The sequence below is a fragment of the Paraburkholderia sp. TE9906 genome (genome assembly GCF_056279605.1).
Window position 1 is genome coordinate 564,173 of the sequence record NZ_JBWCCT010000004.1, and the last position, 56,049, is coordinate 620,221.

The window sequence follows — 56,049 nt, forward strand, 5'->3', positions numbered from 1 at the left end:
GACTTATCTCCTGCGGACACGGCAAACGGCTCGGTCCGTAAGTGTCCGTAAGTCACTCTACCCGTGGCGTTTGTTTCAAGGCCCCCACTTTTGTAAGGCGACCTCGCGGGCGTGTAACAAAAGGTCTCGCCGCGTGTTCCGACGCGGGTTGGGCGCCGCGATTCGTCGGCGCATTGGCGGACTATCGTCGCGCAAATCAGGCGCTTGCGATCCATTCACGCCGCGAGAAACGCATCGAAATGACGATGCCCCGCCGGCGTGATGCGCAGGATTCTCGGCCGCTCGGTCCGTTCGACCCAACCGTGCGCCGACCACGAGTCGAGCAACGCCGCGCCGAGCGCGCCGCCCAGATGCGGACGCCGCTCGCTCCAGTCGGGGCAGGTGCAGGCAAAGCGGCGCCGGCGGCTTTTCTGTACCGACATGTCGATGCCCCATTCGGCGAAGCGGGCGGCGCCCTCGGCGGTCGCTTCGAGCGTGGTGCCGTGCAGCGTCAGCAGACCGCGCCCGACGAGCCGCTCAAACACCTGCACCGACAACTCGCCCGCCATGTGGTCGTAGCAGGTGCGGGCGTAACGCATGTCGAGCGGCACGGTGCGCACCGGGCGCGGCACGGCCCGCTGGGGCGCGCTGACCTGCGCGACGTTGGCGAGCGCTTCGATCGACGCGGCAATGTCGGGCGACGCGATCCGGAAATAGCGATGCCGGCCGCGCACTTCGAGCGCGAGCAGACCGCCGTCGACGAGGCGCGCGAGATGGGCGCTGGCCGCCGACGGCGAGAGCCCGGCGATCATCGTCAGTTCGCCGGCGGGGCGGGCGCTGCCGTCCATCAGCGCCCACAGCATCGCGGCGCGGCCGGGATCGGCGAGCAGCGCGCCAATGCGGCTCAAGCCTGGGAAATGGTTCTGGTCGTCGGTGAGCGGGGCGGGCATCGGGTGTCTCCAGGGGCGGCGCGCGAGGCGCCATGCAGTCCACTGTAGCGGGCTGCGGGATTCGATGTTTCAGCGTAGCGTGAACGATCGAGTGCGGCAGCTACGAAAACCCGGTGCGCGCTCGTACTCGCAGCTGACGGGCCGGCGTTTCGGCGCCGCGCCGGCCCGCCAGGCTAGAATCGAAGCCTGTCTTTGCAGGAATACGTTGTGATGAAAACTCTTCTTGCCGTCGCGGCGGTGGTACTGCTGTTCGCTGCCTGCGCGCAGGGCGGCGGCGCATCGGGGTCGGGGGCGGGCACCGGCAGCATCAACATGTACGGCACGATCGACGAAGGAATCACCTTCCGCAAATAAGGCGTCCCTTGAGCGCCTGATCAACCCGCTGCGGCCATGCGCGGCGCCGAGCCCCGTGATCCACAAGCTCGCCGAAAGTCCGCAGGTCTTGCGGACGAAAATTCCGCGTCGCCACCGGCCGAACCCGTCACGCGGTCAATATTGCGCTCGTATAATCGCCTCCTTTCAATGCATCCGATTGACCGGAGTCAAGATGAGCACCCCACCCGTAGCGCCGCTGGACCGTTCGGAAACCACTTTCCGCTTTCTCGCCGAGCCGAGCTCGGTCAATTTCGGCGGCAAGGTGCACGGCGGCGCGCTGATGAAGTGGATCGACGAGACCGCGTACGCGTGCTCGGCGGTGTGGTCGGGACGCTATTGCGTGACGGTCAGCGTGGGCAATATCCGCTTTCGCCGGCCGATCCTGGTCGGCAATCTGGTCGAATTGCGCGCCCGGGTCGTGGCGACGGGGCGCACCAGCATGCACATTCACGTCTCGGTGCAAGCGGGCGACCCGAAGGGCGGCGAGCTGCTGCAAACCACCGATTGCCTCGTCGTGATGGTCGCTGTCAACGAGAACGGCCATCCGGTGCCGGTGCCGGCTTTCGTGCCGCAGACCGATGAACAGAAGCGTCTCGCCAAATACGCGATGGACGTGAAGGAAGCGCTCGATGCGATCGTCGAGCTGAAGCCGGAAGAAGTGGCGCAGGGGAAAGTCTGAGCGACGCCCGCGAGGGCGCTGTTCGCGGGCCGCAAGGCCTGCGCAGGCCGTAAGCGGCCGCCACGGACCTTCATGGGCCGCTTGAAACAGGAGGAGGTTGCGCGGCACGCGATTCAACGGCGGCAGGGGATCGACATAGGCCGCGAGGGTCCGCCGTCAACCTTCACGGACCGCCCGAACAGGAGCGTTCGCGCGGCCCACAATTCAACGCGCGGGTTTCTTCGACCCGCAAGCCCGCCGCGCGAGCGGCCGGCTCATCACGCCGCAAGCGCAATCCCGCGCGTTTCACCCCGCCGAATGCCCGACCATATCTTTCGGCCGCACCCATTCGTCGAACTGCTGCTCGGTGACGAAGCCGAGAGCGAGCGCCGATGCCTTCAGCGTGGTGCCTTCCTTGTGCGCCTTCTTCGCGATCTGCGCGGCCTTGTCGTAGCCGATGTGCGGATTGAGCGCCGTCACCAGCATCAACGATTCGTTCAGCAAAGTATCGATGCGCTCGCGATTCGGCTCGATGCCCACCGCGCAGTTGTCGTTGAAACTGTGCGCACCGTCGGCGAGCAGGCGCACCGATTGCAGCACGTTGTGCGCGATCATCGGCCGGAACACGTTCAGTTCGAAGTTGCCGCTCGCACCGCCGATATTCACCGCCACATCGTTGCCGAACACCTGCGAGCACAGCATCGTCAGCGCTTCGGACTGGGTCGGGTTGACCTTGCCCGGCATGATCGAGCTGCCTGGTTCGTTTTCCGGAATCGACAGTTCGCCGAGGCCGCAGCGCGGGCCGCTCGCGAGCCAGCGGATGTCGTTGGCGATCTTGTTCAGGCTCGCCGCGACGGTTTTCAACGCGCCGTGCGCGAACACCAGCGCATCGGCTGCGGCCATCACTTCGAATTTGTTCGGCGCCGACACGAAGGGCAGGCCGGTCAGCTTGCCGATCGCCGCCGCGACCTTGTCCGCGAACTGCGGATGCGCGTTCAGGCCCGTGCCGACCGCCGTGCCACCCTGAGCGAGTTCGTACAGATGCGGCAGCGTCGCTTCGACGTGACGGATGCCATGATCGAGCTGCGCGACGTAGCCCGAAAACTCCTGGCCGAGCGTGAGCGGCGTGGCGTCCTGCAAGTGCGTGCGGCCGATCTTGACGATGTCGGCGAAAGCCTTCGCCTTGCCGTCGAGCGTGTCACGCAGCGTCTTCAGCGCCGGCAGCAGATGCTTGACGATCGCATACGCGGCGGCCACGTGCATCGCGGTCGGAAACACGTCGTTGGACGACTGGCCGCGATTCACGTCGTCGTTCGGATGTACCTTGCGCGCTTCCCCGCGCTCGCCGCCGAGCAGCTCGCTCGCGCGGTTCGCGATCACCTCGTTGAGGTTCATGTTGGTCTGCGTGCCGGAGCCGGTCTGCCAGACCGCGAGCGGAAATTCTTCGGGATGCTTGCCGTCGATGATCTCGTCGGCCGCCTGCATGATCGCCTTGGCCTTGCTTTCGTCGAGCACGCCGAGGCCGTGGTTCACCTCGGCGGCGGCGCGCTTGATGACGGCCAGCGCGGTGATCAGCTCGGGCGACTGCTTCTCGGTCGAAATACGGAAATTCTGCAGCGAGCGCTGGGTTTGCGCGCCCCACAGGCGGGCGTTCGGCACGGCGATCTCGCCGAACGTGTCGCGCTCCATTCGTGCGTCTTCTGTCATGTTTCACTCCGCTTTTCAAAGTTCTGCGTTGACGGGCAATAGGGAGAATAGACCTGTTAGTGCGTTCCGGTATAACCCTGCCTGCGGGTCGAAAATGTAGGTGCGGCGCATGCCGTCGTCGACGTCGGTCCACACGAGCGGCGAGAGCGGCGCGCCGATCGAGCGCAGATAGGCGAGCTGGGCGTCGTCGGCGAGCGTGACGCGATAGCTCTGCTCGGGCGAGGTGGCGTGCTCGAAGATCTGCGCGACCTGGGCGGCGAGCGGCGGACTGTGGATCACCAGCGCCAGTTCAGTGTTCAGATTGGCCGAGCGGGGATCGAGATTCATCGAGCCGATCACCAGAATCTTGTGGTCGATCACATAGGTCTTCGCGTGCAGGCTCGCGCGCGAACGCGAACCGGCGATGCCCGCGCGCGGCGTGTCCTGGCGCGGCTTGAATTCGTACAACTCGACGCCTTGCCGCAGCAGCGGCACGCGGTACGGGCTGTAGCCCGCCTGCACCGCGACCGCGTCGGTCGCGGCGAGCGAGTTGGTCAGCACGGCGATGCGCACGCCGCGCTGCGTCAGCTCGCCGGCCGCCTTGATGCCCGCATCGTGCGGAACGAAGTACGGCGAAATGATCAGGAAGTCCTGGTGCGCGTCGCGCATCAGTTCGCCGAGCCGCTGCATCGGCGGGCTGACGTAGTCCGGCGACGGATGCTCGATCTTCTCCGGCCGATCCGCCTTGAACTCGGCGCGCGCCCACGTCAGGCCGAGTTGCTCGCTCGCGATCTGCGAGGCGAGCGGCGTCGCGTTCAGCGGTTTCGCGTTGTAGGGGTCGGCGTTGGTGCGCCAGTGCTGGCGCAAGTCGTCGCGGGTCTGGTCGAGCTCCTTCGGGTCGAACTTCTGCTTGTTCAGCGCGCGCAGCGGATACGCGATGCTGCTGTTCCAGTAGTCGTCGAAACTGGCGGAGATGTCGGATGTAATCGGGCCGGCGGCGAGCACGTCGAGGTCGCGGAACTGCAGCGTTTCGCTCGCGCTGAAATACTCGTCACCGAGATTGCGGCCGCCGACGATCGCCAGCTGGTTGTCCGCGATCATCGCCTTGTTGTGCATGCGGCGCGTGAAATGGCCGATCTGCGTGAACAGGTTCGCCGCGCGTTCGACCATGCCTTCCTGCGCGCTGCCGAACGGATTGAAGACGCGGATCTCGATGTTCTCGTGCGAATTCAGGCCCGCCATGATGCGGTCGATGTCCTTGAAGTTCAGATCGTCGACCAGCATGCGCACCCGCACGCCGTGATCGGCCGCGTAGAGCGCCGCGCCGAGCAGCAGCTTGCCGGTGGTGTCCTCGTTGGCGATGTAGTACTGCATATCGAGGGTCTTGGTCGCCGCGCGGGCTAGCGCGATGCGCATCTGCAATGCGTCGGTGCCGCTCGACAGCACACGGAAACCCGACTGCTCCGGATGCGCCGCTTCGAGCGGGGCGAGCGCGGTGCGCAGCGGGGTGGTTTCGGTGGCGGGCAGGGCGTGCGTGACCGGTCGGTCGAACGCGGTGGCGGGCGGTTTGGTCGCGCAGGCGCTCAGGAATGCGCTGGCACAGCACAGCAGGACGAAACGTTTCGTTGCCCCCCAAGGGGCCTTTCTCCACGATGCGGCAAATACGCGCTTGCGTTGCAGTGCGCTCTGATTCTGTTCGTGATGCCCCGGCACGCTGTCTTCCCCTTGTTTTCAGGCTTCTCGTGACGGCAGCGCGGATGGCTTGCTCACGCTGTCGAGAAAGGCATTCTAAGGGGAATCGCGGCGGGCGGCTCCGGGGCTGCCGTGTGGGCGTCCTGACGGACTTTTACGGCGAGGTGGATTGCGCGACGGCCATTGCCGGCACGCGCAGAGCATGCCGGCAATGGCCGCAGTCGATTCGCTGCGCTCATGTCGAGCGCTGCCGCCATCGCTTTGAAAACCTGCAATGGCGGCGCGTGGGCCAGGCCGCTTTAGCTGCGCCCGGCGGCGTTCAACGCACGCTCGCCATCGGGATGCGTCGAGCCTTTCGCCGGGCGTCCCGCCCAGTAGCCCGCGAGCAGCGAGCCGGACAGGTTGTGCCACACCGAGAACAGCGCACCGGGCAAGGCCGCGATCGGCGTGAAATACAGCTTGCCGAGCGTCGCGGCGAGGCCCGAGTTCTGCATGCCCACTTCGATTGCGAGCGTGCGGCAGACGGCTTCGTCGAAGCCGAGCAGACGTCCGCCCCAGTAGCCGCCGAGCAGGCCGATGCCGTTATGCAGCACCACGCCCAGCATCACCACGAGACCGACCGACGCGATGCTCTTCTGCGTGCCGCCTACCACCGCGCCGATGATCAGCAGGATCGCGACCATCGAGATCAGCGGCAGGATCGGCTCGATCTTGCGCACGGCCTTGTGGAACAGATGATTGACGATCAGGCCGACCACGATCGGCAGCGCGACGATTTGCAGGATGCTCATCAGCATGCCGTGCACGTCGACGGCGATCGACGCGTCCACATACAGACGCGTAAGCAGCGGCGTGGCGAACACGCCGACGAGCGTCGACAGCGCGCTGATCGTCACCGACAGCGCGACGTCGCCACGCGCCAGATAGATCATCACGTTCGACGCCGTGCCGCTCGCCACGCTGCCCACCAGCACCATGCCGGCGGTCAGATCCGGCGGCATGCGCAGCGCCTTGGCGATCACCCAGGCGGCGAGCGGCATCACGAGGTAGTGCAGCACGATGCCGGCGATCACCGGCGCGGGGCGCGTGAAGACGCGCTGGAAATCGGTGACCGACAGCGTGACGCCCATCGCCAGCATGATGATCGTGAGCAGCGTGGTGACGTGCGGCGAGATGCCGGCGAACGAAGCGGGCGAGAAGTATGCGGCGATCGAAACGAGCACGGCCCAGAGCGGAAATAAGCGGGTGACGCGGGCAAGCATGACGGGTGGTCCTTGGTTATGTTTATTGCGAGAAACGAGGGTCGATCGAGCGGGCCGTCGGGGCGCCGGCGGCGCGCGTTCGGAAGTCTGCCGGGAGAAAGCGGCATGCCGGGCGGGCGAGGGTGAGCCTTGGGGCGGCGCCGGCCTTTGTGGGGCGTGCTGGCGCAATCCCGGCGCGTGGCGCGGGTGCGCGCCGATGCGTCGAGCCGGCTATTTTACCTTTTGCCGCGAGGCGGCCGGCAGCGGCTGGTTGGCGGGGCAATTCGGGTAGGTGGTCAGGGCGACCCGACAGGCGGCGTAACCTGTCCACCCGGCACACGCCGCAAGCTCAGCTTGTGAAAGCGCAGCGTCATCAGCACCGCGACGCTCGCGAGGCCGGCCGCGAGCCCCCACCACAAACCGCGGGCGCCGAGGCCGAAGTGAAACGCCAGCGTATAGCCGGTCGGAAAGCCGATGACCCAGTAACCGAACGCCGCGGCGATCATCGGCACGCGGGTGTCCTTCAGACCGCGCAGACAGCCGGAACCGACCGTCTGCATCCCGTCGACGATCTGGAAGATCGCGGCCACCCCGAGCAGCGAACTCGCCAGTGCGACCGTCGCCGCGTTGGCCGGGTCGTCGAGATGCAGATAGAGACCGACGATCCAGTGCGGCGCCGCGATCAGCACGATCCCTGACAACATCATGAAGCCGACGCCGAGCGCCAGCGCGACGAAGCCCGCATGGCGCGCGGCGAGCGGCTGCCCGGCGCCGTCCCAGAAGCCGACTCTGACGTTGGCCGCCTGGCCGATCGCGAGCGGCACCATGAAGGCCACCGACGCGACGTTCAGCGCGATCTGATGGGCGGCGAGTTGCGACTCGCCGAGCAGACCGACCATCAGGCCGGTGGCGAGAAAGAGCGTCGACTCGACGCCGTAGGTGATCGCCACCGGCCAGCCGATGCCGAACAGCTCGCCCATTAGCGGCACGTTCGGCCGCGTCGCGACGACGAAATGGCGAAAGCGCGGCCGCAGATGCAGCAGCGCCATCAGCACGAGCGCGGTCAGCCAGACCGTGATCGAAGTCGCGGCCGCCGAGCCGAGAAAGCCGAGCCGCGGCAATCCCCAGGCGCCGTGGATCAGCCCGTAGTTCAGAAACGCGTTCACGACGACGCTCGCGATCGACACCCACAAGAGCCGCCGCGCCGCGCCGATCGCCGGCAGGAACGAGCGCATCAGGCCGACGCCGATCAGGCTCGCGGGCGCGCCCCAACGCAGCACCGCCGCATATTCGCCGACGTTGTGCGCGAGCAGCCCCGGCTCGCCGAACGCAAGCAGGATGTGCGACGAGAACGACAACAGGAAGAACGCCGGCACCGACAGCAGCACCGACAGCACGAAACCGGTCCAGTAGATATGCGGCACGCGGGTGTCGTCCTGCGCGCCGCGCGCATGCGACACACTCACGCTGACCGAGGTCAGCACGCCTTGCAGCAGCGTCACGACGACGAAGAACAGGTTCGCGCCGAGCCCGCCGGCGGCGAGCGCATCGGGGCCGAGCGAGCCGAGCAGGATCGTATCGGTGACGCTCATCGCCATCTGCGACAGCTGCGCGATGGCGAGCGGCGCGGCGAGCCGGGCAGTGTCGGCTGCGTGGCGGGAGAAGGTCGGCGGCCGGGTGGCCACCCGGGTGAAGCCGGATTGAGTCATGAAGCGCTTGCGGCGGAAGTGGCGACAGCGTGTCGGCGTACGCGAACCGCGCGTGGTGCTTGCCTCGCGCGCCAGCGGCGGCGCGTGTCAGCGGCAGCCCGGCAAGCGTCGGCGAAGTAATGCGCGGTGTGGGCGTGAGCCACTCGTGTCGGCTGGGGTTTGTCTGTCGAAACTGACAGCTTATTGCCTCGCATCGGCGATGTCGATCAAAGAAGCACGCTTTTGGTGCGCGGGGTACTGCGAATCTCCGGACTGCGGCCGGGGCGCGGGCAGGCGTTCAGTCAGGCCTCGTGGACCGCGATCCGCGTGTCGCCCAGCAGCACGACCTGGCCCGCGCGGATTTTGCAGGTTTTACGCGTCTCGACCCGGCCGTCGACGGTCACGGCGCCGTCGGCGACCATCATTTTCGCCGAGCCGCCGCTGTCCGCGAGGCCCGTTATCTTCAGGAGATTGTGCAGTTCGACGTAGTCGCCGGTAAGCGTGAAATCGAGGTTGGGCATGGCGTTTGCACCTTCAGGCAAAGGGTTCGCATCATAAGGCAGAAGCTTGCTCCAGATGAAATTCACGGTGAGGGCAGGCTCCGCGCAAGCAATTGCAAGCAGTTGTTATGCAATTGTCGGAAAGTGAAACCCTCCGTAACAGAGGTCGTGCATCGTGAATTTCACTCGTAAAGTGCGGCCATGTAGCAAAGCTTGCTGGATTGGCAGGATAGATCCAGTGGAAGAAGACCGGGCGAGTCACGCGGGACATACCTGCCTTGCGCGACGTCGACATGCGCTACACCGCGCCCGCGTCACAACAACTTTAGAGAGGATTTGCCATGACCAAGATTCATTCACTGCTGATCGGTACCGCCCTCACTGCTTTTGCCGCTACCGCCGCGGTAGCGCAGACCGCGCAGCCGGCTGCGGGCATCAGTGGCCAGGCACAGATCCAGACCCAGGGCGCCGATCTCGCACCGGCCGCGCCCGCCGCGCAGGGCGTCCAGCCGGTGACGCCGCCGCCGACCCGTCTGACGGCGTCGGGCTCGACCGATCCGCTGGTGCAAAAGCGTGACGCCAACGCGAAGGCGAACGCGGAATATCGCGCGTCGAAGAAGGCGTCGAAGACCGAACTGAAGGATCAGCAAAAGGCCGCCAAGGCACAATACAAGGAGCAGGTGCGCGACGCGAAGATCAACCAGAAGGCGGACAAGCAGGCCGCCAGCAATGAAATGAAGATGAACATGGAAGGCCAGACCGCCACCCAGGCGGACGGCGCCGACGTCAAGCATTAAGTGTGGAGCGCGGGCGGACGGCCGAGGTTGGCGCGAGGCTGGCTCGAGGTTACCTGTCACGCCGCGCTTTCGCAGCACGTTTTACGGAGGTATCGGATGAAGATCACCCAGTCGACGAAGAATCGAATGTATGCCGCGCTGCTCGCGGGCTGTCTGTCGTCGGTAGCGTTCGCTCAGGCTAGCGATCCGGCCGCCGCACCCGTCACGCACGCGGACAAGAAGGCTGCCAAGGAACAGTCGAAGGCCGACAAGAAGGCGGCTGTCGCGCAAGCCAGGGCCGACAAGACGAAAACGGACGCGCAGGCCGACGCCGACAAGGCCAGCGCCGACGCCAATGTGAAGGATGCGAAGAAGCAGTGAGGCTGAGGCGCGCAAGCGAGGTGCGAGGCACTTCGCGAGCTGCGCCTTGTGTTGCCGCCCTTGCTGGAAGATGGCCCGTTGCGTGATGACACGCACGGGTCATTTTTTTGCGCGTGTCGGGAAACCTGTTTTTCGAGTGCACTGCGAGCGTCGTACACGGCAGCGCCTTCGGTTCAAGCCGCTGCGCGGGTGCTCACCCGCCTGTAAGCACATAACCGCAACGACCGCCGAAAAAAGGGTCGCTTGTCGTCGATGGTTGTATGGATATACAGTGTGCGTCGCCATCCTGAATCCGTTCAACGCCCAAATCCACCGTGCCCTCCGTCGCCGAATCTCCGCCGCCTTTCGACACCGCCGCCTGGCTGGCGAAGCTCAACGATGCGCAACGCGAAGCCGTCGAATACGGCGCCGATACGCCCAGCGCGCCGCCCGGCGCGCTGCTGGTGATAGCGGGCGCCGGTTCCGGCAAGACCAACACGCTCGCGCACCGCGTCGCCAATCTGGTGGTGAAGGGCGCCGATCCTCGCCGCATTCTGCTCCTGACCTTTTCGCGCCGCGCGGCGCTCGAGATGACCCGCCGCGTCACGCGCATCGCCGGCGCGGCGCTCGGCGCCCGGGCCGCGCTCGCGCAAGGGCTCACGTGGTCGGGCACGTTCCATAGCGTCGGCGCGCGGCTGCTGCGTGAGTACGCCGATCTGATCGGGCTCGCGCCGTCCTTCACGATCAACGACCGCGAAGACTCCGCCGACCTGATGAACCTGGTGCGGCACGAGCTCGGGCTGTCCGCGAAGGAGCGGCGCTTTCCCGCGAAGGGCACCTGCTTCGCCATCTATTCGCGCGTCGTGAATACGGGCGCGTCGCTCGGCCATGTGCTGGAGAACGCGTTTCCGTGGTGCCGCGAGTGGGAAGCCGATCTGCGCATGCTGTTCGCCGCCTACGTCGACGCGAAGCAGAAGCAGAGCGTGCTCGATTACGACGATCTGCTGCTCTACTGGTCGCACATGGCCGCCGAGCCTGCCATTGCGGCGGACCTGTCGGCGCGTTTCGATCACGTGCTGGTCGACGAGTATCAGGACACCAACCGCCTGCAGGCGTCGATCCTGCTCGCACTGAAACCGGACGGACGCGGCCTGACCGTGGTCGGCGACGACGCGCAGTCCATCTACTCGTTTCGCGGCGCGACCGTGCGCAACATTCTCGATTTCCCCGCGCAGTTCGATCCGCCCGCGCGCCAGGTCACGCTGGAACGCAACTACCGGTCGACCGCGCCGATCCTCGCCGCGTCAAACGCGGTGATCGAACTGGCCAGCGAGCGCTACACGAAGAACCTGTGGACCGACAAGGCGTCGGCGCAACGCCCGCGTCTCGTCACTGTCGCGGATGAAGCCGACCAGGCGCGCTACATCGTCGAACAGGTGCTGGAGGCGCGCGAGCAGGGCATGAAGCTGAAGTCGCAGGCGGTACTGTTTCGCGCCGCGCATCACAGCGCCGCGCTGGAGATCGAGCTGACCCGGCGCAACATTCCGTTCGTCAAATTCGGCGGGCTGAAATTTCTCGATTCGGTGCATGTGAAGGACGTGCTCGCGGTGCTGCGCTGGGCGGAGAATCCGCGCGACCGCGTCGCCGGGTTTCGCGTCGTGCAGTTGTTGCCCGGCGTCGGGCCGGCCACGGCGGCGAAGGTGCTCGACGAGATCGTCGCGCGCGCGGGCGGCGGCAATCCCGTCGACACCGCCGCTGGTGCGCTGGCCGCGTTCACCGCGCCCGCCCGCGCGCAGGAAGACTGGCACCCGTTCGTCAAGCTGATGTCGAGCGTGTATGGGCGGCAGACGCCGTGGCCCGGCGAATTCGAAATGGTGCGGCGCTGGTACGAGCCGCATCTCGAACGCAATCACGAGGACGCCGCGATCCGTCACGCGGACGTGCTGCAGATGGAAAGCATCGCGGGCACGTACCCGTCGCGCGAGCGCTTTCTGACCGAGCTGACGCTCGATCCGCCCGACGCCACCAGCGACGAATCCGGCGTGCCGCTGATCGACGAGGACTACCTGATCCTGTCGACGATCCATTCGGCGAAGGGGCAGGAGTGGCGCAACGTGTTCGTGCTGAATGGCGTCGACGGCTGCATTCCTTCCGATCTCGGCACCGGCAGCGAGGACGAAATCGACGAGGAGCGGCGCCTGCTCTACGTGGCGATGACGCGTGCGAAAGAGGATCTGCATATTGTCGTGCCGCAGCGCTTTTACGTGCACAACCAGACGCATATGGGCGATCGCCACGTGTGGGCGTCGCGCACGCGCTTCATTCCCGCGCACCTGATGCCGTTGTTCGACGCGTATGCGTGGCCGCGCGTGCCGGTGCCGAGCGCACCGACGGCGGCCGGGCTCGCCGCGGCGGCGCGCGCGAAGATCGAGATCGGGGCGAAGCTCAGGAAGATGTGGGATTGAGCGCCGCAGCGGGCGCTCATGTGCGGTACAACGGGGCGAGTGTCGGGCCGCGCAAACGCAGCCCGGCTAGTGCGCTGTGCCAGCGCACCGCGTGCAAATTCAGCGCGACTGCCGTTGCTGCTGTTGCGGCGCCGGACGCGGCGGCACGAAGAAATTGCGCAGCCATGCCGCGAGACGGGAAAACACGTCATACGGCTCTTCGACGAAAATCTCCGGCTTGAGCAGACGCAGGTATTCCATGATCTGCTGCGCTTCCTGCTTCTGGAACGAGCCGTGCGAAATGCCCAGGCGCAACAATCCGCGCAACTCGCCGAGCTTCTCGCGCGCGGTGCTGCCCACGCTCGTTTCGCATGCCACCTTCGCCTCGTAGACCCGCTGGCGCAACGATTCGACGAGCCGCCATGCGGGCGTCTGCATGACTTCTTCGAGTGCCTGAATGTCCTGCGCCGCGCTCTTGATCTGCGCGGCGAGCGGATCGACCTGCGTCGCGTCGCCTTCCGCTTCCTTGACGATCGCCGCCGCCCATTCGCGACATTGCTTGGCGAGCTCCTCCGGGGTCCATTCCGAACGGGCGGCGAAGCCGAAACCGAACTCGCCCGCCTGCCGCATCAGGATCGCGACGACGTCGGGAAACTCCTTGTCCAACGTGCGTTTGGCCCAGGCGTACTGGCCGCCCTGCAGCATCCGTTGGACCGCGTGTTCGGTCAGCGGCACCATGTTGTCGAGCAGCTTGGCGCGCAAAAAGTCCTCAAACGACGGCGTCGCGAACTGCGGGTCGAGCTTCAGCGAGACCCGCAGAAAAGCGTCGAAATCCTTGCGCAGCGACGCAATGGTCTCGTCTTTGAGCTTGAGGGTGATTTGACCCATGTGTTATCCCGTTTGATCCTGCCGCATGGCATCGTCACGTCGTCCGGCCGCTGGCGGACCCGGATGACGCGACGCCGGCTGCCGACGCGGTTGATTCCAGCGTGTTGCCGCGTAATCAACGGGACGCATCCCGATACGCGGACCTCGACTTGATATCGGCGGATTTGAGAGGAACTTGAGGGCGCGCGAGTCGGGCGCTGTAGAGGGGGGCGTCGTCCGGCTGGGCTGCGCGTGGCGCAAGCCGAGCGACGCTGATGTCGCGACGCCGGGTACCCGGCGCTATCTCAGCACCACGCATTGCCAGACGAAGAACACCGTCAGGCCGACCGCGATGGTCAGCAGCGGCCGCCGCGTCAGCGCACTAACGACGACGGCGGCCAGCGCGCCAACCAGTTGCGGATTGCGCCAGGTCAGTTCGGCATCCGCGCCGTGCGGCGAAACCGCCATCGGCACGATGATCGCCGTCAGCACCGTCACCGGCACGAAGCCGAGCGCGGTGCGCACGAGCGGCGAGAACACCAGCCGGTCGCCGAGGACGAAAACGGCGGCGCGGATCACCCACGTGATGACCGCCATACCGAGGATCAGGACGACGTAGTTCATCGCGAGGCCTCCGCGGTTTCGCGGGTGCCGCGTGCATGACGAGTGCCGTGCGTGCCACGTGTGTTGCTTGGGTTGCTTGGGTTGCGTGTGTTGGATCGCGGCATCGACAACAGGACGCCGACCGCGACGCCCGCGAACACCGCGCCGAGCAGGCCGAGCTTGTACGGCCACGCCTGCCAGAAGAACGCTAGCGTGCCCGCGGTGGCCGCCGCCGCGATGTAGCGCAACGCGACGAGTTGCGGCACGACGATCGCGATGAAGGTCGCGACCATCGCGAAGTCGAGTCCGAGCGATTGCAGGCCCGGGAAGGCCGCGCCGAACAGCAGGCCGGCAATGGTCCAGAGCTGCCAGTTCAGGTACATGGCCAGTCCCGCACCGAAGAAATAGTGCGGGCCGACCGAGCCCGGTTCGCGATGGCGGTAGTGCTCCCAGGCGACCGCGAAGACTTCGTCGGTGAGCAACGCGCCGAGCACGCAGCGCCAGCGCGCCGACAGATGCGCGACGTGCGGCGCGAGTGTCGCGCTGTACAGCACGTGACGCAGATTGACGACGAGCGTGGTCGCCCAGATCACGGCGAAGCTCGCGTGGCCGGCGATCAGCCCGAGTGCGATGAATTGCGCGGAACCCGCGAATACGACGAGCGACATCAACTGTCCGTGCCACAGATGCAGCGGGCCGGATGCGACGAGGGTGCCGAAAATGACACCGAACGGCGCCGCGCCGACCATCATCGGGATGATGTCGCGCGCGCCGGCGGTGAATTCTTTGAAATGGCCTGTGCGAGTGTGCTGGCCGAGGGTGGAATGGGTCAATCTTGCCTCCTTGATTGGGGAAGCATAGTGGGAGTCGAAGGGGGAGTCTTGTACGTTCTTGCGGCGGGGGTGGGGAGTGGCTTGGTTCAGCTGAGCTCAGTCCGGTGAGGTGACGTGAGTGGAAAGGCTGAAGCAGAAGGCACGCAAACGCGCATACCTCGTTCGCAACGCGCCCAGCCGCATCCCACCCAAAGCCGCCTCAAATTCCCTGCCAGCGCCCCGGGGGCACCCCGAACATGCGTCGGAAATGCCGCGTGAAATGACTCTGATCGGTGAAGCCGCTCGCCGCGGCCACATCCGCCACTGACACACCTTCGCGCAACGGCGCGAGCGAGCGCTGCAAGCGCACCTGGTTGCGCCACGCATGAGGCGGCAAGCCGGTCGCCTGCGTGAAAAGGCGCGCCGCGTGAAACGGCGACAAGCCCGCCGCCCGCGCAACGTCGGCGAGCGTAACGGGTTCGATGAGATCGCCGGTCAGACGCTCCTGCATGATCGCGACGCGCTTATCGTCGGTGGGGAGCTGGGACGGCGCCGGTTGTGTCTGCGAATAACGGACCAGCAGCGTGGACAGCGCGTCGAGCATCGCGGCTTCGGCGGCGAGCGCATCGTTGCCCGCTTCCAGCAGACGGTGCGCGCGCGCGAGCCGCAGGGCGAGATCGGCATCGCGGATCACGCCGGGCGCAAAAAACGGCAGCGCCTGCGGCTTGCCGCTGAGTTCGCTCGCGAGATCGTGGATGAAATCCACCGGCGCATACATCACGCGATACCGCCAGCCCGCCTCGACCGCCTTTGAACCCGTATGGAGCTCGCCCGGATTGATGATCGGCACGCCGCCCGCTTCGGCGACGTAATCGGCGCCGCGATACCGATATCCCTCCGCGCCTGCGACGATCACCGGAATCGTGTACGCATCGTGCCAGTGCGGCGTGAACTCGTGATCGTGATATTCGGCTGTGAGCAGGTCCGCGCCGGGCAGAAGCGGCGTGCGCCAGTAGCGGGCGGAGTCCTGGAAGCGATGGGCGGCGATCATGATGAAGGTCCGGCAGGACGGTCAGTGTAGCGCGTCGTGAGCGCTCGCGACACCGGCCTGGCGTTTGCCGGCCGCGTGCGTTCGGCTGGCCGGCGCGAACCGCGCCGTCTGACGAGCAGGGCGGTTGCGGTCGTGTGGGGCCAGGGCATTGCTGCATCGAGGCGTGCGCAGCGTGCCCCGCGCGTGTAGCGCTAGCGTGATGCCTACTTGACGGGGATGGTCGTGCCGGCCGGCATCGGCACGGCGCTCACGCTGTTTTTCGCGCTGCCGCTGACGACCCGGTCGCTGTACGTGAGATACACCAGCGTGTTGCGCTTCGCGTCGACCACGCGCACGACATGCAGCGATTTGAAGATGAGCGACATGCTGACGGAGAACACATCGGCCTGCTGTTTCACCGGTCCCGTGAAATGAAGCGCGCCGACCTGGCGGCAGGCGATCGACGCTTCGGTCGGATCTTCGGCGATGCCGAGCGTACCCTTGACGCCGCCGGTCCGCGCGCGCGACACGTAGCAGGTCACGCCTTGAACGACCGGATCGTCATAGGCCTCGACGACCACGCGGTCGGAACCCGTGATGCGGAAGTTGGTATTGACGCTGGCGACTTCTTCGCTGTGAGCCGAAGGCAGCATCAATACCGCGGCAACGGCGAGCGCGATGCGCAACGAGGTGGGTTTCATGGGTGTGCCGATATGAATATGAGCGAGCGGTTGGGCGCGAGACGCGCGCCGGCAGACTGCCATCGTATAACGGCATGCAGGAAAGAGGGCCGGGGCCGATGAGCGAGATGATCTGCGTTAGCCGCCGCCGTTGTCCGCGAGCAGGCAATACGGAGCCGGCGACAAAACCGCGAGCCTCGAGCGGACCATGATGACGATCCAGCGATCAAATCCAGTGACGCGCGGCGCACGAAAAGAAAAAGGCCCGCACGGATGCGGGCCTTTCAAAATTTTGGCTCCTCGACCTGGGCTCGAACCAGGGACCTACGGATTAACAGTCCGGCGCTCTACCGACTGAGCTATCGAGGAACAGCAGTACAACTCGATCTACATAAAAAAACCCGTCTTGGTTAACGGGCTTTTGAAATTCTTGGCTCCTCGACCTGGGCTCGAACCAGGGACCTACGGATTAACAGTCCGGCGCTCTACCGACTGAGCTATCGAGGAACAGAACAACAACAGCAGAGAAGCGAAATTTTAGAGGCAGCTTTAGCCCCTGTCAATACCCTGCGTTCATCTTGGTTTAATTTCGAATCCGGCGGGGCACGTGACAGGCTGCGGTGCTCAGCGTGCGAGCAGTGCGAGCTTTTCCTTCACATCCTTGAACTCGTCGGCTTCCGGCAGCGGCGCCTTGGTCTTGGTGATGCTCGGCCAGTTCTTCGCGAGATCGGCATTCAGCTCGATGAAGTTCTGCTGATCGCCCGGCACGTCTTCTTCGGCATAAATGGCGTTCACCGGGCATTCGGCCACGCACACGGCGCAGTCGATGCACTCATCGGGGTCGATCGCGAGGAAGTTGGGACCTTCGCGAAAGCAGTCCACCGGGCACACATCGACGCAGTCGGTATAGCGGCACTTGATGCAGCTTTCGGTCACAACGTGAGTCATTCAGGCAGCTCCTGCATGCGGAATCAGGGAAGGCGCAAGCGCCAAAAGCGCTATTGTAACGTAACGTCAAGAGGCATATACAGCGTTGGGCAATGCCTTTTATATGTTTTCGTGATTAGTTTATGGCGCCCGCCAAGGGGGATTTCTTCGGGCCCGTGACGCAAGCGTTCGCCGGCGCGCTGAATTCGGGCGCATTCGGGTAACATGCGTCAAGTCGACGCGCACGGGCGTGTCCCACGCGCATGGCTTGAGTCCGGCCTTTCGTTTTTCCCGCGGTCCAGTTCGCACCATCATGATTATTACTTCGCTGCTCGATACCGATCTGTACAAGTTCACGATGATGCAAGTGGTGTTGCATCATTTTCCCGCCGCGAATGTGGAGTACCGTTTCCGCTGCCGTACGCCGAATGTCGATCTCGTGCCGTACATCGGCGAGATTCGCGACGAAGTGCGCAAGCTCTGCGACCTGCGCTTCACCGACGACGAGCTCGACTACCTGCGGCGCATGCGCTTCATCAAGGGTGACTTCATCGAGTTTCTCGCGCTGTTTCATCTGAACGAGAAATACATTTCGATCGAGCCGTCGCCGAAGGGTAATGGCGAAATCGACATCGAGATCAAAGGGCCGTGGCTGCATACGATCCTGTTCGAGATTCCGATGCTCGCGATCGTCAACGAGGTCTATTTCCGCAACACCCAGCAAAAGCCCGATTACAGCGAAGGGCGCGGCCGTCTGGTCGAGAAGATCCAGTTGCTGGGCGCGCGCCCCGAATTCGCCGACTGCAAGATCGCCGACTACGGCACGCGCCGCCGCTTCTCGAAGCAATGGCACGAGGAAGTGATCCTCACGCTGAAAGACGGTCTCGGCGAGCAGTTCGCCGGCACCAGCAACGTCTTCTATGCGATGAAGCACAGCCTCACGCCGCTCGGCACGATGGCGCATGAATATCTGCAGGCGTGCCAGGCGCTCGGCCCCCGGTTGCGCGACTCGCAAATCTTCGGCTTCGAGATGTGGGCGAAGGAATATCGCGGCGACCTCGGTATTGCGCTGTCCGACGTGTACGGCATGCAGGCCTTCCTGCGCGATTTCGATATGTACTTCTGCAAGCTGTTCGACGGCGCGCGCCACGATTCCGGCGACCCGTTCGACTGGGGCGAGCGCCTGCTCAAGCACTACGAGGCGAACCGCTGCGACCCGCGCACCAAGATCCTCGTGTTCTCCGACGCGCTCGACATTCCGAAGGTGCTGCAACTGTACGAGCGCTTTCGCGGCCGCTGCAAACTGGCGTTCGGCGTCGGCACCAATCTGACCAACGACCTCGGCTACAACCCGTTGCAGATCGTCATCAAGATGGTTCGCTGCAATGGTCAGCCGGTGGCGAAGCTGTCGGACTCGCCGGGCAAGAACATGTGCGAGGACAAGGCTTATCTCGCGTATCTGCGCCAGGTATTCGGCATCGCGCAACCCGAAGAAGAGGCCGCGAAGTAACGCGCTTCGCACCTCGTGCGAGCTCATGCGCCCGTGCATTGGTGACTACTTTGAACGCGCGTGAGCTGGCCGGCAATATGCCGTTCGGCCAGGGTGTTCGCGTGGAGGGTGGCCGGTATAATCCTCGTCACTTCGCACGGCTGCCGACACGAGGACTTCGCACATGGACACATCCATTGCCCGCCGCAACATCCTGGCGCGCATCCGCGCCGCGCAAGGGCGCGAGCCCGAGCCGTCCGCTGCCGAGCGCGAGGCGGCGGCAGATTATGTGACGCGCCATCCGGCCGGCCCGCGTCCGGAGATGCCGGCCGATCTGAGCGCGCGTTTCATCGAAGAAGCGCAGAAGCTGTCGACCACGGTCGACATCGTTCAAACGCTCGCCGACGTGCCAGCCGCGGCGCATCGCTACCTCACCGGGCACGCGTTGCCGTTGCAGGCGATCGCCTGGCAGACCCTGCAAGATCTCAATTGGGCCGAAGCCGGCCTCAGCGTCGAATTCCGCAAGCCGCGCGACGGCGACGTGGTCGGTCTCACCGGCTGCTTTTGCGCGACCGCCGAGACCGGCACGCTGGTACTGCTGTCCGGCCCACAAACCTACGCGTCGGCCGGCTTGCTGCCGGAAACGCACATCGCCATCGTGCCGGCATCGCGCATCGTCGCGGGTCACGAAGACGCGTTCGGCCTGATCCGCAAGGAGCGCGGCGAACTGCCCCGCGCGGTCAATTTCGTTTCCGGTCCATCCCGCACCGGCGACATCGAGCAGACCATCGTGCTGGGCGCGCATGGCCCTTACCGGGTGCATGTGATCGTCGTGCAGGATGCGTGAGCAGGCCGCGCGGCGACGTCTCGCCGCGCACCCGGCCACCCGCAATAAAAAGGATCTCAACGATATGAAAGGACATGCCGTGAGCATGTGGCTTGTCGCCGCGCTGACGCTGGGCGGATGGTCTCAATCGGCGTCTGCTGCGACGCTCGATGGCGCGACCCTGTCGGCGCTGTGGAGCCTGCCGTTCGCGGGCGTGCTGCTGTCGATCGCTATATTTCCGCTGATCGCGCCGGCGTTCTGGCATCACCATTTCGGCAAGATCGCGGCAGCATGGTCGCTCGTGTTCCTCGTACCGTTCGCGCTCACCTTCGGCATGAACGTGGCCTTCGGCAAGCTGATGCACGCGCTGCTCGACGAGTACATTCCGTTCATCGTTCTGCTAACCGCGCTTTATACCGTCGCGGGCGGTATCTGCGTGCGCGGCAATCTGCACGGCACGCCGCGCCTGAACACGGCGATTCTCGCGCTCGGCACCTTGCTGGCGAGCGTGATGGGTACGACCGGCGCGGCCATGCTGTTGATCCGTCCATTGCTGCGCGCCAACGACAATCGCCAGCATGTGGTCCATGTCGTGGTGTTCTTCATTTTTCTCGTGGCGAACGTGGGCGGCTCGCTGTCGCCGTTGGGCGACCCGCCGCTCTTTCTCGGCTTCCTCGAAGGCGTGCGCTTCTTCTGGACCACCCAGCATCTCGCGCTGCCGATGCTGTTCGTCAGCGTCGTGCTGCTGACCGGCTTCTACGCGCTCGACTCGTACTACTTTCATCGGCGTGAAGAGGAGCGCTCGCGCTTTCTCGATCCGACGCCCGAGGGCGCGCCACGCGGCATCGACGGCAAGATCAATTTCTTGCTGCTCGCCGCGGTGATCGCGCTCGTTCTGATGAGCGGTCTGTGGCGGCCGGAGGTCACGTTCGACGTGTTCGGCACGCAGATCGAGCTGCAGAACGCGGTGCGCGACGTTGCGCTGATCGGCGTGACGTTGCTGTCGCTCGCGTTGACGCCGCGCGCGGCGCGCGCGGGCAACGATTTCAACTGGGCGCCGATCGAAGAAGTGGCCAAGCTGTTCGCCGGCATCTTCGTGACGATCGCGCCGGTCATCACGATACTGCGTGCGGGCGAGGCCGGCGCGTTCGCGGGCCTCGTCCATCTGGTCAACGATTCCGCGGGTCAGCCGCGCGACATCATGTACTTCTGGGCGACCGGCCTGCTATCTTCGTTTCTCGACAACGCGCCCACTTATCTCGTGTTCTTCAACCTGGCGGGCGGCGATGCGCAGAAGCTGATGACGAGCGGCGCGACCACGCTCGCCGCGATCTCGGCCGGCGCGGTGTTCATGGGTGCGATCACGTATATCGGCAATGCACCGAACTTCATGGTGAAAGCGATCGCGCAATCGCGCGGCGTTCGCATGCCGAGCTTTTTCGCTTATCTGGGCTGGTCGGGTGGTGTGCTGTTGCCGCTGTTCGCGGTCACCGGCTGGTTGTTTTTCTGATGCTGATTTCGACGCCGAGGCACTCCCGCTCGACGCGCCATACGGAGAATTGCAATGCAGAAGATCCTCGTCGCCCGCTCGATCTTTCCCGATGTGATCGAACGGCTCAAGCAGTATTTCGACGTCGACTGGAACCAGGGCGACGTGTTGCCCGCCGACGAACTGAAACGCCGTCTCGCGGATAAGGACGGCGCGCTGACCGCGGGCGAGCCGATCGATGCCGGCGTTCTGGCGGCGTCGCCGCGTCTGCGCGTGGTGTCGAACATGGCGGTCGGCTACAACAACTTCGACATGGCCGCGTTCAACGCCGCGAACGTGCTCGGCACCAATACGCCGGACGTGCTGAACGAGTCCACCGCCGACTTCGGCTGGGCGCTGATGATGGCCGCCGCGCGCCGCATCGCCGAATCCGAGCACTGGCTGCGCGCGGGCAAATGGCAGAAGTGGAGCTACGACGGTTTTCTCGGCAGCGACCTGTACGGTTCGACGCTCGGTGTGATCGGCATGGGTCGGATCGGGCAGGCGCTCGCGCGGCGCGCGAAGGGCTTCAACATGCAGGTGATCTATCACAACCGCTCGCGCGTGGCGCCGGAGATCGAGGCCGAACTGAACGCTGAATATGCATCGAAGCAGGATCTGCTGCGGCGTGCCGACCATGTCGTGCTGGTCGTGCCGTATTCGAAGGAAAGCCATCACACGGTCGGCGCGGCCGAACTCGCGCTGATGAAACCCACCGCGACGCTCACCAACATTGCGCGCGGCGGCATCGTCGACGACGCGGCGCTGGTCGAGGCACTCCGCTCGAAGCAGATCGCCGCGGCCGGTCTGGACGTGTTCGAAGGCGAGCCGCATCTGAATCCGGATCTGTTGGGCGTGCCGAATATCGTGCTGACGCCGCACATCGCAAGCGCGACCGAGGCCACGCGGCGCGCGATGGCGAATCTCGCCGCCGACAATCTGATCGCCGGGCTGGGCGTTGGGCCGCGTGCAGGCCGGCCGCCGAATCCGGTCAATCCGGACGTGATCGGCAAGGCGCGCTCATGATGATGATTCTGGTGGCGGCCGTCGCGGTGCTGGCGGTCGTCCTGGTCATTGCGCTGGCGTTGCTGATGCGCGCTCATGGCCGCGCCGACGACAGCGAGCAGTTCGAACTGCTCAACGAACGCATCGACGTGGCGACCGGCGCGCAGGCACATGCCTACGAGCGCCTCGAGAGACAATTGCGCAACGACATCACCGAGACCGCACGGGTGTCGCGCACCGAGCAGAGCAGCGGGTTCGCGCATTTTCAACAGACGCTCGCCGCGCAGTTCAGCAGCATGACCACGGTGCAAGGCGGCAAGATCGACGCTTTCGCGCAGCAACTCGACGCCGTGCGCCACAGTCTGCAGGCGCAGGCCCAACAGGCGCGCGACGAGCAGGGCCGCTCGCTCAAGCAGTTCGGCGACACGCTCAGTTTGCAACTGGGACAACTGACCGAGGCGAACGACCGGCGCTTCGCCGAAGTCCGCGCGACCATCGAGCAGCGGCTCAAGGACATCGAGGCGAACAACTCGGCCAAGCTCGAAGAAATGCGCCGCACCGTCGACGAAAAACTGCACGCCACGCTCGAACAGCGGCTGGGCGAATCGTTCAAGCTGGTCTCCGACCGGCTCGAACAGGTGCATCGCGGCCTGGGCGAGATGCAGACGCTGGCGGCCGGCGTCGGCGATCTGAAGAAGGTGCTCACCAACGTCAAGACGCGTGGCACGTGGGGCGAAGTGCAACTGGAGGCGCTGCTCGAACAGCTGCTCACCGCCGACCAATACGCGAAGAACGTCGCGACGGTGCCGAAGAGCGCGGACCGCGTCGAGTTCGCGATCCGGCTGCCGGGACGCACGGAGCAGGGCGGCGCGGCCACGCCCGTCTGGCTGCCGATCGACGCCAAGTTTCCGCGCGAAGACTACGAGCGTCTGATCGAAGCGCAGGAGCGCGCTGATCCGGTCGCCGTGGAAGACGCGTCACGCGCGCTCGAAGCGCGGATTCGCGCGGAGGCGCGCACGATCGCGGAGAAATATGTGTCGCCGCCGCACACCACGGACTTCGCGCTGCTGTTCCTGCCGACCGAAGGCCTGTACGCGGAAGTGCTACGCCGGCCCGGACTGACGGACCTGCTGCAACGCGACTATCGCGTGACGATCGCGGGGCCGACCACGCTGACGGCGCTGCTCAACAGTTTGCAGATGGGCTTCCGCACGCTCGCCATCGAAAGGCGTTCGAGCGAGGTCTGGCAGGTCCTCGGCGCGGTGAAAACGGAGTTCGGCAAATTCGGCGACGTGCTCGCGAAGACCAAAGCGCAGCTGGAGACCGTCACGCGTTCTATCGAGGCGGCGGAAACGCGCACCCGCATGATGAACCGCAAGCTGCGCGACGTCGAGGCATTGCCGGGCGACGAAGCGAGAGGCTTGCTCGGCGACGCGTTGTCTGGTGTCGAGGCTGACGAGCAGTAGGGTGGCGCGGGTTTGGCGCGCCGTGTGGAGCGCGAGCCCGTGAAGCCGGTTCACCCGTGCGCCTCAAACGTCCGCGTCGAATTCCACCAGCCCGTACGTCAGCGCGAAGATGGCGTGCGTGTCCGTGGGCGCGGCGGCGCGGGTTGCCGCAGGCATTACGCCTCTTCGGGCGCGTCGGTCAGGTGAATTTCAATGCCGCCGAAACGCGATGCGACCCAGTTGTACGCGTGGCACGCGATCCACAACAGCACGAAACCGAGGATCGCATTCAGCAGCAACGCGCTGAACACCGTGCTCAATTCAACCGAACCGTACCGGATGAACGCGACCAGCACGCCGAGCAGCACGATCGGCACCGAGAACGTCAGATACACGAGGATGAGTGCTTTGGCCGTCTGTCCAGGTGCAATGAACGAGATCTGTTTTTTCATGTAAGTCAAACCCGTGTGTTTTGGTGGTAATGGGTGAAGCAAAGCTGCAAAGTCGCTGGTGACCGCGCCGGGTCCGCAGGCGTCAGATCAGACCGTCGAACAGCATGATGGCGACGCGTTCTCCCTCGGCAATCGCGCCTTCGTCGTGACCGAGCACGATAAAGCAATTGGCCTCGCTCATCGAACTCAACACGCCCGAGCTTTGCGAGCCGGTCGGCGTGACATGCCACTGTCCGTGCGCGTCCTGTTCGGCGACACCGCGCTGGAATTCGGTGCGGCCGGCGCGCTTGCGAATCGCCTGGCGGCTCGCGGCGTGGATCGTCGGCAGCGGGTGCGGCGTTGCGCCGGACATCAGCAGCAGCACTTCGCGCACGATCTGATAGAACGCCACCATCACGGCGACCGGGTTGCCGGGCAAACCGAAAAATAGCGCAGGCAGCCCGACGCCCGGCCGCTCCCCGGACCAGATGCGGCCAAACGCAAGCGGACGGCCCGGGCGCATCGCCAGGCTCCAGAAGGCGACGTCGCCGAAGGTCCGCAGCAGTTGTTGCGTGAAATCGGCCTCGCCGACCGATACCCCGCCCGAGGTCAAGACCACGTCGGTGCTTGCCGCGGCGCTGCGCAATGCGGCTTCGAGCGCGGCGGGTTCATCACGCACCACGCCGAGGTCGAGCGTATCGACGTTCAGGCGCCGCAGCATCGCAAACAGCGTGTAGCGATTGCTGTCGTAGACGGAGCCCGGATCGAGCGGTTCGCCGAGCGAGCGCAATTCGTCGCCGGTCGAGAAGAACGCGACGCGCAAGCGCCGCCGCACATTCACTTCACCGATGCCGAGCGACGCCAGCAAACCAAGATCCGACGCGCGCAGGATGCGGCCGGCGCGCAGCGCGGCGTGGCCACGCGCGAGATCTTCGCCGGCGAGGCGCCGGTTGGCGCCCGGGGCCACGGCGTCGGCGGCAAAGCGGATCGATTCACCATCCGCGCTGCGCTCGACCAATTCCTGCGGCACGACGGTGTCGCAGTCCTGGGGCATGCAGGCGCCCGTCATCACGCGCACGCACTGGTTCGCGTCGACGCGGCTCGTGAAAGGATGCCCGGCCAGCGCTTTGCCGGCAATCGTCAAATCGATGCTGGATGAGTCGGTGGCGAGCGCTGCGCGCTGAAACGCGTAGCCGTCCATCGCGGAATTATCGTGCGAGGGGACGTCGATCGGCGACACGATGTCTGCCGCGAGCACGCGATCGAGCGCGTCGCGCAACGCTACGCGTTCGACGGCCGCAACCGGCGTGGCCCACTCACGAACAATCGCCTGAGCGGCCGAAACGGGGAGCGCGTGAGGATCGTACTGCGCGACGCAGCGGGAAAATTCGTTAAGCGTGGTCATGAAGAACTGGGCGTCGCGACCGGAGAAGGGCGCGGCATGTGCCGTGCGGCCGGGGCGGATCTCAACCGGGGCCTCGATTGCGTTCGAGGTCGGCGAGTTCTTGTAACGAGTTGGCATTGTAAAACGCGCGCTCGTCGGTAAAGACGACTTCCACCGTCGTGTGGCGTGCGTACCACGCGCGAACTTTCCGCTCGCCGGCAGTCAGAAACGCCGCCAGGTCGTTCGCGAGACTCGTGCGCAGCAGGGCGAACACCGGGTGAAGGGACGCTTCGCCGTCGGCGGCGACGGTCGTGACGGTAGCGATGTCCGCTTGCTGGGCGTCCAGCGCTTGCGCGAGGCGCGCGGCGAGGTCGGTGGGCAGCCACGGGGAGTCGCAGGGCGCGCTCAACAGATAGGCGGTGCCGGCAGCGCGCATGCCAGCGAGCAAACCCGCGAGCGGGCCCGGAAAGCCGGCCAGCGTATCGGCGACGACCGTCGCGCCAAACGGCGCGCCCAGTGCGGTGTAAGTGTCGGGATGGCGATTGGCGCTGATCAGCAGCGCGCTGGTTTGCGGTGCGAGGCGCCTCAGTACATGCACGGCGAGCGGCTCGCCGTGCAGCGTTTGCAGCCCCTTGTCGACGCCACCCATGCGCGTACCGCGGCCGCCCGCGAGCAACAGGCCGGTGATCTGTTCGCGCGTGGGTTGCATGCCGCGGCCGCTCAGCCGCCGATGTACGACATTTCGACGCGTCGGCTCGCCTGCTCGCTCGAATCGGCTGGCTGGCTGCCGCGCAGTTGCGAGTAGCGGTCGCTGCGGCCTTGCCAGATTTCGGCGACGGCGGTGGCGATGTCGGCGTCGCTCGCGCCGCCGCGCAGCAACGCTCGCAGGTCGTGGCCCGACGACGCGAACAGGCACAGGTACAGCTTGCCTTCGGTCGACAGCCGGGCGCGCGTGCAACTGCCGCAAAACGCCCGCGTGACGCTCGAAATCACGCCGATCTCGCCGCCGCCGTCCACGTAGCCCCAGCGCTGTGCGGTCTCGGCGGCGCTGTGCGCTTCGAGCGGAACGAGCGGGAACTGTTCGGCGATGCGCGTCACGACATCGGCGGAGGGCAGCACTTCGGTCATGTTCCAGCCGTTCGAGGTGCCGACGTCCATGTATTCGATGAAACGCAGCACCGCGTCCGAGCCTCTGAAATGACGCGCCATCGGCACGATTTCGCCGTCGTTGGTGCCGCGCTTGACGACCATGTTGACCTTGACCGGCGCGAGCCCGACCGCATGCGCCGCGGCGATCCCGTCCAGTACGTCGGCGACCGCGAAGTCGGCGTCGTTCATGCGGCGAAACAGCGTGTCGTCGAGCGCGTCCAGACTGACGGTCACGCGGGTCAGCCCGGCGTCCTTCAGACTGCGCGCCTTACGCTCCAGCAGCGAGCCGTTGGTGGTCAGTGTCAGATCGATAGGGCGGCCCGCCGGTGTGGTCAATTGTGCGAGCCGTTCGATCAGAAATTCCAGATTCTTGCGCAGCAGCGGCTCGCCGCCGGTCAGGCGGATCTTCTCGACGCCATGTGCGACGAAGAGTCGCGCAAGCTGTTCGATTTCCTCGAAGCTCAGCAACGCGCTATGTGGCAGGAACGCGTAATCCTTGTCGAACACCGCGCGCGGCATGCAGTAGACGCAGCGAAAGTTGCAGCGATCCGTCACCGAAATGCGCAGATCGCGCAGCGGGCGCGACAGCGTGTCGTGCAATACGCCACGGGGTGTCTGCGCCGGGCCGGCGATGACCGGCGCCGAGCTGAGATCGGCTACTGGGATGATGCGTCGGGACATGGAGTGCTTCGTCTGGGTGCTTGAGAGGACCTCTGAATAGTGAATTCTATCGGAAATGCGCCGAATCGCAGCCGGACTCCGGGCCGTGTCGGGGTATACGGGGAGCCGCAGGTCGAGCCGTTTGCGGCGTGGCGTTCGTGCCCACGTTCATACCTATGAAAACAAAAAGCCCGCCGGTGAGGGCGGGCTTTTTGGGTGCAGACGGGCGGCTTACTGCGGATGCTTGCCCGTTTCCACCTGTTGCATCGGCGCGTTGTCGAGCGGCGGCAGCGGCTTACGCTCACGCACCCGGCGAGCCGGCTTGACGGTCTGTGCAGCGGCTTCCTGCGCGGCAAGCAGCTTGTCGGCGTCGGTGTTCACCCAGACGAGACCGGCTTGTTCCAGTACCGGCTTCAGGGCTTCTGCCGACACGGCGCCGGTACGCGGTGCCTGCGGTTCCTGCGGTGCGGTAACGGGCGCCGGCTCGATCACGGCCGGTTGCTCCGCCGGCACCACTGCCGGCTGCGATTCGACGATCTCGGCCTGCGGCACCGGTGCAACTGCGGGTGCCTCGACTGCCACGGCCGGAGCCGGGGTGTCGACCGGAGCCGGTGTGGCCGGGGCTTCAACCACCGGCGCAACTGCCGGCGTTTCGATCTGCACTTGAGCCGGAGCTTCGGCGCGTGCCACCGGTTCGACCAGCGAAACCGTCTCGCTGGCGGCCGGTGCGGCTTGCGCGGGTTCGACCGGTGCGACTGCGGCTTGTGCCGCCGGCGCTTCCACGACCGGCTCGACCACAGCCGGGGCGACCGGCGCCTGCTCGACGGGCACGATGGTTTCCGTCTTCGCAGCTTTCTCGACGGCCAGAGCCGGCGTTTCGGTTGCCGCGTGCAGTTCGGTCACGACGGCGGTTTCGGTCGCGACAGCGGCGACCACCACTTCGACCGGCGTCACGTCTTTTGCTTCGCTGACCTCGGCTTTATGCTCGACCGGCTGACGAGCCGTGCGCACCTGCGCGTCGTCGCTGACGTTGGCATTATCGCCTTCAGCTTCCGCGACGTCCGCTGCGAGGTTGCCGTTCACGTCCTCTTCACGCTCACGACGGCCACCGCGACGGCCGCGACGGCGACGACGACGCTCTTCACCTTCAGCGGTCACCGCTTCCTGATCGACCGGCGCGCCGTTTTCGCTCAGCGCAACCTGGTTGCGCGCGAGTTCGTCCGCTGCTTGCGCGTCGGGTTGCGCGGTGGTCAGCGCATCCGTGGTTTCGGTTTGCTGCTTGCGGCGTTCGCCGCGCTCAGCACGCTCGCCACGTTCACGGCGCTCGCCGCGTTCCTGGCGTTCGCCACGCTCGGCGCGCGGGGCGCCTTCGACAGCTTCCGCACGATCCGTACCGCGATTGTCGCGGCCCTCGCGCGCTTCACGCGGCTCGCGCGGCTCGCGCGGCTCACGGCCTTCGCGGGCCTCACGCGGCTCACGTGCTTCACGATTGCCACGCGGTTCACGCGGCTCGCGGCCTTCGCGTGCTTCACGCGGTTCGCGTTCCTCGCGACGCTGCGACGGCTGCTGGCCTTGAGCCTGACGGCCGCCGGTCGTGCCTTCGCCGCGACCCGCCGCATCACGGCCACCTGCGCCGCCACGGCGATTGCGGTTGCGATCGCCGCCGCGTTCGCCGGTGCGCTCACCGCGCTCCGTGCGTTCGCCGCGTTGCGGACGCGCCTGCTTCTCGGTCGTAGCCGGCGCGACAGGCGCCGGTGCTGTCGGCTGCATGCCGAACAGGTTCTTCAGCCAGCCGATGAAACCGCCGTTCGCCGGGGTGACCGCGACCGGAGCCGGGGTTGCCGCCGGACGAACCGGCGCGCTCGGCGCCGGCTTTTCAGGCGTGATGCCCTTCACCGCCGCTTCCTGTTTCGGCTTCACTTCCTCGGCGCGCTTGCTGTAGCCGGTTTCCGATTCCAGCTCGCGAGCCGCTTCTTCGGCCATCTTCCACGAAGCGCGCGGATCGTCGAGGCGCGCATCGTCGTGACGCAGGCGCTCGAGCTTGTAATGCGGCGTGTCGAGGTGCTTGTTCGGGATCAGGACGACATTGACCTTGAAACGCGACTCGATCTTGTTGATTTCGGCGCGCTTTTCGTTCAACAGGAAGGCGGTCACTTCGACCGGCACCTGGCAGTGGATCGCCGCGGTGTTTTCCTTCATTGCTTCTTCCTGAATAATCCGCAGCACTTGCAGCGCGGACGATTCGGTATCGCGGATGTGGCCCGTGCCGTTACAGCGCGGGCAGGTCACGTGGCTGCCTTCCGACAGGGCCGGGCGCAGACGTTGACGCGACAGCTCCATCAGGCCGAAGCGCGAGATCTTGCCCATCTGGACGCGCGCGCGGTCATGCTTGAGCGCGTCTTTCAGGCGCTGCTCGACTTCACGCTGGCTCTTGGCCGACTCCATGTCGATGAAGTCGATCACGATCAGGCCGCCCAGGTCGCGCAGACGCAACTGGCGGGCGACTTCGTCGGCGGCTTCGAGGTTGGTGCGCGCGGCCGTCTCCTCGATGTCGGCGCCCTTGGTCGCGCGCGCCGAGTTCACGTCGATCGCGACCAGCGCTTCGGTGTGGTCGATCACGATTGCGCCGCCCGAGGGCAGCGGCACCGTGCGCGAGTACGCCGTTTCGATCTGGTGTTCGATCTGGAAGCGCGAGAAGAGCGGCACGTCGTCGTGGTAGCGCTTCACTTTGCTGACGTTGTCCGGCATCACGATGTCCATGAAGGCGCGGGCCTGGTCATGGATTTCGGTGGTGTCGATCAGGATTTCGCCGATGTCCGGCTGGAAATAGTCGCGGATCGCGCGGATCACGAGGCTCGATTCGAGATAGATCAGCATCGGCTGGCCACTCGAACCGCTTTGCGACGCGGCTTCGATCGCGCGCCACAGCTGCATCAGGTAGTTCAGATCCCACTGCAGTTCTTCGGCGCTGCGGCCGATGCCGGCCGTGCGCGCGATGATGCTCATGCCTTCCGGCAATTGCAGCTGCGCCATGGTTTCGCGCAGTTCCTGACGGTCATCGCCTTCGATCCGGCGCGACACGCCGCCGCCGCGCGGGTTGTTCGGCATCAGAACCAGATACCGGCCGGCGAGCGAAATGAAGGTGGTGAGGGCCGCGCCCTTGTTGCCGCGCTCTTCCTTTTCGACCTGGACGATCAGTTCCTGACCTTCCTTCAGCGCGTCCTGAATGCGCGCGGAGCGCATGTCGACGCCGTCGCGGAAATACTGGCGGGCGACTTCCTTGAACGGCAGGAAGCCATGGCGGTCTTCGCCGTAGTTGACAAAGCACGCTTCGAGCGAAGGCTCGATGCGAGTAATGATGCCCTTGTAAATATTGCCTTTGCGCTGTTCGCGGCCGGCGGTTTCGATGTCGATATCGATGAGTTTCTGCCCATCGACGATGGCGACGCGCAGTTCTTCCTGCTGCGTCGCGTTGAACAACATTCGTTTCATTGATCGGCTCCAGAGCGGCTTAGCTTGCCCTCGGCTGCGCGGTTGTCAGTCGCGAGAGCCTTGAGGGTAGCGGCATGCCGCGCCTTATTGTGTTTTCACAAGCACGCTGGAGCGGGAAAAATGGCGGGAGAATTGCCTGAGAGGGCCCGGCCCCATTAAAAAATGGGCGCGGTGCCGCAGGGCACATGCGAACACGGCTTCAAATAACGACCCGACACGCCGCGGGTTCTGCCGGCAGACCTTCATAAGCCTTTCGTCCACTCTCGCCGGTGCGCCAACTGGGCGCGTGACCGGAGGGTCGGAGGCTGCGGTCATGCCGCAGCGGGAAGTTCGCGCAGGCGGCGCGTCTTTTCCTGCTGGGGGTGTCTCGCCTCATTTTGACGTCGCCATGTCTTGTATTTTCTACAAGACGCCTCGGGCGCACGCCGTATTTTCGCAACCTGCAGCTTCGTACAGTTGGGCGTCCAACCGCCCGATACCGAAGCTGAAAGTTAAATTCTTTTTTACCAAAATTCCGTTACCGTCGAAGCCGACCTTGACCGAACGCGCCTGTGGGCGCCGTCCCTGCCGGGTACCGACTTCGTGCGTGCAACTTGTTGCATCTCATTTGAGGGTGAGCAACCAGACCCCGGCGCAAGTAAAATAACGGTTTATCGCTTGCACCTGCGCAATCCGCCCGAATTCCGGTCACTGCGCCGGCCGCCGCAGACTGCTGGGCAAATTATATTCAGAATGAAAGAGTTAGGCAAAATATCCCAGAAATCGGTCGCAAGCGACCAGGTCTCGATGATCGAGATCGACGACAGCGCGGCCGGACAGCGCATCGACAACTTCCTCTTGCGCGTCTGTAAAGGCGTGCCCAAGAGCCATATCTATCGCATTCTGCGTAGCGGCGAAGTGCGGGTGAATAAGGGCCGGATAGACGCGCAGTACCGGCTCGAGCTGGGCGACCTGGTGCGCGTGCCGCCCATCCGCGTCGCGCAGCCGAACGAAGCCGCCGCGCAGGCGCCCGTGCCGCACGCCAACTTCCAGATCATTTTCGAAGACGACCACATGCTCGTCATCGACAAGCCGGCCGGCGTCGCGGTTCATGGCGGCAGCGGCGTCGCCTTCGGCGTCATCGAGCAGATGCGCGAAGCGCGGCCGCAGGCGAAATTCCTGGAACTGGTGCATCGGCTGGATCGCGAGACCTCCGGCATCCTGATGCTCGCCAAGAAGCGCAGCGCGCTCGTCAATCTGCACGAGCAGATTCGCGAGAACAAAATGGATAAGCGCTACTATGCTTGCGTCCACGGCGAGTGGGCGAGCGACTGGGGCCGCCGCCGCGCAGTCAGGGAGCCGCTGCACAAGTATCTGACCGCAGACGGCGAGCGCCGCGTGCGCGTGCAGGCGGACGGTCTCGCGTCGCACACGGTTTTCAATCTGATCGACCGCTGGCGGGAGTACGCGCTGCTCGAGGCGGAACTCAAGACCGGCCGCACGCATCAGATCCGCGTTCATTTGCAGCATCTGGAACTGCCGATAGTCGGCGACGCCAAGTACGGAGACTTCGCGCTGAACAAGGCGCTGGCGCGCGCTAACGCCAAACCCGGTCTGAAGCGCATGTTCCTGCACGCTTACCGGCTGAAACTCGCGCATCCGGCCACTGGTGCGCCGTTACAGTTCGAGGCGCCGCTGCCGGCCGAGTGCCGCGGCTTCATTGCACAGCTCAACGAATCACGAAATGGGTCACACCCGGAGACGACACCGCATGGCTAGAGAGCAATTTGATCTGATCGTCTTCGATTGGGACGGCACGTTGATGGATTCGACCGCGCACATCACGCGCAGCATCCAGGCGGCCTGCCGCGATCTCGGCCTGCCGGTTCCCGCCGACGAAGCCGCGAGCTACGTGATCGGCCTCGGCCTGCGCGAAGCCCTGCAGATCGCCGCGCCGACGCTTGACCCGTCCGAATACCCGCGACTGGCCGAGCGTTATCGCTTCCATTATCTGGTGAAGGATCAGACCACCGAGTTGTTCGCCGGCGTGCGCGAAATGCTGCAGGAGTTGCGCGATCAGGGCTATCTGCTGGCCGTGGCGACGGGCAAGAGCCGCGTCGGGCTGAATCGCGCACTCGACCAGTCGCGCCTGATCAGCCTGTTCGACGGCACCCGCTGCGCCGACGAGACCTTCTCGAAGCCACATCCCGCCATGCTGCACGAGCTCACGCGCGAACTGGGGCAGGATCCGGCGCGCACCGTGATGGTCGGCGATACGACGCATGATCTGCAAATGGCGATCAATGCGGGTGTCGCGGGTATCGCCGTGACCTATGGGGCGCATCCGGCCGGCTCGTTGAGCGCGCTGTCGCCGAAATTCATCGCGCCGAGCGTGAGCGCGTTGTCTGGCTGGCTGCAAGAGAACGCATGAGTACCGACATGGCCGAAGCGGCAGCCCAAGCCGTTCGCGTTTGCGCGGCGGAAGATCTGGTCGACGGCGGCGCGGGCGTGAGATGCGCCGCGCGGCTCGGCGGCGGTGACGCCGTGGTGTTTTTCGTTCGCTACGACGGCCGCCCCTACGGCTACCTGAACCGATGCGCGCACGTGCCGATGGAGCTTGACTGGGCGGAAGGGCAGTTCTTCGAATCGTCCGGTTTATACTTGATGTGTGCGACACATGGCGCGATTTACGCGCCGGATACGGGCAAATGCGTCGGTGGTCCGTGCCGCGGCGGCAGATTGCGTCCGGTTCAGGTGGAGGAGCGGGATACGCCGGAAGGCCGCGCTGTATTCTGGCTCCCCGACGGCGAATTGAGTCCTGCCACGTCCTGATTTTTCTCCCTTCGATCTTTCCAGAACCCCGCATGTCCGACAATTTGACTCCCGAGCCGCAGGACCCGTCCCCGACCGGCCGCTCCCGCTTGCCCGCCGATGAGCCCGGCTGGGAACGGGCGGCGCTCGAGCGTATCGCGCTCGCGGCAATCACCGAACAGCGCGCCGCGCGCCGCTGGAAGATTTTTTTCCGGTTTCTCTTTCTGGTCGTCCTGCTGCTGGCCGTTTGGGGCGCGTTCAGCTTTTCCGGCGACCGGGTCGCGGTCACGGGCCGTCACACGGCCATGATCGCACTTGACGGGGAAATATCGGCAGATACGAACGCGAACGCCGAAGATGTCAGCGCGGCATTGCAAGGCGCGTTCGAGGATTCGGGCACGGCCGGGGTGATCCTGCGGTGCAACAGCCCGGGCGGTAGTCCGGTGCAGGCAGGGATCATTTATAACGAGATTCGCCGGTTGCGCGCGAAGTATCCGTCGATTCCGCTCTATGCGGTCGTCGGCGATATGTGCGCGTCGGGCGGCTACTATGCGGCCGCGGCGGCTGACAAGATCTTTGTGGATAAGGCGAGCATCGTCGGTTCGATCGGCGTACTGATGGACAGCTTCGGTTTCACGGGCTTGATGGACAAGCTGGGGATTCAACGCCGTCTGCACACATCCGGCGAGAACAAGGGCTTTTTCGATCCGTTCTCGCCAGAAACGCCGAAGATGGACGCGCATGCGCAGGAGATGCTCGATCAGATCCACGCGCAGTTCATCGACGCGGTGCGCCAGGGGCGCGGCAAGCGTCTGCATGAAACGCCGGACATGTTCTCGGGCCTGTTCTGGACGGGGCAAAAGAGTGTCGAATTGGGCCTCGCCGACGGTTTCGGCGACGCGGACCATGTGGCGCGTGATCTTTTCAAGGCGCCGGATATCGTCGATTACACCGTGAAAGAGAGCATTACGGACCGTGTTGCGCGCAAATTCGGTGCGGCAGTCGGCAGCGGCGCCGTCAAGGCGATGGCGCTCGGGGAAAAACTGAACCTGCGTTGATCAGCTATATGTGTGTAAAAGCCCCGCGTGATCACTGGCGATCAGCGGGGCTTTTTTGCGCGTGGGAGCGTGTTTGGCGCAGCGTCAAACCGCCAGAATCAGGAAAATGGCCGGCCGTTTGTGCAGATCGAGCGCCGGTTTCTTCTTCCAGTCGGCCACGGTGCGGCTGGCGATGATTTCCGTGTCCAGCGTCAGGTCGACTGCCACGCATACGAGCGTGGACGGTGCGCATGTCGCCAGCAACGTGTCGAGCAGTTGGCGATTCCGGTAAGGCGTCTCAATAAAAATCTGCGTCTGCTTGCCCTTGCGCGACTGCTGTTCCAGGTCGCGCAGGCGCTTGGCGCGCTCGGCGGCGTCGACCGGCAGGTAGCCGTGGAACGCGAAGCTCTGGCCGTTGAGCCCAGAAGCCATCAGGGCCAGCAGGATCGAACTCGGTCCGACGAACGGCACGACTTTCACGCCGCGTTCATGCGCGCGGCGCACCAGCAGCGCACCCGGGTCCGCGACGGCCGGACAGCCCGCTTCGGAGACCAGACCCGCGTCCGTACCGGCGAGAAGCGGCGCGAGCAGCTTGTCGATTTCGCCTGCCGGCGTGTTGACGTTCAATTCGCGAATCTCGATTTCCTGGATCGGCTTTTCGGTGCCGACTTTCTTCAGGAACGCGCGCGTGGTTTTCGCGTTTTCGCCGATGTAGTAATGGAGTGCCGCCGCGCGGGCGCGTACCGGCGCGGGCAGGACGGCGTCGAGCGCGTCGGCGTCGCCTTCGCCGAGCGTGTTGGGAATCAGATAGAGCGTGCCGCTCATTGCGCCTCCAGGAGTGGGTAGCCCGCCGCCAGCAACATGCGTGTCAGTGCGATCAAGGGCAGGCCGACGAGGGCGGTGGGGTCGTCGGAATGGATGGCTTCGAGCAGTGCGATGCCGAGCCCTTCGCACTTGGCGCTGCCTGCGACGTCATAGGGCGTTTCGGCCCGTAAATAGGCTTCGAGCGCGACGTCCGGCAGATCGCGAAACTGCACGCGGGTAGTCACGTCGATGGTCTGCGCGGTGCCCGAGCGGCTATCGAACAGACACAGCGCACTATGAAACAGCACTTCGCGACCGCGCATTGCCTGCAATTGCGCGAGCGCTTTGTCGTGCGAGCCGGGTTTGCCGATCTGCAGGCCGTCATAGGTGGCGACCTGGTCGGAGCCGATCACGAGCGCGGCGTCGGCGCCGCCGAGTGGGCCGGCCACCGCGCGGGCCTTGGCCTCGGCGAGCCGCAACGCGGTGACTTCGGGTGTTTCGCCGGCGAGCGGCGTCTCATCGATCGCCGGCACGACGACATCGAAGGGAACGCGCAGGCGTTCGAGCAGCTCGCGACGATACGGCGAACTCGACGCCAGAATCAGGCGTGGCGGGCGATTGGGGGAGTCTGGCATGGTCAACCAACGGCTAGAGAGGCGGGGGCGTACGGGGTTGCGCGGAGCTCGCGCGCGTACGGGCTTAAGTGTTTGACTCGAAAAGACAAAACGGATATGATTTTGGGCTTTTCATCGGTATGCTTGCGCTAGGCGAGTCCCGGTGTGTTCTATAAAAGCTCCGTGCGAGCAGGCATGGAACACAGTGCCGCGGGCTTTACGGGCTGTCTCGCAAACCGGTTTACCCCGGCGAAATCCTTGCCGACGCAGGAGCGCACATGACTCAACATCCTGGCAACCCTGCTGGTCTGCCCGACCCGCATGAGCTCGATCTGTTCGAATTTGCGCGAAGTGGGCGTCAGGCCGCGGGTGTCGTGCGCGTCTCGCAACTGCCGCGCATGTTAAACGAAGTCCCGGCAGAAGCGCCAGACCGCGATACCGCGTTCACCTGGCAAGCCGAAGGGACGACGCAACCGGAATTGCAGGATGACGGCACCGAGGGTCCCCAGCCTTATTTGAGGATGGCGGTTCACGGCGCCGCATGGCTCGAATGTCAGCGGTGCATGACGCCGTATTCGCAGGCGTTCAACGTCGATGCAACTTACCGGATCGTCAACACCGAGGCGGAAGCCGAAGAGTTTCCGCTCGACGAGGATGAAGTCGAAGTGATCGTGGGCTCGCGCCAGTTCGATCTCACCGACTTGATCGAAGAAGAGTTGCTGCTTTCCTTGCCGCTTGTGCCAAAGCACGAGGTCTGTCCCGAGGTGCACGAGAGCCTGGTCTCTGGTGTGGCCGGTGCCGAAGGCGAGGCCGACGAAGCCGCGCAGGACGAAGCTGGTGAGGGCGACGAGCCCAAGCGGCCCAATCCGTTCGCGGCGCTCGAAAGTCTCAAGCGCGGTGAGCCGGGCGACAAGAAGCACTGAACAGTTGCATGGGAGCGCGATACGGGCGCATTGGCCATTCGGCCGATGGCGGACACCGGATCGGGCTGTGTTAGAATTCGGAAAATTTTTAGGAGTTAGTCATGGCAGTTCAGCAAAATAAGAAGTCGCCGTCGAAACGCGGTATGCACCGTTCGCACGATTTCCTGACGGCAGCGCCGCTGGCCGTGGAACCGAGCACGGGCGAAGTGCATCTGCGTCACCACGTTAGCCCGAACGGCTACTATCGCGGCAAGAAAGTCGTCAAGACGAAGAACGACTAATCGTTTCACTGCGTTGCGCCCTTTGGCGTTTCGCGTGGCGATCGGCTCGCTTGACATTTTCCTGGTTCGGCAAAAAGGCGGCATTCAACTGCCGCTTTTTTGTGCCTGAAATTCGTCGCACTCCATGACAGTAAAGCTCACGATAGATTGCATGGGAGGCGACCACGGCCCGTCCGTGACCGTTCCCGCTGCCGTCAACTTCGTTCGTTCGCATCCCGACGCGCAGCTGCTGCTCGTCGGCATTGAAAGTGCGATTCGTGCGCAGCTGAAGAAGTTGAAGGCTCAGGACCTTCCGGCGCTGACCGTCGTGCCTGCTTCCGAGATCGTCGCGATGGACGATCCGGTCGAGGTCGCGCTGCGCAAGAAAAAAGATTCGTCCATGCGCGTGGCGTTGAACCGCGTCAAGGAAGGCGAGGCGCAAGCCTGCATTTCCGCCGGCAACACCGGCGCGCTGATGGCGGTCTCGCGTTACGTGCTGAAGACGCTGTCGGGCATTGAACGTCCGGCCATCGCGTTCGCACTACCCAATCCCGACGGCTACACGATGATGCTCGACCTGGGTGCCAACGTCGACTGCGAGCCGCAGCATCTGCTGCAGTTCGCCGAGATGGGGCACGCGCTCGTGTCCGCACTCGAAAGTAAGGAGCGCCCCACCATCGGGCTGCTCAACATCGGCGAAGAAGTCATCAAGGGCAACGACACCATCAAACGTGCCGGCGAACTGCTGCGCGCGAGTACACTTAACTTTCACGGCAACGTCGAAGGTAACGATATCTTCAAAGGTACGGTCGACGTCATCGTCTGCGACGGTTTTGTCGGCAATGTCGCGCTGAAGACGTCGGAAGGTCTCGCGCAGATGCTGACCAACATCATCAAGGAAGAGTTCGGACGTTCGTGGCTCACCAAGGTGATGGCGGTGCTCGCGATGCCGGTATTGATGCGCTTCAAGAAACGCGTCGACCATCGGCAATACAACGGCGCGGCGCTGCTCGGCCTGCGCGGACTGGTCATCAAAAGCCACGGTTCCGCCGATGCCTACGGGTTTGAGTGGGCTATCAAACGCGGGTATGATGCCGTCAAAAACGGCGTGCTGGAGCGCCTTGCGCGAGCGATGGAAGAGAACGCAGGTTCTCTCGAACAGGCAGCGCGCGACGCAAGCGGTGCGGGTCACGCAAGCCCGATCGCCGGCCAGCCTGCCGAGCCCTACGCTGCGCAATCCTCGAAGGCATAATGGCTCAATCCACAATTTATTCCCGCGTGCTGGGTACCGGCAGCTATCTGCCGCCCAACCGCGTCACCAATCAGGACCTGGCTGAACGTCTCGCCAGCCAGGGCGTCGAGACGAGCGACGAATGGATCGTCGCCCGCACGGGTATCCATGCGCGCCACTTCGCCGAACCTGACGTCACGACCAGCGATCTCGCATTGATCGCATCGCAGCGCGCGATCGAAGCGGCTGACATCGATCCGCAGTCCATCGATCTGATCATCGTCGCAACCTCCACGCCGGACTTCGTGTTTCCGAGCACGGCGTGTCTGTTGCAGAACAAGCTCGGCATCAAGAACCACGGCGCCGCGTTCGACGTGCAGGCCGTCTGTTCCGGTTTCGCGTACGCAGTGGCGACGGCGGACAGCTTCATTCGCAGCGGCCAGCATCGCACGGCGCTCGTGATCGGCGCGGAAACCTTCTCGCGCATTCTCGACTTCAACGACCGCACCACCTGCGTGCTGTTCGGCGATGGCGCGGGCGCAGTGATCCTGCAGGCGTCCGAAGAGCCGGGCGTGCTTGCGAGCGCATTGCACGCGGACGGCAGTCATTCGAACATTCTCTGCACGCCGGGTAACGTGAACGGCGGTGTGGTCGCCGGTAGCGCGTTCCTGCACATGGACGGGCAAGCGGTGTTCAAGCTCGCCGTCAACGTGCTCGAAAAGGTCGCGGTCGAGGCGCTCGAGAAAGCCAATCTGACAGCCGGGCAGATCGACTGGCTGATTCCGCATCAGGCCAATATCCGCATCATGCAAAGCACTTGCCGCAAGCTCGGCTTGCCGCAGGAACGCATGGTCGTCACGGTGGGCGAGCACGGCAATACGTCGGCTGCGTCCATTCCGCTCGCATTTGACGTCGCGGTGCGCGACGGCCGCATCAAGCGCGGCCAGAACGTGCTGATCGAAGGCGTCGGCGGCGGCTTCACCTGGGGCGCGTCGGTTATCCGCTTCTGATAGCGGCGACGCAACGAGCGGCGCTGCTTGCGGCGTCCGCGTGGCGGCGTGAGGTCGACGCCGCGCGCCACCCACATCTGACTAAATCGATTTTGGGGACGATATGAAATTTGCGTTCGTTTTTCCTGGGCAGGGCTCGCAGTCGGTCGGCATGCTCAACGCATTCGCCGATCACGCGATCGTGCGCGAGACGGTTCAGGAAGCGTCCGACGCGCTCAATCAGGACCTCGGCAAGCTGATTGCCGAAGGCCCTGCCGAAGATCTGAATCTCACCACCAACACCCAGCCGGTCATGCTGACCGCGGCCTACGCGATCTATCGCGCGTGGCAGCAGGCAGGCGGCCCGGCGCCGGCGATCGTCGCAGGCCACAGCCTCGGCGAATACACCGCACTGGTCGCCGCTGGCGCGATCGCATTCCGCGATGCCGTGCCGCTCGTGCGTTTTCGCGCGCAAGCGATGCAAACCGCGGTGCCGGTCGGCGAAGGCGCCATGGCCGCGATTCTCGGCCTTGACGACGACACGGTGCGCGCAGTGTGCGCGGAAGCGTCGGTGGCGGGTATCGTCGAAGCGGTGAATTTCAATGCGCCTGCGCAAGTCGTGATCGCCGGCCATAAGGCTGCGGTCGAAAAGGCCTGCGAGGTTGCGAAGGCGAAGGGCGCGAAGCGCGCGTTGTCGCTGCCGGTCTCGGCGCCGTTCCACTCGTCGCTGCTCAAGCCGGCGTCGGACCAGTTGCGCGAGTATCTGGCGAGCGTCAATGTGCAGGTGCCGGCCATTCCCGTCATCAACAACGTCGATGTCGCCGTGGTCAACGAACCGGCCGCGATCAAGGATGCGCTGGTGCGCCAGGCAGCCGGCGCAGTGCGCTGGGTCGAGAGCGTTCAGGCGATGAGCGCACAGGGCGTCACGCACGTGATCGAGTGTGGTCCGGGCAAGGTCCTTGCGGGTTTGACCAAGCGTATCGACGGCAATCTGGTCGGCGCGTCGGTGTTCGATCCGGTGTCGCTCGAAGAAACGCTGAAGCTCGTGACGGCAGGCTGAAGGCCGCGTCACATCGTAAGCGCCGGAAGAGCGGCGCTTGAGCGCCGCCGCATCACGCATCGGCATCAGGAATCAATCAGCCCTTAGACGGGCATCCGGACTGACAGATGGAAAAGACTCTCGACAAGCAGATCGCGATCGTGACGGGCGCCTCGCGCGGCATCGGCCGTGCGATCGCCATGGAACTGGCGCGCCAGGGCGCGACGGTGATCGGTACGGCGACCAGCGAAAGCGGCGCCACGGCGATCACCGAAGCGTTTACTGCGGCCGGCGTGAACGGTCGCGGCGCGGTGCTCGACGTGAACGACGCGGCTGCGGCGGAAGCGCTGATCGAAGGCGCCGTGAAGGAATTCGGCGCGCTGCACGTGCTGGTGAACAATGCGGGCATCACGCAGGATCAGCTTGCCATGCGCATGAAAGACGACGACTGGGACGCGGTGATCGACACCAACCTGAAGTCGGTGTTCCGTCTGTCGCGCGCGGTGCTGCGCCCGATGATGAAGGCGAAGGGCGGCCGCATCATCAACATCACTTCGGTAGTCGGCTCGTCCGGCAACCCTGGGCAGATCAACTACGCCGCCGCCAAAGCGGGCGTTGCGGGTATGACGCGTTCGCTCGCACGCGAGATCGGCAGCCGTAACATCACCGTGAATTGCGTTGCGCCGGGCTTCATCGATACCGACATGACCAGGGGTCTGCCGGAAGAGCAGCAGACCGCGCTGAAAACGCAAATTCCGCTGGGCCGTCTCGGCAGTCCAGAAGATATCGCGCATGCCGTCGCGTTCCTTGCGTCGCCGCAAGCGGGGTATATCACCGGCACGACGCTGCATGTGAACGGCGGAATGTACATGTAGTAGCCAAATTCGGTTACTATCCGCGCCTTGACGCGTTTGCAAAAGCGTAAGGCGCATGCCTTGACAGGAACCCGATGCGCTGCTTTTTTGCCGGGTCAAACCTGATAAAATGCGCGCACCTGTATTTTTGAACTTCTTTTCCCTTGGAGGGGTAATGGACAATATCGAACAGCGCGTCAAGAAGATCGTCGCAGAACAACTGGGCGTTGCGGAAGCTGAAATCAAGAACGACGCTTCGTTCGTGAACGACCTCGGCGCCGACTCGCTCGACACCGTTGAGCTCGTGATGGCCCTCGAAGACGAATTCGGCATGGAAATTCCGGATGAAGAAGCCGAGAAGATCACCACCGTTCAGCAAGCGATCGACTACGCTCGCGCGAACGTCAAGGCCTAAAGTCATTCGCGCCTGCGTTTCTGCGCTGGCGGCGTATGACGCCCTGCCGTGTCGGTTGCCGACGCCAGCGGGGCTGGCGCTATTTGCCGTGCAGGAGCCAGCGATGCTGACAGCGCAAATTTTCGCGCGATTGCCGACTTAACAGCCACAGGGCGCACAGGGCAGATTCCTGTGGCCGCTGTGGCTTTTGCTTTTGTCATCTATGAAAAAGGGGTTACCGTGAGCCGCCGTCGTGTTGTTGTTACAGGCCTGGGGCTGATTTCGCCTGTTGGCAATAATGTTGCCGACGGCTGGGCCAATCTGGTCGCCGGCAAGTCGGGTATTGCCAATATCACGAAGTTCGATGCGTCGAACTTTTCGACTCGTTTCGCCGGCGAGGTGAAGGGCTTCAATATCGAGGACTACATCCCCGGTAAGGAAGCGCGCCATATGGATACGTTCATCCATTACGGCGTGGCTGCCGGCATCCAGGCGATGCAGGACAGCGGCCTCGAAGTCACCGACGAGAATTCGGAGCGTATCGGTGTGGTGGTCGGTTCGGGCATCGGCGGTCTGCCGATGATCGAAGTGACGCAAACCGAACTGCTCAATCGTGGCCCGCGCCGTATTTCGCCGTTCTTCGTGCCGGCGTCGATCATCAACATGATCTCCGGCCATCTGTCGATCAAGTTCGGCATCAAGGGTCCGAATCTCGCCATCGTCACTGCATGTACTACGGGTCTGCATTGCATCGGCGAGGCTTCGCGCCTGATCGAATACGGCGACGCCGACGTGATGATCGCGGGCGGTGCGGAATCGACCGTGTCGCCGCTCGGTGTCGGCGGCTTTGCGGCGGCGCGCGCGCTGTCGCAACGCAATGACGATCCGGCCACCGCAAGCCGTCCGTGGGACAAGGACCGCGATGGTTTCGTGCTGGGCGAGGGCGCCGGCGTGATGGTGCTCGAAGAGTACGAACACGCGAAGGCGCGCGGTGCGAAGATTTACGCCGAAGTCAGTGGTTATGGGATGAGCGGCGACGCCTATCACATGACCGCGCCGCTGGAAGACGGCGACGGCGCACGCCGCTGCATGCTGGCCGCTTTGAAGAACGCGGGCATCAATGCCGATCAGGTGAATTACCTGAACGCGCACGGCACGTCCACGCCGCTCGGCGACCTGGCTGAAACCACCGGCATCAAGCGTGCGTTCGGCGATCACGCCAAAGACATGGTCGTGAACTCGACCAAGTCGATGACGGGCCACCTGTTGGGTGGCGCGGGCGGTCTGGAGTCGGTGTTCACCGTGCTGGCCGTGCATCATCAGGTGTCGCCGCCGACTATCAACATCTTCAATCAGGATCCGGCCTGCGATCTCGATTACTGCGCGAACACCGCGCGGGAGATGAAGATCGACGTCGCGCTGAAGAACTCGTTCGGGTTCGGCGGCACGAACGGCACGCTGGTCTTCAAGCGCGCCTGATCGCCTGAACGGGTGACGCGCCACTCGACGACGCCGGCCCGGCCGGCGTTCTCCCTTGCATCGGCAACGCCCGAAGGAGCGACGCAGCGGATCGCGCTGCGTCGCTCCTTGTCCATTCGCCTGGCATTGGGAATCTTCGTGCTGATTGCGACGGCGGCCGTCTACACCAGCGTCGCGTCGCATCTTGGCGCGTGGCAAGCCGTTCCGTTGACGCTTGCCGTGGGGGCGTTGCTCACGCTTTGTGAGATCAGGTATGAGCGTGCGCAGCCAGTCGCGCTGCGTATCGGTCGGGATGCGTTATCGGTCTGGGGCCGCTCAGGCACGCTGCTGGCACAGGGGCGGATCTCCGGCTGTTCACAGTGGAGTGGCCGCTTGCTGGTCCTCGCGCTCAAACCGGAAGAGGGACGTGCGAACACCTTGCTGCTTGCCGCCGACTCGCTTCCGGCGCCCGTTTTCCGTGAATTGTCGGTGTTGGGCCGACGCGCCGCTGGCGCCTGACTGTAACGACTGTAACCGCTGTTACCGGAGTAACGTGCCCTCATGATGGGAACGCTACAATGGTGCCCCGCCATGCGCCCTATAGTTAACGGATTTATCAGGTGAGCGAAAAAGAAATTGATCAGGTGCTGGTCGAACGCGTCCAGAAGGGCGACAAGGCCGCGTTCGAGCTTCTGGTCTCCAAATACCACCGCAAGATTCTCAGGCTGATCTCACGCCTCGTGCGAGACCCCGCCGAAGTGGAGGATGTCGCGCAGGACGCCTTCATCAAGGCGTACCGGGCGTTGCCGCAGTTTCGCGGGGAATCGGCTTTCTATACGTGGTTGTACCGGATTGCGGTCAACACGGCAAAGAACTACCTTGCCACCCAAGGGCGGCGGGCACCCACTTCGACCGAAGCAGATGCTGAAGAAGCTGAAACTTTCTCGGACGCCGACCAACTAAGGGATATCAACACGCCTGAGTCGATGTTGATGAGCAAGCAGATCGCTGAGACGGTCAATGCTGCGATGGCGGTTTTACCGGAAGAGTTGCGCACCGCCATTACTCTTCGTGAAATTGAAGGTTTGAGTTACGAGGAAATCGCTGAGATGATGGGTTGCCCGATCGGCACTGTCAGATCACGAATTTTCCGCGCTCGCGAAGCCATTGCGGCAAAATTGCGTCCGTTGCTTGACACACCTGAAGGCAAGCGCTGGTAATTCCCAGCCGGCCGATCGGGGCACGGCTGCAATATCTGGATTAGTGGTGTCACTACGGGGTATTTGTAAGATGGGGAGCATCATGGGGTCAGTCTCGATGCAATCGCAAGCCAGCTCGCGCGGCGAGCGTCTGTCCGCTTTTGTCGACGGTGAGCTGTTCGGCGAAGAGCATCTGAATCTGGACAAGTTTCTTTCCGGGCTGGACGGTGAAGACCGTGCGGCTTGGTCGAGCTATCACCTGATCGGCGACGCGCTGCGTTCCGACGATCTGGCGATCAGCCCAGCAACCAGCAGCGCGTTCCTGAACGGTTTCTCCGCGCGCTTCGACAACGAGCCGCACGTGCTTGCGCCTGCTGCCATGCCGGTCGCGCGTCGTCTGCTGGCGCTGCGCCGCCGTGTCGTGCCGGCTTTTGCCGTGGCGGCCGCTGCCGCTACGCTGACGTGGATCGTCGTGCCGCAACTGCAGGGCGTGCCGGGCGGTCCGGGCGCGCAACTCGCATCGGTTCATGGCGATTCGGTGCAGCGCGTGGCGATGGTGCCGGTGCCGGCGGCGGCTCAGCCGATCGCGCAGGACGCGAACATCATCCGTGACGCGAGTCTCGATCAATATCTGGAAGCTCACCAGCAATTCGCGCAACAACCGGTCATGACGGGCTCGATGCCGGTGATTCGCGCTGCCTCAGTCTCTACGCAAGGCCAATAGTTTGATGCAGACTCTGCGGTTGAATAAAACGACTATCTGGGGGCGGCTGCCGGCATTTCTGTTCTGCGCAGCCGTATTGTTGTCCGCCACACCGCGGGTCTTTGCACAAACCGCCGATCCGCTCGTCGTCCGTCGCACGGCTGCGGATCTGCTCGATCGCATCCATCAGGCCGCTCAGCAGCAGAACTACGAAGGCGCGTTCGTCTATCAGCGCGGCAATTTCGTGCAGACTTCGCGTATCGCGCATTACTCGACCCATTCTGACGGCGAATTCGAGCAACTCGAAAGTCTCGACGGCAAGCCGCGCAAAATGCTGCGCCATAACGACGACCTCTACACGTTCGTGCCGGAGCGGCGTTTGCTGGTGGTCGAGAAGCGTCAGAACAAGGACTCGTTCCCGGCATTGCTTGCGGTGAGCGGTGAACAGGTTCTGTCCGTCTATGAGCCGAAGCTGCTCGGAGACGACCGCGTCGCGGGCGTCGACAGCCAGGTGATCGAGCTCGATCCGAAAGACGCGTATCGCTTTGCTTACAAGCTGTGGGCCGACAAGAAGACCGGCCTGCTGTTGCGCGCGCAGACGCTCGACCCGAACGGCCAGGTGCTCGAGCAACTGTCGTTTTCCCAGATTCGCATCGGTGTGCCAGTCGACAAGGCCGGCATCGTCAACGGAATTCGTAATACGGCGGGGTGGACCGTGGTGCGTCCGCCGGTCGAACCCGTCGACATGGCCGCGCAAGGCTGGCAGATCGCGCCGACCGTGCCGGGCTTCCGGATGATTCGTCAGTTGCGCCGCCCAATGGCTGCACGCGAAGCGGGTCAGCCGACCATTCCGGTGGACCAGGCCGTGTTCTCCGACGGCCTCGCGGCCATTTCAGTGTTCATCGAACCGGTCGAGAACAACACGCGCAAGGAAGGCTCGGGCAACAGCGGCGCCACACACGTGCTCGTCAAGCGCCGGGGTGACTTCTGGATTACTCTGCTTGGTGAAGTGCCCCAGACCACATTGCAGCAATTCGCCGCTGCCATAGAATACAAATCTCCGAAGTAACCCTCCGAATCCTGAATCCCTCGGCTTGCTACGATATGACGACTTTCTCGGTGCGCAAATTCCTCGCGGCCGCGGTGGTAGCGGCGTGTTTGCCGCTCGTACCGCAAACGGCGTCGGCGGTTCCTGCCGCCAATCTGCCCGACTTCACTGATCTGGTCGACAAGGTCGGCCCGGCGGTCGTCAACATCCGCACGACCACGCGCGTGTCGAACAGCGGTCCCCGCAGCGGCCTGCCCCCGGGTATGGACGATGGCGACATGTCGGAATTTTTCCGCCGTTTCTTCGGCATTCCGTTGCCACAGTCGCCACAGTCCCCTCAGTCCCCCGGTTCGCCGCGTGGCGGCGACAACGGCAGTGGCAGCGGCGGCAGTCAGGACACGCCGGATAGCAATGATCCGGAACAGAACAGCGGCGTCGGCTCGGGCTTCATCCTGTCGGCCGACGGCTACGTGATGACTAACGCCCACGTCGTCGACGATGCGGACACCATCTACGTCACGCTGACGGACAAACGCGAATTCAAGGCGAAGCTGATCGGTGTCGACGACCGCACCGACGTCGCCGTCGTGAAGATCAGCGCCGCCAATCTGCCGACTATTACCATCGGCGACTCGAACAAGGTGCGTGTGGGCGAGTGGGTGGTCGCGATCGGCTCGCCGTTCGGTCTCGAGAATACGGTGACGGCCGGCATTGTCAGCGCGAAGGGGCGCGACACGGGCGACTATCTGCCGTTCATCCAGACCGACGTGGCCGTCAATCCCGGCAACTCGGGCGGTCCGCTGATCAACATGCAAGGCGAAGTGATCGGCATCAACTCGCAGATCTATAGCCGCACCGGCGGATTCATGGGCATCTCGTTCGCGATTCCGATCGACGAGGCGATGCGCGTGGCCGATCAGCTGAAGAGTTCGGGCAAGGTGGTGCGCGGCCGTATCGCGGTGGCGATCGGCGAAGTCACCAAAGACGTCGCCGATTCGCTCGGTCTGCCCAAGGCGCAGGGCGCACTGGTCAGCAGCGTCGAGCCGGGCGGCCCGGCGGATAAGGCCGGCGTGCAGCCGGGCGACATCATCCTGAAGTTCAACGGTCATTCGGTCGACACGGCAACGGACCTGCCGCGTATGGTCGGCGAAACGAAGCCGGGCACCAGGTCGACGATCACGATCTGGCGTAAGGGGCAAACACGCGATTTGCCGGTCACGATTGCCGAGATGCAGCCGGACAAGACCGCGAAGGCGGATCAGAAGAAGCCGCAGCCGCCGAAGCAGCGCGCGACGAATGCGTTGGGTCTGGCCGTCAGCGACATCCCGGCTGATCAGTTGAAGGCGCTGAAGCTGCAGAATGGCGTGCAGATCGACGCAGTGGACGGCCCGGCGACCCGCGTCGGCCTGCAGAAGGGCGACATCGTTCTGCGGGTGGGCGATACGGACATTACGAGCGCGAAGCAGTTCGACGAACTGAGTGCGCATCTTGATTCGACGAAGATGGTCGCGCTGCTGGTTCGTCGTGGCGAGAACACGCAGTTCGTGCCGATCCGTCCGCGAAGCGCGCAGAAATGATGAGCCAGGCGGCGCCGCTCACGCTCTACGGGCGGGCGTGGTGCCACCTCTGCGACGATATGCGCGCCGCGCTCGAGCCGTTGCTGGCCGAATTCGGCGCGCAGGTCGAGGTGGTGGACGTCGATAGCGATCCGGTGCTGGAAGCCCGTTACAACGAACGGGTGCCGGTTCTGGTCTGCGACGGCGTCGAGTTGTGTCACTATCACCTCGATGCAGCGCGGGTTCGCGCCGCACTGGCCTTGCGTGTCGTCACGACCCGCTGAAGCTGCTCCCGAGTTCTCAGGCGATGCGCCGACCCGCATCGTTCTCATCAGATTTCACGCTTCTCCTGAGCCGTCTTTTCCCCCGGGCTTCGCAAGATGCGCCGGGCGATAGCCTTTTCGGCTAAAATAGATAGGTTTTTCACCTACTTACAAGGCGTGCTCCGCTATTGTCCGAGCGCGCCTTTTTCGCTTGATCGGCACTGAATGGATCATATTCGTAACTTCTCGATCATTGCGCACATCGACCATGGCAAGTCGACGCTCGCCGATCGCATCATCCAGATCTGCGGCGGCCTGTCCGACCGCGAGATGGAATCCCAGGTGCTCGACTCGATGGATCTCGAGCGCGAGCGCGGCATCACCATCAAGGCACAAACCGCCGCATTGACGTATCGTGCCCGCGACGGGCAGGTCTACAACCTGAACATGATCGACACGCCGGGCCACGTCGACTTCTCGTACGAAGTCAGCCGCTCGCTGTCCGCATGCGAAGGCGCGCTGCTGGTCGTCGACGCGAGCCAGGGCGTGGAGGCGCAAACCGTCGCCAACTGCTATACGGCGATCGAACTCGGCGTCGACGTGATTCCGGTGCTCAACAAAATCGACCTGCCGGCGGCCAACCCCGAAAACGCAATCGCCGAAATCGAAGACGTGATCGGCATCGACGCCACCGACGCCACGCGTTGCAGCGCGAAGACCGGCCTCGGCGTCGAAGACGTGCTCGAAGCGCTGGTCGCGAAAGTGCCGCCGCCGAAGGGCGATCCGGAAGCGCCGCTGCAGGCGCTGATCATCGACTCGTGGTTCGACAACTACGTCGGCGTCGTGATGCTGGTGCGTATCGTCAACGGCACGCTGCGTCCGAAAGACAAGATCCGCATGATGGCGACCGGCGCGCAGTATCCGGTCGAGCACGTCGGCGTGTTCACGCCGAAGTCGAAAAATCTCGAGTCGTTGTCGGCGGGGCAGGTGGGCTTCATCATCGCAGGCATCAAGGAACTGGCCGCCGCGAAGGTGGGCGACACCGTCACGCTGGTGAACCGTCCGGCTTCCGAACCGCTGCCCGGCTTCAAGGAAGTGAAGCCGCAGGTGTTCGCCGGTCTCTATCCGGTCGAAGCGAACCAGTACGACGCGCTGCGTGACTCGCTTGAAAAGCTGAAGCTCAACGACGCTTCGCTGCAATACGAGCCGGAAGTGTCGCAGGCGCTCGGTTTCGGCTTCCGTTGCGGCTTCCTCGGTTTGCTGCACATGGAGATCGTGCAGGAACGTCTCGAGCGCGAGTTCGACATGGACCTGATCACCACGGCGCCGACCGTGGTGTACGAAGTGCTGCAACGCGACGGCACGATCATCATGGTCGAGAATCCGGCCAAGATGCCGGAGCCGTCGAAAATCGAAGAAGTGCGAGAGCCGATCGTCACCGTGAATCTGTACATGCCGCAAGACTACGTCGGCTCGGTGATCACGCTGTGCACGCAAAAGCGCGGCACGCAGATCAACATGCAGTACCACGGCCGCCAGGTGCAATTGACGTACGAAATCCCGATGGGCGAAGTCGTGCTCGATTTCTTCGATCGCCTGAAGTCGATCTCGCGCGGCTACGCGTCGATGGATTACGAGTTCAAGGAATACCGCGCATCCGACGTCGTGAAGGTCGACATGCTGATCAACGGCGACAAGGTGGATGCGCTGTCGGTCATCGTGCACCGTTCGCAAAGCCAGTATCGCGGCCGCGAAGTGGCGGCAAAAATGCGCGAGCTGATTCCGCGCCAGATGTACGACGTGGCGATCCAGGCGACGATCGGCTCGAACATCATCGCGCGTGAAAACATTAAAGCGTTGCGTAAGAACGTGCTGGCAAAATGCTACGGCGGTGACATTTCGCGTAAGAAGAAGCTGCTCGAAAAGCAGAAGGCAGGCAAGAAGCGAATGAAGCAGGTGGGCTCGGTCGAGATTCCGCAAGAGGCTTTCCTCGCGATCCTGCGTGTCGAAGACAAATAAGTTGAATAACGGAACGCTATGAATTTTGCGCTGATTCTTTTTGTGCTCGTCATTTTGACGGGTGTCGCATGGGTCGCGGACAAACTGGTTTTTCTGCCGAAACGGCGCCGCGCGGCGCAAGCCGCGGTCGCTGAGTTCGACAGTCAGCAAGCACGCATCGGCGAGCGTTTCGCCGACGAAAACGCAGCACAAACGCGTGCACGTCTGCGTGACGACAAGCTGCGTCAGCCGTGGTGGCTCGAGTATTCGGCGAGCTTCTTTCCGGTGATTCTGGTGGTGTTCGTCGTGCGCTCGTTCGTGGTCGAGCCGTTCAAGATTCCGTCGGGTTCGATGGTGCCGACGCTGCTGGTGGGGGACTTCATCCTCGTCAATAAGTTCGAATACGGCATCCGTCTGCCGATCACCAATACGCAGGTCACCCAGGGCAATCCGCTCACGCGTGGCGACGTAGTGGTGTTCCGTTATCCGAAAGACGAATCAGTCGACTACATCAAGCGCGTGATCGGTTTGCCGGGCGACGTGGTCGAGTATCAGGACAAGAAGCTCACGGTCAACGGCAAGCCGGTGCCCGAAACGCCGCTGCCCGATTATCTCGACGAAGAGCGCCTCGGCTACGCGAAGCAATTCGAAGAAGATCTCGACGGCCGCAAGAACGCCGTGCTGAATAATCCGGCCGTGCCGCCGTTCATCGTCGGCGCCGAAGATTTTCCTTATCGCGACAACTGCACGTACAACGCACGCGGCGTGATTTGCAAAGTGCCGCCGGGCAATTACTTCATGATGGGCGACAACCGCGATAACAGTGCGGACAGCCGTTATTGGGGTTTTGTGCCGAACCAGAATATCGTCGGCCGCGCATTTTTTATCTGGATGAACTTCAGCGATTTGAAACGCATCGGCTCATTCCACTGAGTTCTTTTGCGTCGATCGTACGACACGCCGCGCTGATGACCGGCATATCGGTCACATCACTCGCGGCGTGTTATCACGCTACTTTAAGAACCCGCGGTAACGTCACTTCACCACGCTTTTTCCGCTGGCCGCCCCCGCGTTTTCGCCGGGTCAGGCGCCCGCGTTATACTCTGCCCATGCCCCTATCTCCGTTGGAAAGCCGACTGCGCTACGAATTTCGCAATGCGGAATTGTTGCGCCAGGCTTTAACGCACCGTAGTCATAGTTCCACGCATAACGAACGGCTCGAATTTCTCGGCGACTCTGTTCTGAATTGCGCGGTGGCTGCGCTTTTGTTCCAACGTTTCGGCAAACTGGACGAGGGCGATCTGTCGCGCGTTCGCGCCAATCTGGTGAAGCAGCAGTCGCTTTACGAAATCGCTCAGGCGCTCAATATTTCAGAAGGCTTACGGCTCGGTGAAGGCGAGTTGCGCAGCGGCGGCTTCCGCCGGCCGTCGATTCTCGCCGACACGCTGGAAGCGGTGCTGGGCGCGGTGTTCCTCGACGGCGGCTTCGACGCCGCGCAGACGGTCATCAAGCGGCTCTACGTGCCGATTCTCGATCACATCGACCCGCGCACGCTCGGCAAGGACGCGAAGACGCTGTTGCAGGAGTATCTGCAGGGCCACAAGATCGCGCTGCCGACCTACACGGTCGTCGCTACGCATGGTGCGGCGCACAATCAGCAATTCGAAGTCGAATGCACAGTGCCGAAGCTGGACGTGAAAGTGTCCGGCTCAGGCGCGAGCCGCCGTGCGGCGGAGCAGGCGGCCGCCAAGAAAGCGCTCGACGAAGTGATGGCGGCGGCGCCCGCGGTCGTCGCCAAGCCCAAGCGCTCGAAAGGCGCGCGCGCAGCAAAAAACGTCGAGCCGGAGATCGTGCCGGGCGTGACGGGTGTCCAGACTGCGCTGGATTTGCGCAGTCCGGAGCGTAAAGGCGAGCGCGGCGCCGCACGAGGCGAGCCGCGCGCGGCTGCCGCAGTGGATTCCGCTGCCGAAAAGCCCGCTGCCGAACGATCCATACTGACCGCCACCGGCGCGCCGCTCGCCGTTATTCGCGCCGCGCACGTCGAATACAGCGGGCAGGACAAAGCCGAGCGCGCCGAGAAGGGCGAGAAATCGGACAAGGCGAGCACGCACTCGAACGAGAAAGTCGCCGACAAGCCGGCCGACGGCAAAACCGATACCGCCTCCGCTCGCCACACAGACCGGCAACGCGGTCGCGAAGCCACACCCGGTACTGCCGCCGTATCCGCGCCAGGCGCGCAGGCGGCACCCACCGAACACGAACCCGGCGTAGCCGACGCGGTGCAAACGCGCGTCGCCGACGCGGGCCATTGATTGCCCTCGGCGCGCCGCTTGCGCGTGCCGCTCTGAACCTGCCGTAGCCCGAATATGAACGCTCCCACTCCCACTGGTTTTCGCTGCGGCATGGTCGCGATCGTCGGCCGCCCTAACGTCGGCAAGTCCACGCTGATGAACGCGCTGGTCGGCCAGAAAGTCAGTATTACGTCGCGCAAGGCGCAGACCACGCGCCATCGCATCACCGGCATTCACACGCTCGAAGACGCGCAGTACATCTTCGTCGACACGCCGGGTTTTCAGACCAAGCACAGCGGCGCGCTGAACCGTTCGCTCAATCGCGCGGTCACGTCCACGCTGACCTCGGTCGACGCTATCCTGTTCGTGATCGAAGCCGGCCGTTTCGGCGCGGATGATCAGAAGGTGCTCGATCTGATCCCGCCGTCGGTGCCCACGCTGCTGATCGCGAACAAGCTCGACCGCGTCGCGGATAAAGATTCGCTGTTTCCGTTCATGCAGCAGGTCAGCGCATTGCGTCAGTTCAGCGAGATCGTGCCGCTGTCGGCCAAGCATCCCGACGACATCAAGCGTCTGATGGCGACCGTCAAGCCGTTCCTGCCGGAAGGCGCGCCGATTTACGGCGAAGACGACCTGACCGATCGCAGCGAGCGCTTCCTCGCCGCGGAGATCCTGCGTGAAAAAGTGTTCCGCTGGACCGGCGACGAACTGCCGTACACGAGTACCGTGCTGATCGACAAGTTCGAAACCGAAGGCCGCCTGCGCCGCATTTTCGCGACCATCATGGTCGACCGTGACATGCACAAGGCGATGATCATCGGCCAGAAGGGCGCGAAGCTGAAGCAGATCAGCACCGAAGCGCGTCTCGACATGGAAAAGCTGTTCGACGGCCCGGTCTATCTGGAAACCTTCATCAAGGTGAAGAGCGGCTGGGCCGACAACGAAGCCGGACTTCGCGCGTATGGGTACGAATGACGCGTGGATGACGCTGAATTCCGACGCAGCGCCGGATGAGCCGCAACCGGCCGCGCCGGCGCGCGAGCCGTCGAAACCGGCGCGCAGTAGCGCCAAAAAATCTTCCAGCAAAAGCGCCGAGGGCGCCGAAGGCGAGCCGCGCAAAACGCCGACCCGCGCGCCACGCACGTCCGTTTCCCAATACCGGATCGCGGAGCAGCCTGCTTTCGTTTTGCATAGTTATCCGTATCGCGAAACCAGTCTGATCATCGACGTGTTGTCGCGCGATCACGGCCGGCTCGCGCTCGTCGCGAAGGGCGCGAAGCGTCCGCACTCCGCGTTGCGCGGCGTGTTGCAGACTTTCCAGCCGCTTGCCCTGTCGTGGTCGGGCAAGTCCGAAGTGCGCACGCTGACCGGCGCCGAGTGGGTCGGCGGCATGCTGCCGTTGACCGGCGACGCGTTGCTCTGCGGCTTCTACGTCAACGAGCTGCTGGTCAAATTCTGTGCGCGCGAAGACCCGCATCCCCAACTGTTCCATCACTACGTCGTCACGATGACGCGTCTCGCGCACGACGAGCCGCCCGTGCAGGTGCTGCGCTCGTTCGAACGCGTGCTGCTGCGCGAGACCGGTTACGCGATGTCACTCGATCGCACCGTCGCGCGTAAAGCCGTGCTGCCCGAGGGGCGCTACGTGTTCGATCCGGAGCGCGGCGTGCGCGAAGCGTCCGACGACTGGCCCGCGCAATGGCCGGTCATCGCCGGACAGACCTTGCTCGATATGGAACAGGACGATTACCATCGAGCGCAGACCGTGGCGCAAAGCAAAACGCTGATGCGCTTCCTGCTCAACACCTACCTTGGCGGCACGCCGCTCGCGACGCGCCAGATCCTGATCGACTTGCAGAACTTATGAGCTTCTTTCTTACGTCGCCGACTGTGATTGACCTGGGCGTGAACATCGATCACGTCGCCACGCTGCGCAATGCGCGCGGCACGTCCTACCCCGATCCGATCCGCGCGGCGCTGATGGCCGAGAAGGCAGGCGCGGATGTGATCACGCTGCATCTGCGCGAAGACCGCCGGCATATCGTCGACGCCGACGTACGCAAGCTGCGTCCGCTGCTGAAGACGCGCATGAATCTCGAATGCGCGGTCACCCAGGAGATGCTCGACATTGCCTGCGAAGTACAGCCGCATGACGTGTGTCTCGTGCCGGAAAAGCGCGCGGAGCTGACGACCGAAGGCGGCCTCGACGTCGCCGGGCAGTTCGAAGCGGTGCGTGCCGCCTGCAAACAACTCGCCGAAGCGAACTCGCGCGTATCGCTCTTCATCGATCCGGACGAAACGCAGATTCGCGCCGCGCATGAAGCGGGCGCGCCGGTGATCGAACTGCACACGGGCCGTTACGCGGAAGCGCACGACCCCGCCGAACAGCAGCGCGAATACGAGCGTGTGGTGCGTGCGGTCGAATTCGGCATGACGCTCGGCATCAAGGTCAACGCGGGCCACGGCTTGCACTACACCAACGTGCAGCAGATCGCGGCGATCGACGGAATCGTCGAGTTGAACATCGGCCATGCGATCGTCGCGCACGCGATCTTCGCCGGCTGGGACAACGCGGTGCGCGAGATGAAGGCGATCATGGTCGCTGCGCGTCTCGGCGCGCGCGGCTGATGCGGCCCGGGGCGGACTCGCACATGACGATCTATGGCATCGGCACCGACATCGTTCAGGTCAGCCGCATAGCCGCGGTGATGACGCGCACCGGCGGTCGCTTCGCGGAGAAGGTGCTCGGCCCGGACGAACTGCGCGTGTATCACGCGCGCCAGGCTCGTTCGGCGGCGCGTGGTCTCGCGTTTCTCGCCACGCGGTTCTCGGCGAAAGAAGCCTTCTCGAAAGCGATCGGCCTCGGCATGCACTGGCCGATGACCTGGCGCGCGTTGCAAACGCTCAACAAGCCAAGTGGCGAACCGATGGTGGTGGCGTCCGGCGAACTGGCCGATTGGCTCGACGCACGCGGCATCACGGCGCGCGTCACGATCAGCGACGAGCGCGATTACGCGGTGTCGTTCGTGATCGCGGAAACGACGCAGACGGGCGGGGCGCATGCTTCGGATGCACCGACCGGGACGCCACCCACGCCGTCCGCCGCCCGATAAAAACACGCTGAGCGCGGGCCACCGTCGGCCGCGTCTTTCCTTGCCCAATGCTTCCTTCTCGCGGAATTCGATGAAAACCACTCCCGGACCGGTGATGCTCGACGTGGTCGGCAAAACGCTGAACGACGACGACAAGCGCCGCCTTGCCCATCCGATGACCGGCGGCGTGATCCTGTTCGCGCGCCACTACGAGAGCCGCGCGCAACTGATCGCGCTGACCGACGCGATCCGCGCGGTCCGCCAGGATCTGCTGATCGCCGTCGATCACGAAGGCGGCCGCGTGCAGCGCTTTCGCACCGACGGCTTCACGGTGCTGCCGGCGATGGGCAAGCTCGGCGCGCTGTGGGACAGCGACGTGCTGCACGCGACCAAGGTGACGACCGCGGTCGGCTATATCCTCGCCGCGGAGTTGCGCGCGTGCGGCATCGACATGAGTTTTACGCCGGTGCTCGATCTGAACTACGGGCAATCACAAGTGATCGGCGACCGCTCGTTCCATCGCGATCCGCGCGTCGTGGCCTTGCTCGCGAAAAGTCTGAACCACGGCCTCGCACTGGCCGGCATGAGCAATTGCGGCAAGCACTTTCCGGGGCATGGTTTTGCGCACGCGGACTCGCACGTCGCGATGCCCGTCGATGATCGCCCGCTCGACGAGATCCTGCGCGACGACGTGGCGCCGTATGACTGGCTCGGCTTGTCGTTGGGATCGGTGCTGCCCGCGCATGTGGTCTATCCGCAGGTCGATGCGAAGCCGGCTGGTTTTTCCCGCGTCTGGCTGCAGGACATTCTGCGCAAGAAGCTGCGCTTC

At 64.2% G+C, this 56,049-nt stretch carries 55 protein-coding genes and 2 tRNA genes (1 of these 57 running past the window's edge); 36 read left to right on the forward strand and 21 right to left on the reverse strand.

Translation table 11 applies throughout. The features are described from left to right. Positions 1–215: 215 nt before the first annotated feature. The gene (locus tag ACZ9H4_RS13500; RefSeq protein WP_408147028.1) at positions 216–929 is read right to left on the reverse strand and encodes an ArsR/SmtB family transcription factor; all 714 of its coding nucleotides are present in this window, start codon (positions 927–929) and stop codon (positions 216–218) included. A 210-nt stretch (positions 930–1,139) separates the two neighbouring features. Between ACZ9H4_RS13500 and ACZ9H4_RS13505 the strand changes: the two genes are divergently transcribed. Together ACZ9H4_RS13505 and ACZ9H4_RS13510 are read left to right on the forward strand one after the other, a co-directional pair. Beyond that, positions 1,140–1,283, forward strand: coding sequence for a hypothetical protein (locus ACZ9H4_RS13505; protein ID WP_408147030.1), 144 nt, complete (start codon positions 1,140–1,142; stop codon positions 1,281–1,283). A 193-nt stretch (positions 1,284–1,476) separates the two neighbouring features. After that, a complete protein-coding gene (locus tag ACZ9H4_RS13510; protein ID WP_042321988.1) occupies positions 1,477–1,983 on the forward strand; it encodes an acyl-CoA thioesterase in 507 nt (168 codons plus the stop codon). 285 nt (positions 1,984–2,268) lie between these two features. On the opposite strand, the gene fumC is transcribed toward ACZ9H4_RS13510, so the two are convergent. From fumC to ACZ9H4_RS13535, 5 genes are all read right to left on the reverse strand, one after another. Then, positions 2,269–3,669, reverse strand: coding sequence for a class II fumarate hydratase (gene fumC, locus ACZ9H4_RS13515; RefSeq protein WP_476119254.1), 1,401 nt, complete (start codon positions 3,667–3,669; stop codon positions 2,269–2,271). A gap of 15 nt (positions 3,670–3,684) precedes the next feature. After that, positions 3,685–5,361, reverse strand: coding sequence for a phospholipase D family protein (locus tag ACZ9H4_RS13520; protein ID WP_476119255.1), 1,677 nt, complete (start codon positions 5,359–5,361; stop codon positions 3,685–3,687). A 278-nt stretch (positions 5,362–5,639) separates the two neighbouring features. Next, positions 5,640–6,602 (reverse strand): ketopantoate/pantoate/pantothenate transporter PanS, encoded by a 963-nt coding sequence (panS, locus tag ACZ9H4_RS13525; RefSeq protein ID WP_476119256.1) that lies wholly within the window; start codon positions 6,600–6,602, stop codon positions 5,640–5,642. A gap of 275 nt (positions 6,603–6,877) precedes the next feature. Then, entirely contained in the window at positions 6,878–8,290 is a 1,413-nt protein-coding gene (locus ACZ9H4_RS13530; protein WP_408147038.1) for an MATE family efflux transporter, read from the reverse strand. Between the two features lie 281 nt (positions 8,291–8,571). Beyond that, the gene (locus ACZ9H4_RS13535) at positions 8,572–8,790 is read right to left on the reverse strand and encodes an RNA-binding S4 domain-containing protein (protein WP_011489423.1); all 219 of its coding nucleotides are present in this window, start codon (positions 8,788–8,790) and stop codon (positions 8,572–8,574) included. Between the two features lie 320 nt (positions 8,791–9,110). Here ACZ9H4_RS13535 and ACZ9H4_RS13540 point away from each other — a divergent pair, with 320 nt between their 5' ends. The 3 genes from ACZ9H4_RS13540 (at position 9,111) to ACZ9H4_RS13550 (ending at position 12,370) form a co-directional block, all read left to right on the forward strand. Beyond that, on the forward strand, positions 9,111–9,566 hold the full coding sequence (locus tag ACZ9H4_RS13540) for a hypothetical protein (protein WP_408147040.1): 456 nt from the start codon (positions 9,111–9,113) through the stop codon (positions 9,564–9,566). A 96-nt stretch (positions 9,567–9,662) separates the two neighbouring features. Then, a complete protein-coding gene (locus tag ACZ9H4_RS13545) occupies positions 9,663–9,926 on the forward strand; it encodes a hypothetical protein (protein WP_476119257.1) in 264 nt (87 codons plus the stop codon). A gap of 314 nt (positions 9,927–10,240) precedes the next feature. Next, positions 10,241–12,370, forward strand: coding sequence for an ATP-dependent helicase (locus tag ACZ9H4_RS13550; RefSeq protein WP_408147044.1), 2,130 nt, complete (start codon positions 10,241–10,243; stop codon positions 12,368–12,370). Between the two features lie 99 nt (positions 12,371–12,469). Here ACZ9H4_RS13550 and ACZ9H4_RS13555 read toward each other — a convergent pair whose 3' ends face one another. From ACZ9H4_RS13555 to fdxA, 8 genes are all read right to left on the reverse strand, one after another. Next, a complete protein-coding gene (locus ACZ9H4_RS13555; protein ID WP_408147046.1) occupies positions 12,470–13,237 on the reverse strand; it encodes a DUF4088 family protein in 768 nt (255 codons plus the stop codon). Positions 13,238–13,516: 279 nt separating this feature from the next. Beyond that, positions 13,517–13,840 carry an AzlD domain-containing protein gene (locus ACZ9H4_RS13560; RefSeq protein ID WP_408147048.1) on the reverse strand — a complete coding sequence of 108 codons (324 nt, stop codon included), beginning with the start codon at positions 13,838–13,840 and terminating at the stop codon, positions 13,517–13,519. Then, a complete protein-coding gene (locus ACZ9H4_RS13565) occupies positions 13,837–14,652 on the reverse strand; it encodes an AzlC family ABC transporter permease (protein ID WP_476119258.1) in 816 nt (271 codons plus the stop codon). Before ACZ9H4_RS13565 ends, ACZ9H4_RS13560 begins: the two co-directional genes overlap by 4 nt. 199 nt (positions 14,653–14,851) lie before the next feature. Further along, entirely contained in the window at positions 14,852–15,682 is an 831-nt protein-coding gene (locus tag ACZ9H4_RS13570) for an AraC family transcriptional regulator (protein ID WP_476119259.1), read from the reverse strand. A gap of 203 nt (positions 15,683–15,885) precedes the next feature. After that, entirely contained in the window at positions 15,886–16,362 is a 477-nt protein-coding gene (locus tag ACZ9H4_RS13575; RefSeq protein WP_408147054.1) for a CreA family protein, read from the reverse strand. Between the two features lie 272 nt (positions 16,363–16,634). Then, positions 16,635–16,710: transfer RNA gene (locus ACZ9H4_RS13580), tRNA-Asn, on the reverse strand. Between the two features lie 62 nt (positions 16,711–16,772). Next, positions 16,773–16,848 (reverse strand) — tRNA-Asn (locus ACZ9H4_RS13585). A 117-nt stretch (positions 16,849–16,965) separates the two neighbouring features. Next, complete coding sequence (gene fdxA / locus ACZ9H4_RS13590) at positions 16,966–17,289, reverse strand: ferredoxin FdxA (protein ID WP_020069367.1); 324 nt, start codon at positions 17,287–17,289, stop codon at positions 16,966–16,968. A gap of 292 nt (positions 17,290–17,581) precedes the next feature. Here fdxA and pncB point away from each other — a divergent pair, with 292 nt between their 5' ends. The 5 genes from pncB (at position 17,582) to ACZ9H4_RS13615 (ending at position 23,582) form a co-directional block, all read left to right on the forward strand. Further along, positions 17,582–18,778, forward strand: a complete 1,197-nt coding sequence (gene pncB / locus ACZ9H4_RS13595; protein WP_408147056.1) for a nicotinate phosphoribosyltransferase — start codon at positions 17,582–17,584, stop codon at positions 18,776–18,778. Between the two features lie 163 nt (positions 18,779–18,941). Continuing rightward, positions 18,942–19,604, forward strand: a complete 663-nt coding sequence (locus tag ACZ9H4_RS13600; RefSeq protein ID WP_476119260.1) for a LutC/YkgG family protein — start codon at positions 18,942–18,944, stop codon at positions 19,602–19,604. Positions 19,605–19,668: 64 nt separating this feature from the next. Then, entirely contained in the window at positions 19,669–21,093 is a 1,425-nt protein-coding gene (locus tag ACZ9H4_RS13605) for a sodium:proton antiporter (RefSeq protein WP_476119261.1), read from the forward strand. Positions 21,094–21,147: 54 nt separating this feature from the next. Next, the gene (locus tag ACZ9H4_RS13610) at positions 21,148–22,137 is read left to right on the forward strand and encodes a 2-hydroxyacid dehydrogenase (RefSeq protein WP_476119262.1); all 990 of its coding nucleotides are present in this window, start codon (positions 21,148–21,150) and stop codon (positions 22,135–22,137) included. Beyond that, complete coding sequence (locus ACZ9H4_RS13615; RefSeq protein ID WP_408147064.1) at positions 22,134–23,582, forward strand: DNA recombination protein RmuC; 1,449 nt, start codon at positions 22,134–22,136, stop codon at positions 23,580–23,582. Before ACZ9H4_RS13610 ends, ACZ9H4_RS13615 begins: the two co-directional genes overlap by 4 nt. Positions 23,583–23,737: 155 nt before the next feature. On the opposite strand, the gene ACZ9H4_RS13620 is transcribed toward ACZ9H4_RS13615, so the two are convergent. From ACZ9H4_RS13620 to ACZ9H4_RS13640, 5 genes are all read right to left on the reverse strand, one after another. Next, the gene (locus ACZ9H4_RS13620; protein ID WP_074764961.1) at positions 23,738–24,013 is read right to left on the reverse strand and encodes a hypothetical protein; all 276 of its coding nucleotides are present in this window, start codon (positions 24,011–24,013) and stop codon (positions 23,738–23,740) included. An 82-nt stretch (positions 24,014–24,095) separates the two neighbouring features. Continuing rightward, the gene (gene moeA, locus ACZ9H4_RS13625; RefSeq protein WP_476119263.1) at positions 24,096–25,397 is read right to left on the reverse strand and encodes a molybdopterin molybdotransferase MoeA; all 1,302 of its coding nucleotides are present in this window, start codon (positions 25,395–25,397) and stop codon (positions 24,096–24,098) included. Positions 25,398–25,458: 61 nt separating this feature from the next. Continuing rightward, complete coding sequence (mobA, locus tag ACZ9H4_RS13630; RefSeq protein WP_476119264.1) at positions 25,459–26,085, reverse strand: molybdenum cofactor guanylyltransferase MobA; 627 nt, start codon at positions 26,083–26,085, stop codon at positions 25,459–25,461. A gap of 11 nt (positions 26,086–26,096) precedes the next feature. Beyond that, positions 26,097–27,206 carry a GTP 3',8-cyclase MoaA gene (moaA, locus tag ACZ9H4_RS13635; RefSeq protein WP_476119265.1) on the reverse strand — a complete coding sequence of 370 codons (1,110 nt, stop codon included), beginning with the start codon at positions 27,204–27,206 and terminating at the stop codon, positions 26,097–26,099. Positions 27,207–27,416: 210 nt separating this feature from the next. Further along, a complete protein-coding gene (locus ACZ9H4_RS13640; RefSeq protein WP_476119266.1) occupies positions 27,417–30,677 on the reverse strand; it encodes an Rne/Rng family ribonuclease in 3,261 nt (1,086 codons plus the stop codon). A gap of 732 nt (positions 30,678–31,409) precedes the next feature. Here ACZ9H4_RS13640 and ACZ9H4_RS13645 point away from each other — a divergent pair. From ACZ9H4_RS13645 to ACZ9H4_RS13660, 4 genes are read left to right on the forward strand one after another with little or no spacing between them, the layout of a single operon-like run. Continuing rightward, complete coding sequence (locus ACZ9H4_RS13645; RefSeq protein WP_476119267.1) at positions 31,410–32,435, forward strand: RluA family pseudouridine synthase; 1,026 nt, start codon at positions 31,410–31,412, stop codon at positions 32,433–32,435. After that, entirely contained in the window at positions 32,428–33,087 is a 660-nt protein-coding gene (locus ACZ9H4_RS13650; RefSeq protein ID WP_168665143.1) for an HAD-IIIA family hydrolase, read from the forward strand. Before ACZ9H4_RS13645 ends, ACZ9H4_RS13650 begins: the two co-directional genes overlap by 8 nt. Next, entirely contained in the window at positions 33,084–33,488 is a 405-nt protein-coding gene (locus ACZ9H4_RS13655; RefSeq protein ID WP_476119268.1) for a Rieske (2Fe-2S) protein, read from the forward strand. The genes ACZ9H4_RS13650 and ACZ9H4_RS13655 overlap by 4 nt, the downstream gene beginning before the upstream one ends. Positions 33,489–33,520: 32 nt before the next feature. After that, positions 33,521–34,525: a S49 family peptidase gene (locus ACZ9H4_RS13660; RefSeq protein ID WP_476119269.1), complete on the forward strand. Its 1,005-nt coding sequence runs from the start codon at positions 33,521–33,523 to the stop codon at positions 34,523–34,525. An 84-nt stretch (positions 34,526–34,609) separates the two neighbouring features. Here ACZ9H4_RS13660 and ACZ9H4_RS13665 read toward each other — a convergent pair whose 3' ends face one another. Further along, positions 34,610–35,329, reverse strand: a complete 720-nt coding sequence (locus tag ACZ9H4_RS13665) for an SAM-dependent methyltransferase (RefSeq protein ID WP_408147079.1) — start codon at positions 35,327–35,329, stop codon at positions 34,610–34,612. Then, on the reverse strand, positions 35,326–35,943 hold the full coding sequence (locus tag ACZ9H4_RS13670) for a Maf-like protein (RefSeq protein WP_408147081.1): 618 nt from the start codon (positions 35,941–35,943) through the stop codon (positions 35,326–35,328). The genes ACZ9H4_RS13665 and ACZ9H4_RS13670 overlap by 4 nt, the downstream gene beginning before the upstream one ends. Positions 35,944–36,200: 257 nt before the next feature. Between ACZ9H4_RS13670 and ACZ9H4_RS13675 the strand changes: the two genes are divergently transcribed. The 22 genes from ACZ9H4_RS13675 to nagZ all read left to right on the forward strand — a co-directional run. Beyond that, positions 36,201–36,845, forward strand: a complete 645-nt coding sequence (locus tag ACZ9H4_RS13675; RefSeq protein WP_408325067.1) for a DUF177 domain-containing protein — start codon at positions 36,201–36,203, stop codon at positions 36,843–36,845. 101 nt (positions 36,846–36,946) lie between these two features. Beyond that, positions 36,947–37,126 (forward strand): 50S ribosomal protein L32, encoded by a 180-nt coding sequence (rpmF, locus tag ACZ9H4_RS13680; RefSeq protein WP_006051932.1) that lies wholly within the window; start codon positions 36,947–36,949, stop codon positions 37,124–37,126. 124 nt (positions 37,127–37,250) lie between these two features. Beyond that, positions 37,251–38,357, forward strand: a complete 1,107-nt coding sequence (gene plsX / locus ACZ9H4_RS13685; protein WP_408147085.1) for a phosphate acyltransferase PlsX — start codon at positions 37,251–37,253, stop codon at positions 38,355–38,357. Continuing rightward, complete coding sequence (locus tag ACZ9H4_RS13690; RefSeq protein ID WP_476119270.1) at positions 38,357–39,346, forward strand: beta-ketoacyl-ACP synthase III; 990 nt, start codon at positions 38,357–38,359, stop codon at positions 39,344–39,346. The genes plsX and ACZ9H4_RS13690 overlap by 1 nt, the downstream gene beginning before the upstream one ends. Positions 39,347–39,449: 103 nt before the next feature. Next, positions 39,450–40,385, forward strand: coding sequence for an ACP S-malonyltransferase (gene fabD / locus ACZ9H4_RS13695; RefSeq protein ID WP_408155154.1), 936 nt, complete (start codon positions 39,450–39,452; stop codon positions 40,383–40,385). Positions 40,386–40,492: 107 nt separating this feature from the next. After that, positions 40,493–41,239, forward strand: a complete 747-nt coding sequence (fabG, locus tag ACZ9H4_RS13700) for a 3-oxoacyl-ACP reductase FabG (protein ID WP_408155152.1) — start codon at positions 40,493–40,495, stop codon at positions 41,237–41,239. 154 nt (positions 41,240–41,393) lie between these two features. Continuing rightward, the gene (gene acpP, locus ACZ9H4_RS13705; protein ID WP_121315318.1) at positions 41,394–41,633 is read left to right on the forward strand and encodes an acyl carrier protein; all 240 of its coding nucleotides are present in this window, start codon (positions 41,394–41,396) and stop codon (positions 41,631–41,633) included. A gap of 219 nt (positions 41,634–41,852) precedes the next feature. After that, positions 41,853–43,091: a beta-ketoacyl-ACP synthase II gene (fabF, locus tag ACZ9H4_RS13710; RefSeq protein ID WP_408147093.1), complete on the forward strand. Its 1,239-nt coding sequence runs from the start codon at positions 41,853–41,855 to the stop codon at positions 43,089–43,091. Between the two features lie 108 nt (positions 43,092–43,199). After that, positions 43,200–43,589, forward strand: a complete 390-nt coding sequence (locus ACZ9H4_RS13715) for a protein YgfX (protein WP_476119271.1) — start codon at positions 43,200–43,202, stop codon at positions 43,587–43,589. Between the two features lie 101 nt (positions 43,590–43,690). Continuing rightward, positions 43,691–44,290: an RNA polymerase sigma factor RpoE gene (gene rpoE / locus ACZ9H4_RS13720; protein ID WP_006051939.1), complete on the forward strand. Its 600-nt coding sequence runs from the start codon at positions 43,691–43,693 to the stop codon at positions 44,288–44,290. Between the two features lie 82 nt (positions 44,291–44,372). Beyond that, positions 44,373–44,993 carry a sigma-E factor negative regulatory protein gene (locus ACZ9H4_RS13725; protein ID WP_408155150.1) on the forward strand — a complete coding sequence of 207 codons (621 nt, stop codon included), beginning with the start codon at positions 44,373–44,375 and terminating at the stop codon, positions 44,991–44,993. A gap of 4 nt (positions 44,994–44,997) precedes the next feature. Beyond that, entirely contained in the window at positions 44,998–46,041 is a 1,044-nt protein-coding gene (locus ACZ9H4_RS13730) for a MucB/RseB C-terminal domain-containing protein (RefSeq protein WP_408155207.1), read from the forward strand. A gap of 35 nt (positions 46,042–46,076) precedes the next feature. Continuing rightward, positions 46,077–47,597 carry a DegQ family serine endoprotease gene (locus ACZ9H4_RS13735; RefSeq protein ID WP_408147098.1) on the forward strand — a complete coding sequence of 507 codons (1,521 nt, stop codon included), beginning with the start codon at positions 46,077–46,079 and terminating at the stop codon, positions 47,595–47,597. Further along, the gene (locus ACZ9H4_RS13740) at positions 47,597–47,860 is read left to right on the forward strand and encodes a glutaredoxin family protein (protein ID WP_408147170.1); all 264 of its coding nucleotides are present in this window, start codon (positions 47,597–47,599) and stop codon (positions 47,858–47,860) included. Before ACZ9H4_RS13735 ends, ACZ9H4_RS13740 begins: the two co-directional genes overlap by 1 nt. A 204-nt stretch (positions 47,861–48,064) precedes the next feature. Continuing rightward, positions 48,065–49,858, forward strand: a complete 1,794-nt coding sequence (gene lepA / locus ACZ9H4_RS13745; RefSeq protein WP_408155146.1) for a translation elongation factor 4 — start codon at positions 48,065–48,067, stop codon at positions 49,856–49,858. Between the two features lie 18 nt (positions 49,859–49,876). Then, entirely contained in the window at positions 49,877–50,770 is an 894-nt protein-coding gene (gene lepB / locus ACZ9H4_RS13750; protein ID WP_168665157.1) for a signal peptidase I, read from the forward strand. A gap of 176 nt (positions 50,771–50,946) precedes the next feature. Beyond that, on the forward strand, positions 50,947–52,149 hold the full coding sequence (gene rnc / locus ACZ9H4_RS13755; protein WP_408147103.1) for a ribonuclease III: 1,203 nt from the start codon (positions 50,947–50,949) through the stop codon (positions 52,147–52,149). A gap of 54 nt (positions 52,150–52,203) precedes the next feature. After that, on the forward strand, positions 52,204–53,103 hold the full coding sequence (gene era / locus ACZ9H4_RS13760) for a GTPase Era (protein ID WP_408147105.1): 900 nt from the start codon (positions 52,204–52,206) through the stop codon (positions 53,101–53,103). Next, positions 53,090–53,995, forward strand: a complete 906-nt coding sequence (gene recO / locus ACZ9H4_RS13765; RefSeq protein ID WP_408147107.1) for a DNA repair protein RecO — start codon at positions 53,090–53,092, stop codon at positions 53,993–53,995. The genes era and recO overlap by 14 nt, the downstream gene beginning before the upstream one ends. After that, positions 53,992–54,756 carry a pyridoxine 5'-phosphate synthase gene (gene pdxJ, locus ACZ9H4_RS13770; RefSeq protein ID WP_476119272.1) on the forward strand — a complete coding sequence of 255 codons (765 nt, stop codon included), beginning with the start codon at positions 53,992–53,994 and terminating at the stop codon, positions 54,754–54,756. Before recO ends, pdxJ begins: the two co-directional genes overlap by 4 nt. A 23-nt stretch (positions 54,757–54,779) precedes the next feature. After that, positions 54,780–55,241, forward strand: a complete 462-nt coding sequence (gene acpS, locus ACZ9H4_RS13775; protein ID WP_408147111.1) for a holo-ACP synthase — start codon at positions 54,780–54,782, stop codon at positions 55,239–55,241. A gap of 70 nt (positions 55,242–55,311) precedes the next feature. Further along, positions 55,312–56,049, forward strand: the 5' portion of a protein-coding gene (gene nagZ, locus ACZ9H4_RS13780; RefSeq protein ID WP_476119273.1) for a beta-N-acetylhexosaminidase. The gene runs 291 nt beyond the window's last position; only the first 738 of its 1,029 coding nucleotides appear in the window; it begins with the start codon at positions 55,312–55,314; the stop codon falls past the right edge of the window.

What these genes read in the sequence shown, in the direction of transcription:
- ACZ9H4_RS13500 (WP_408147028.1), bottom strand. Translation starts at nt 929, where the DNA reads ATGCCCGCCCCGCTCACCGACGACCAGAACCATTTCCCAGGCTTGAGC.
- ACZ9H4_RS13505 (WP_408147030.1), top strand. Translation starts at nt 1,140, where the DNA reads ATGAAAACTCTTCTTGCCGTCGCGGCGGTGGTACTGCTGTTCGCTGCC.
- ACZ9H4_RS13510 (WP_042321988.1), top strand. Translation starts at nt 1,477, where the DNA reads ATGAGCACCCCACCCGTAGCGCCGCTGGACCGTTCGGAAACCACTTTC.
- fumC (WP_476119254.1), bottom strand. Translation starts at nt 3,669, where the DNA reads ATGACAGAAGACGCACGAATGGAGCGCGACACGTTCGGCGAGATCGCC.
- panS (WP_476119256.1), bottom strand. Translation starts at nt 6,602, where the DNA reads ATGCTTGCCCGCGTCACCCGCTTATTTCCGCTCTGGGCCGTGCTCGTT.
- ACZ9H4_RS13530 (WP_408147038.1), bottom strand. Translation starts at nt 8,290, where the DNA reads ATGACTCAATCCGGCTTCACCCGGGTGGCCACCCGGCCGCCGACCTTC.
- ACZ9H4_RS13535 (WP_011489423.1), bottom strand. Translation starts at nt 8,790, where the DNA reads ATGCCCAACCTCGATTTCACGCTTACCGGCGACTACGTCGAACTGCAC.
- ACZ9H4_RS13540 (WP_408147040.1), top strand. Translation starts at nt 9,111, where the DNA reads ATGACCAAGATTCATTCACTGCTGATCGGTACCGCCCTCACTGCTTTT.
- ACZ9H4_RS13545 (WP_476119257.1), top strand. Translation starts at nt 9,663, where the DNA reads ATGAAGATCACCCAGTCGACGAAGAATCGAATGTATGCCGCGCTGCTC.
- ACZ9H4_RS13555 (WP_408147046.1), bottom strand. Translation starts at nt 13,237, where the DNA reads ATGGGTCAAATCACCCTCAAGCTCAAAGACGAGACCATTGCGTCGCTG.
- ACZ9H4_RS13560 (WP_408147048.1), bottom strand. Translation starts at nt 13,840, where the DNA reads ATGAACTACGTCGTCCTGATCCTCGGTATGGCGGTCATCACGTGGGTG.
- ACZ9H4_RS13570 (WP_476119259.1), bottom strand. Translation starts at nt 15,682, where the DNA reads ATGATCGCCGCCCATCGCTTCCAGGACTCCGCCCGCTACTGGCGCACG.
- ACZ9H4_RS13575 (WP_408147054.1), bottom strand. Translation starts at nt 16,362, where the DNA reads ATGAAACCCACCTCGTTGCGCATCGCGCTCGCCGTTGCCGCGGTATTG.
- fdxA (WP_020069367.1), bottom strand. Translation starts at nt 17,289, where the DNA reads ATGACTCACGTTGTGACCGAAAGCTGCATCAAGTGCCGCTATACCGAC.
- pncB (WP_408147056.1), top strand. Translation starts at nt 17,582, where the DNA reads ATGATTATTACTTCGCTGCTCGATACCGATCTGTACAAGTTCACGATG.
- ACZ9H4_RS13600 (WP_476119260.1), top strand. Translation starts at nt 18,942, where the DNA reads ATGGACACATCCATTGCCCGCCGCAACATCCTGGCGCGCATCCGCGCC.
- ACZ9H4_RS13605 (WP_476119261.1), top strand. Translation starts at nt 19,669, where the DNA reads ATGAAAGGACATGCCGTGAGCATGTGGCTTGTCGCCGCGCTGACGCTG.
- ACZ9H4_RS13610 (WP_476119262.1), top strand. Translation starts at nt 21,148, where the DNA reads ATGCAGAAGATCCTCGTCGCCCGCTCGATCTTTCCCGATGTGATCGAA.
- ACZ9H4_RS13615 (WP_408147064.1), top strand. Translation starts at nt 22,134, where the DNA reads ATGATGATGATTCTGGTGGCGGCCGTCGCGGTGCTGGCGGTCGTCCTG.
- ACZ9H4_RS13620 (WP_074764961.1), bottom strand. Translation starts at nt 24,013, where the DNA reads ATGAAAAAACAGATCTCGTTCATTGCACCTGGACAGACGGCCAAAGCA.
- moeA (WP_476119263.1), bottom strand. Translation starts at nt 25,397, where the DNA reads ATGACCACGCTTAACGAATTTTCCCGCTGCGTCGCGCAGTACGATCCT.
- mobA (WP_476119264.1), bottom strand. Translation starts at nt 26,085, where the DNA reads ATGCAACCCACGCGCGAACAGATCACCGGCCTGTTGCTCGCGGGCGGC.
- moaA (WP_476119265.1), bottom strand. Translation starts at nt 27,206, where the DNA reads ATGTCCCGACGCATCATCCCAGTAGCCGATCTCAGCTCGGCGCCGGTC.
- ACZ9H4_RS13640 (WP_476119266.1), bottom strand. Translation starts at nt 30,677, where the DNA reads ATGAAACGAATGTTGTTCAACGCGACGCAGCAGGAAGAACTGCGCGTC.
- ACZ9H4_RS13645 (WP_476119267.1), top strand. Translation starts at nt 31,410, where the DNA reads ATGAAAGAGTTAGGCAAAATATCCCAGAAATCGGTCGCAAGCGACCAG.
- ACZ9H4_RS13650 (WP_168665143.1), top strand. Translation starts at nt 32,428, where the DNA reads ATGGCTAGAGAGCAATTTGATCTGATCGTCTTCGATTGGGACGGCACG.
- ACZ9H4_RS13655 (WP_476119268.1), top strand. Translation starts at nt 33,084, where the DNA reads ATGAGTACCGACATGGCCGAAGCGGCAGCCCAAGCCGTTCGCGTTTGC.
- ACZ9H4_RS13660 (WP_476119269.1), top strand. Translation starts at nt 33,521, where the DNA reads ATGTCCGACAATTTGACTCCCGAGCCGCAGGACCCGTCCCCGACCGGC.
- ACZ9H4_RS13665 (WP_408147079.1), bottom strand. Translation starts at nt 35,329, where the DNA reads ATGAGCGGCACGCTCTATCTGATTCCCAACACGCTCGGCGAAGGCGAC.
- ACZ9H4_RS13670 (WP_408147081.1), bottom strand. Translation starts at nt 35,943, where the DNA reads ATGCCAGACTCCCCCAATCGCCCGCCACGCCTGATTCTGGCGTCGAGT.
- ACZ9H4_RS13675 (WP_408325067.1), top strand. Translation starts at nt 36,201, where the DNA reads ATGACTCAACATCCTGGCAACCCTGCTGGTCTGCCCGACCCGCATGAG.
- rpmF (WP_006051932.1), top strand. Translation starts at nt 36,947, where the DNA reads ATGGCAGTTCAGCAAAATAAGAAGTCGCCGTCGAAACGCGGTATGCAC.
- plsX (WP_408147085.1), top strand. Translation starts at nt 37,251, where the DNA reads ATGACAGTAAAGCTCACGATAGATTGCATGGGAGGCGACCACGGCCCG.
- ACZ9H4_RS13690 (WP_476119270.1), top strand. Translation starts at nt 38,357, where the DNA reads ATGGCTCAATCCACAATTTATTCCCGCGTGCTGGGTACCGGCAGCTAT.
- fabD (WP_408155154.1), top strand. Translation starts at nt 39,450, where the DNA reads ATGAAATTTGCGTTCGTTTTTCCTGGGCAGGGCTCGCAGTCGGTCGGC.
- fabG (WP_408155152.1), top strand. Translation starts at nt 40,493, where the DNA reads ATGGAAAAGACTCTCGACAAGCAGATCGCGATCGTGACGGGCGCCTCG.
- acpP (WP_121315318.1), top strand. Translation starts at nt 41,394, where the DNA reads ATGGACAATATCGAACAGCGCGTCAAGAAGATCGTCGCAGAACAACTG.
- ACZ9H4_RS13725 (WP_408155150.1), top strand. Translation starts at nt 44,373, where the DNA reads ATGGGGTCAGTCTCGATGCAATCGCAAGCCAGCTCGCGCGGCGAGCGT.
- ACZ9H4_RS13730 (WP_408155207.1), top strand. Translation starts at nt 44,998, where the DNA reads ATGCAGACTCTGCGGTTGAATAAAACGACTATCTGGGGGCGGCTGCCG.
- ACZ9H4_RS13735 (WP_408147098.1), top strand. Translation starts at nt 46,077, where the DNA reads ATGACGACTTTCTCGGTGCGCAAATTCCTCGCGGCCGCGGTGGTAGCG.
- ACZ9H4_RS13740 (WP_408147170.1), top strand. Translation starts at nt 47,597, where the DNA reads ATGAGCCAGGCGGCGCCGCTCACGCTCTACGGGCGGGCGTGGTGCCAC.
- lepA (WP_408155146.1), top strand. Translation starts at nt 48,065, where the DNA reads ATGGATCATATTCGTAACTTCTCGATCATTGCGCACATCGACCATGGC.
- lepB (WP_168665157.1), top strand. Translation starts at nt 49,877, where the DNA reads ATGAATTTTGCGCTGATTCTTTTTGTGCTCGTCATTTTGACGGGTGTC.
- rnc (WP_408147103.1), top strand. Translation starts at nt 50,947, where the DNA reads ATGCCCCTATCTCCGTTGGAAAGCCGACTGCGCTACGAATTTCGCAAT.
- era (WP_408147105.1), top strand. Translation starts at nt 52,204, where the DNA reads ATGAACGCTCCCACTCCCACTGGTTTTCGCTGCGGCATGGTCGCGATC.
- recO (WP_408147107.1), top strand. Translation starts at nt 53,090, where the DNA reads ATGGGTACGAATGACGCGTGGATGACGCTGAATTCCGACGCAGCGCCG.
- pdxJ (WP_476119272.1), top strand. Translation starts at nt 53,992, where the DNA reads ATGAGCTTCTTTCTTACGTCGCCGACTGTGATTGACCTGGGCGTGAAC.
- acpS (WP_408147111.1), top strand. Translation starts at nt 54,780, where the DNA reads ATGACGATCTATGGCATCGGCACCGACATCGTTCAGGTCAGCCGCATA.